Below are 40825 nucleotides of genomic sequence, written 5' to 3' on the forward strand. Positions count from 1 at the left end.
CATCTTGACGAGGTGGACCTGGGCCGGATGCGGCGCAGCGGCATTCTTGCCATGTCCGCTGCGGAGGGCCTGGCGTTGTTCGACGCGGCGGTACGGACCGGCCGCCCGCAGCTGGTCCCGATCCGGTTGGACATGGCCGCGCTGCGTCGTGCCGGGACCGGCGCCGTGCCACCGTTGTGGCGGATGCTGGCCGGTGGCCCGGCCCGCCGGGCGGCGACCACAACCGACGCCCGGGTGGACCTGGCCGCCAGGCTGGCCGCTCTGGGAGTTGAGGAACGCCAGCGGACTGTCCTGGAGCTGGTGCGTACCCACGCGGCTACAGCCCTTGGTCACGACAGTGCTCAGGCGATCGATCCGGACAGCGCGTTCCGCGAACTCGGCTTCGACTCGTTGACCGCGGTGGAACTGCGGAACCGGCTGGCCACCGCGACCGGGCTGTCGTTGCCGGCCACGCTGGTCTTCGACCATCCCAGCACCGGAGCCTTGACCGATCATCTGGTGAACAAGCTGGCCTCCGCGGTGAGTGCCGGCAGCGACCGCAGTACCGGAGCCGAATCGGCCGGCTCGGGAGCCGTTCGAGTGTCGAACCTTGCGGAGATGTACATGCAGGCCGAGGTCGACGGCAGACACGACGAGTTCTTCGACGTGATCGGGCGATTGGCGAAGCTCCGCCAGACGTTCGGTGTGGACACGGCCGACGAGGCGGTCCGGCCTCCCACACGGGTCGCCACCGGCGACGGCAAGCCCAAGTTGTACCTCTTCACCCCATACGTAGCCCCGGCCGATTTCCCATATGCGCGGCTGGCGTTGGCCTTCCAAGGCACCCGTGACGTGTCGGTGTTGCACTCGCCCGGCTTCCATGCCGGTGAGAAACTGCCGGAGGACATCGAGGCGATGACTCTCGCGTATGCCGAGACAATCATCCGAGACAACGCGAACGGCGAAGAATTCGCACTGGGCGGCACCTCAAGCGGTGGGCTGATCGCCCACCGGGTTGCTGCCAAGCTGGTGCGGATGGGCATGGCGCCGGCTGGCGTCATTCTGCTCGACTCACCCTCGCAGAAGGACCTTCAAACCGTATCGGAGGACGGGCCGCTGTGGCAAAAGCAGATTTTTGAGGGACTCAGGCGGACTGGCGATGACGGCGATGACAGCTGGGTCTTCGCGATGGTCCATTACCTCTCCTTCCAGTGGTGGCCTGCGGAGCAAATCGAGATACCGACGCTCCAGGTCCGTGCATCCGAACGGATCGGCGGACCGGCAGACAATAACGACTGGATGTTCACCTGGAGCTACGCCACCACAGTCACGTTGGCAGATGTGCCAGGAAATCATCTACAAATAACCGACAAATACGCTTCGGTGAGCGCGCTGGCGGTCAATGAATGGTTCTCCCACTCGCCCGAGGAGCGCCCAGCGTTCGTAGACTACCGGGGGTCAAAGTAGATGTGGCCCTCCCGAGCTCAATCGTGGTGGTCCACTGCGAAACACAGGAACAGGCGCACCGGATCCGAGACGCGATCGCGGCCCGGCTGGCTGGGTGTGGGGGACTGCAACTGCACCCTGACAAGACCCGGATCGTGCAATGCCAGGACGGCAAACGGCGAGGCGCGCACGAGCACCGCTCGTTCACCTTCCTCGGCTACACGTTCCGGTCGCGGATGGTCCGGACCAGGACCGGAAGATACTTCTTCGGGTTCAACCCGGCGTGTCCGACGAAGCCAGCAAGCGCATCCGCCGGCAGATCCGTTCCTGGCGGCTGCACCTGCGCAGCGGATCTAGCATCGGCGACCTCGCGCGAGCGATCAATCCGATCGTGCGGGGATGGACCAACTATTACGGGCGGTTCTACAGGTCCGAGCTGGTCTACGTCCTCGACGGCATCAACCACTACCTGATGCGCTGGGCCACACGGAAGTTCAAACGACTGCGGCGGCACCGCCCGCCGGGCCTGGGAACGGTTGGCCACGGTGGCCAGCCAGCTACCACCCGGACCTGTTCGCCCACTGGCGATTCGACGTCCGCCCATGACTGGGTGATGGGAGCCGTGTAAGCCGAGAGGTTTACGCACGGTTCTGAGAGGGCCGGGAGGTGAGACCCCTCCCGGCTACTCGCTAAGCTAGATCGATAGCGATCGGTGTGTCAGGGGCATGCGCCGACGTCAATCCCACGTCATAATCACTGCATGGAGGATATGAGCGGGACGATTCGGCAGGACAGGTTGTTCACCCTCGAGGCGCTGGAAAACCCGACCCGCATGTTCCACCGGATTCGGGCGGAAACCCCGGTGACCTGGGTTCCGGAGCTCAACGCGTACCTCGTCACCCGGCACGCGGACATCGTCGCCGCGTTGAAGGACCGCCGCCTGGCCAACGCGAACATGGCCCAGGGGCTCCGGCGGCTGAGTCCCGCCGAGCAGGACGAGCTGCTGCCGCTGCGCGCCTCGATCGACATGTGGATGGGGCACACCAACACCGCTGACCACCTCCGCTTCCAGCAGCTGTTGAAGCGGTACTTCACGCCCGCCACAGTGGACGCGCTGCGCCCGCGGGTACGGGAGTTGACCCACGAGGTGCTCGACGCCGTGGCGCCGCGGGGCCGGATGGACGTGGTCAAGGACCTGGCGTACCCGCTGCCGGCGAACGTCATCGCCGAGGTGCTCGGCATGCCGATCCGCGACCGCGAGCTGCTCCAGGCCTGGTCGCGGGACGTCCTCGCGATCTTCCTGATCGCCAACCTGGCCCGGCTGCGCCAGTGCCAGCGCAGCATCCTGGAGATGCAGGACTACCTGCGGCCACTGCTGGCGGAGCGCCGGCAACGGCCGCGCGAGGACGTGCTGAGCACGTTCGCGGCCGCCGAGAAGGACGGCCTGGTCACCGAGGACGAGATCGTCGCCAACTGCGTGCTGCTGCTGTTCGCCGGCCACGAGACGACGGCCCACCTCATCGCGAACGGGCTGCTCCTGCTGTTCCAGAACCCCGAGCAGCTCCACCTGCTCAAGGGAAAGCCAGAGCTGATCCCGTCAGCCGTGGAAGAGATGCTGCGCTGCGACGGCCCGGCCGGGAGCGTCGTGCGGACGACCACCGAACCGGTGGTGATCGGCGACGTGCCCATTGCGGCGCACCAGACCATCTACCTCGCCATGGTGGCCGGCAACCGCGACCCCGAGGTGTTCGACGAACCCGACCGTTTCGACATCACCCGTACCCCCAACCGGCACACCGCGTTCGGCATGGGCGCGTCCTACTGCCTGGGCGCCGCGCTGGCCCGGATGGAAACGGACGAGTGTTTCCGCATCCTGCTTGATCGTTTCCCGGACCTGCGCCCGGTCGACGCGACACCGGACTGGCTGGCCAGCTCGCCGCTCCAGCATCACCTGAACACGCTGCGGGTCGAGTTCACCGCCCGCGACTGACCCGGCCGCCCGCCCGGCAGTTCAGCCCATCCGGCGGCGGGCGCCGGCGATCCAGCGGTCCCGGTCGGCGGCCTTGTGCTGCACGTACCGGGACACCTCGGGGTGTGGCAGGACGAGGAACCGTTCGGCCGCCAAACCCTCGACCACCACGCCGGCGACGTCGTCCGGCTCAAGCAGCTCGCCGGCCGCGGTGACGGCCTTCGCCGCGGCCGGCCCGGCCTCGAGGCCGGCCATCAACAACGGGGTACGCACGCCCTGCGGGCACAGCGCGCTGACCCGAAGGCCGGCGTCGCCGTAGGTCACCGCCAGCCATTCGGCGTACGCCAACGCGGCGTGCTTCGTCGCGGTGTACGGCGCGTCGCCCGGGGCCACCAGCAGACCGGTCGCCGAGCAGGTGTGCAGCAGGTATCCGCCGCCGCGGGCCAACATCCGGGGCACCAGGCACGCGCGGAGTAGACGTGGGCCAGCACGTTCACCTGCCAGGCCAGGCCAGGGCCCAGTCCTGGTCCGGGGCGTGCGGCAGGTGGCGCTGGTTGAAGATCAGCATGCGGTCGAGCAGCTCATAGCGGCAGGTCTGAATCCAGCGGTCCATGATCGCGTTCATCCGGGGCATCTGGACGCCGGTGAGGACGACCGTGATCCCTGTGTCGGCGAGGATCGTGTCAAACAGCGCCGGGTATTTGCCGTCCCGATCGCGGATCAGGAAACGGGCCTGGCAGCCGGCGTCGTGGAGGTCCATGCGTGGCCGGACCGGCGGTTTCCGCCTGTGTGCCGTTCGGCATGGTCGGTGTGCGGCGCAAATCCGTCTTTTGACCGGTGCGGCCGCGGCGGCGCGCGAGGCATGCTCGTCGTATCGATACAACGGAGGCGGTTCGATGTGGCCCATGATGCGGCGATGCGTGGGGACGTGGCCCAGGCGGTGGCTGGTCGCGGTGACCCTGCTCCTGGGTGCGGCCTCCGCCTTCATCCCTGACCGTTCCTTCGCCGAGCTCAGCGATCCGGTGCAGAGCCTCATGTCGGTGACCGTGCCGCTGCTGGGCATCCTGCTGATCGCCGACCTGCGCCGCGCACCCGGGACCGGCCTCGTGGCGTCGTTGCCGGCCGCGGTCCTGGTCGCCGCCGCCATCGGTGGATATGGCGTGCTGGTCTGCGCGCTGATGACGGGAGGCTCGTGGCGGGACACCCCGGTCGTCATCCTCGGCGGCGTGCTGGTGCAGGTGCTCGCCCAGCTGGTCGGCACGGGCATGGCGCTGCTGCTGCGGTCCCCGTGGCTGGCGTTCCCCGCCACGTTCCTGCCGTTCGTCCTGTGGCTCGCCCTGGACGACGGCTCGGCACGTGCCTGGCTCACCCCGTATGAGACGGCCCGTCACCTCCTGTCGGGGCACATGACCCAGCAGGCCTGGCTGCAGTGGCTCGCGGTCTTCGCGCTCTGGGGCATCGCCCTCAACGCCGCCGGCGCGGCAGCGTTCGCGGCACGACGGAGGGACGGCGGCGGTTCGGCTCGTGGCACGCCGGCGGGGAGCCTACAGTCGGGGCATGCCGGCCGGAACGAAGGATGACCCGTGGGTGCTGAAGACGCCACCGGGGTCGTCGGAATACACGATGCACCGCGACGAGACGGCCGACCCACCGGCGCTCGTCTGCCAGGTCGGGTCGACCAGGCTGACATATCGGCTGCGCGCGATCGAGGACCTGCACGCGTGGCTGCGGGAGCAGGGCGACTGGGTGCCGCTCGGCGCCGCGGACGAGAACAAACCCGCCGCCGAAGGCACCGTGGAGGCCTGGGGCCGGGCCGAGGCCAACCCCGTCGGCGGCTGGTATGGGCTGCGCAAGGGCTACCGAGGCAGGTTCGGGATGTATCTGCCGCCGCTGCTGGAGGCGCTCGGCCTGGCCGAGGTCACGCACGACGCCCGCAACAACAGGATGCGCGCGATGTGAATCGGGCACCGGTGTGGGCAGCGCCGGACGGGCCGCGCGGACGACGTGCGCAGCGCGTGGTGCGCGGATGGTTCGGCACGGAGCGCCGCAGCTGGATCGCGACCAGGTGGGCGACCGGCTGCGAGCGGTAGGGTGCTCGCCATGATCGAGGACGCCGCATGCCGCTGACGAATCCGTGGCTGACCGGGCCCACGCCGGCGGGGCGGCTCGATCGCGAACGGCTCGAAGAGCGCATGCTCAACCTCCTGTCGTCGCAGAACATGTGCGTGCTGGCGACCACTGGGCCGGACGGGCCGCTGGCCACCCCGGTGCGGTATTTCCCGCTCGGCTTCGCGGTGCTCTTCACCGCCGCGCCGCGTTCGCCGAAGATGCGCAACATCGCCGCCGATCCGCGCGTGTCCGTCGGCATCTTCGCGCCGCTGGTCGGGCTGGCCAGCAGCCGCGGGGCGCAACTCTTCGGAGCCGCCAGGGTGCTCGATCCGCAGCACCCGGACCGTGCGCACTACTGGGAGGCGTTCCGATGGCAGAACGAGCACGCCGAGCGGGGGCTGCCCCTGTCCGAGCCTCCCGGGGACACCCTCGTGGTCATTGAGGCGGAGCGGATCGTCTACACCGAGCACTGGCTGCGACGCGAAGGGTTCGCGCCCCGCCAGGTCTGGCGTCGCTGAGACCTGCCGGTGCGACTGCCACCCGAGCGCGCCACGGCGGCCGGGACGCGGGCGCGCCGCGACGGCCGGAATGCGGGCGCGCCGCGACGGCCGAGACGCGGGCGTGTCGCTGCCAGATAGGCCAGTTGCTCGATGCGCATGCGCACTCCCGAAAACGACAAGGGTGAGAGGGGACGGCGTCCCCGGGATCGACAACGCCTTCCATGAGGGGGCTTGCGTTCCGATACCCTACTAAGTCTATAGTATTTACCGAGATGACCAAGGGGTCGCCGACGACACCTTGGTCAGCGGCCGGCCCGATGAGGGCATCGATCCGTTCGCCGCAATGGAGAGACGCATGCCCGGGTGCCCCCTGCACTTCGCCGCCTTCGTGATGAACACCACCGGCCACATCATCCGGGGCGCCTAGCGCCGCTGGACGGTCGACGGCACCCCACCCCCCAACCACGGACAGGCGTGATGACCGACCTCAAGTTCCACTGGTTCCTGCCCACCAACGGCGGCGACGGCCGGCAGGTCGTCGGCGGCGGACACGGCACCCCCGCCGGTGCCGCCGGCCGCCCCGCCTCCGTGCCCTACCTCGGCCAGATCGCCCGCTCCGCGGAGCAGCTCGGCTTCGAGGCCGCGCTCACCCCGACCGGGGCGTGGTGCGAGGACGCCTGGATCACCACCGCCATGATCGCCAGCGTGTCGGAGCGGCTGAAGTTCCTCGTCGCGTTCCGTCCGGGTCTCACCGCACCGTTCCTCGCCGCGCAGATGGCCGGCACGTTCCAGAACCTGTCCGGCGGCCGGCTGCTGCTCAACGTCGTCACCGGCGGCGAGAGCCACGAGCAGCGCATGTACGGCGACTTCCTCGACAAGGACGCCCGCTACGAACGCTGCGGCGAGTTCCTGTCGATCGTGCGGGACCTGTGGACCGGCAAACCCGTCACCTTCGAGGGCGCGCACTTCCAGCTCTCCGACGCGGTCCTCGCCCAGCTTCCCGACCCGCTGCCGCAGGTGTACTTCGGCGGGTCGTCCCCGGCGGCGCTCGACGTCGCGGCCCGGCACGTCGACGTGTACCTCACCTGGGGCGAGCCACCGGTCGCCGTCGCCGCGAAGGTGCGCCGGGTCCGCGACCTCGCCGCGGGCCTCGGCCGTTCGCTGCGCTTCGGGCTGCGGGTGCACACGATCGCCCGGGACACCGCCGAGGAGGCCTGGGCCGAGGCGGACCGGCTGCTCGCCGGGATCTCCGAGGAGCAGATCCGCAAGGTACAGGAGGGGCTGCGGCGCAGCGAGTCCGAAGGGCAGCGGCGCATGCTCGACCTCAACGGCGGCACCAAGGACGGCCTGGAGATCCACCCCAACCTGTGGGCCGGGGTCGGGCTCGTCCGCGGCGGCGCCGGCACCGCCCTCGTCGGCAGCCACCAGCAGATCGCCGACCTCATCGAGCAGTACGTCGACGCCGGTATCACCGAGTTCGTGCTGTCCGGCTACCCGCACCTGGAGGAGGCGTACCGCTTCGGCGAGGGCGTCCTTCCGGAGCTCGCCGCCCGCGGTCTCTGGCGGCACCCATTTCCGTCGCGTGGTGTGGCGCCGTCGGTGCCATTCGGAGGAGCGGTGACCCGATGAGCACACTTCGGACCAATCAGGACCTCGACCCCGCCCGGCTCCGCGAGGTGTTCGGCATCTTCCCCAGCGGCGTCGTGGCGGTCGCCGCGCTCGTCGACGGCGTCCCCATCGGCCTCGCGGCGAGCTCGTTCACGTCGGTGAGCCTCGACCCGCCGCTGGTGTCGTTCTGCATCGCGAACACCTCGAAGACGTGGCCGGACCTGCGCCGCGCCGGCCACCTGGGGGTCACGATCCTCGCCGAGCACCACTCGGCCGTCGCCCGCCGGCTGGCCGGCGCCGTCGACCAGCGCTTCGACGGGCTGCCCGTCACCGCGACCGCCGACGGCGCGCTCATCCTCGACGACGGCCTCGCCCACTTCGACACCACGATCTACAACGAGGTGCCCGCCGGCGACCACACCATCATCCTGCTGCGGCTCGTCGCGGCGGGCCGCTCCGCCCTGCCCGACCCGTCGCCGCTGGTCTTCCACCGCAGCCGGTTCGGCCGCCTCACGCTCTGATCGCGGCGTTCGATGTGGCGTACGACGTCCGCGACGTCACCCGCACCGGCGGTGGTGGCCCAAAGGGTGAGCGCGTCGTGGTCCGCGGCGGGTAGCCGGCCGTCGCGGATCCCGGCCCGCAGCAGCGCCGTCGCGGGATGCGAGACCTCGCCGGCTGTTCAGCCGTCCTCGCAACGGGTTCATCGCGGCTTCAGGCACAGCACGACACCCTTGCTGTCGTTCTGGTCGCGCCAGTAGTCATGCGTGGCCTCCGGCCATTGCCCGCAGACGGTCTCGACCGATTCGGCCTCCTGCTCACCACGGTCGCTGACCCGGCCGACCACGACGAAGGTGGCGTCGGCGGACCCGCAGTCGACGATCTCCATCTCGTCCGCGATGGTGCCCTTCAGGCATTCGCCGACGTCCGCCTTGACGGCCATGTTGCGGTTGAGGAACCAGAGCCCGCCGAAGAGGAGCGCGAGCGCGGGCAGCAGGACAAGGAGCCGGCGGCGCACGCGGCGCCGCTCGGCCGGGGACACCGTCGTGACAGGCTGAAAACTCACCGCATACGAATATCGCGTTCAGTGTGTATGTACAACTGTCACTACAGTTCGTGGCCGGCGCGACGCGTGGCACGGGCGCGGCCGGTGTGGATGCGCTCGACGTGGCCGCAGTAGCACTCCAGGGCGAGCAGGACCCCTGCGTCGGTGTTACGCAGGGCGCGGATGCGACGCTCGGACAGCAGGACACGGGACCCGTGGATCGGGCAGTCGATGACGAACATGTCCCCAGCGTGCGCCGGTCGCCATCCGGACAACAGTGGCAGACCTGCACGCGATCGCAGGTTTTCTGCCATCATGGTGGCATGCATCATCCGTTCCGGAACGTCGCGCTGTATGTCAACGACGGCACCGGCGCGTTCGGGGCCGGGATCATGAGCGAGATCTTCGGCTACGACCGGCGCTCCCGCGGCCTGCCCGGCTTCGACTATGCGGTGTGCACCGACCGGCCCGGGCCGGTGGTCACCGACAGCCGCCTGACGCTCATGGTGGAGCACGGCCTCGACCGGCTCGCCGCCGCGGACCTGATCCTCATCACCTCGTGGGAGCACTTCGAGGTCGAGCCGTCGCCGGAGGTCCTCGCCGCGATGCGGTCGGCGCACGAGCGCGGCGCCACGATCGCCGCGCACTGCACCGGTGCCTATGTGCTGGCCGCCGCGGGCCTGCTCGACGGGCGCCGCGCGACGACCCACTGGCGCTGGGCCGAGGTGATGGCGGAGCGGTTCCCCGAGGTGAAGCTGATGCCCGAGGTGCTCTACGTCGACGAGGGCCGCATCATCACCGGCGCGGGCGCGGCCGCCGGCGTGGACATGTGCCTGTATCTGCTGCGCCGCGAATACGGCGCGGCCGTCGCCAACGGCATCGCCCGCGACATGGTCCTGCCCCCGCACCGCGACGGCGGCCAGGCGCAGTATGTGGCGACGTCGGTCCCGGCGGACTGCGACGACGAGCGGCTCGGCGCCGTCCTCGGCTGGGCCCGGGAAAACCTCGACGCCCCGCTGACCGTCGAGGTCCTCGCCGCGCGGGCGCTGATGAGCCAGCGGTCCTTCGCCCGCCGATTCGCGGCCGCGACCGGCTCGACCCCGCACGCCTGGGTGCTGTCGCAGCGCCTGCACCGGGCGGAGGAGCTGCTGGAGACCGCCGACCTGCCGATCGAGGAGGTCGCCCGCAGGGTCGGCTTCGGCACCGCCGCGACGCTGCGCGAGCAGTTCGTCCGGCGCCGCGGGGTCCCGCCCCGCGAATACCGCAAGACGTTCGCGTCCTGACTCCCCGCCGCTCGACGCTGCTGCCCGGAAGAAAATTCGGCGGAGCTGTCGATTCCGGGGTGCTCCGCTTCGACCTCTGAGTGCAGACCGGCACCGGCCCGGTCGCCACGACACCCGGAGGCCATCATGTCCACGACCACCGCCACCACCGCTGCCGCCCCCAACCGCACCGGGCTGCTCGTCGGCACCGGCGCGGTCGCCGCCGCCGTCGCCGGCGCCGCCACGTCGGCCGTCGCCGCCGTGGGGAACGCCGCCGGGATCAGCCTCCACGTCGGCGGCGCGCCCATCCCGGTCCTCGGGTTCGCGATGCTGACCGTCGTCTTCTCCGCGGTGGGCCTGCTCCTCGCGGTCGTGCTGGCCTACAAGGCCCGCCACCCGCGCCGAGCCTTCATCCGCACCACGGTGGTGCTCACCGTGCTGTCGCTCGTGCCGGACGTGACCGCCGACGCCGCCACGGCCACGAAGGCGCTGCTGATGGTGACGCACCTCGTCGCCGCCGCGATCGTCATCCCTGCGGTCGCCCGCCGGCTGGCCGCCTGACAGAGACGACCCGGCGATGCCGGCGGCGCGGCGAGCACGAGCTCGGCGACGAGGCCTTCGAGCCCCTGCCCGCTCCATCGTCGCCGCCCGACGGGCGTGGCGCCCGCGTCGAAGTACGGCGAGCACGCCTACGGCCAGACGAACCGCCGGCCGCCGTCGGGAAGGCGTCCTGATCAGCGATGCCGACACCAGCACGAGACCCACCGTCGCCGCGCCGGGCCGAGCGCCCAGGAGGTCCACGGGCCGCCGGCGGACCAGGCACAGGACTATCGTTGGCCCGCGTGACCCACGCCGAGCTCGAGATCACCGCGGAGCTGGTCCACGATCTGGTCCGCGACCAGCACCCCGACCTCGCCGGCCGCCCGGTCCGGCTCGGCGCCCGCGGCTGGGACAACCAGCTGTGGCGGCTCGGCGACGACCTCGCCGTGCGGCTGCCCTGGGCGACCGGGTCCGCGGACGCGCTGCTGCGCAAGGAGCACGCCTGGGTGCCCGCGCTCGCCCCGCGCCTGCCGCTGCCGGTCCCGGTCCCGCAGCGGCTGGGCGAGCCGTCCGCACGGTTCCCCCGGCCCTGGATCATCACCACCTGGGTGCCGGGCACCCCCGCCGACCTGACCCCCGTCACGCGGGGCCAGGACGCGGCCGAGGCATTGGCCGGCTTCCTGACGGCACTGCACCGGCCGGCCCCGGGTGACGCGCCCACCGGCCGGGACCGCGGCGGCCCCCTGGAGGACCGGGCCGAGGGTTTCGCCGGCGGTCTCGCCTTCGCCCGCGAACGCGGCCTGATCGACGACCCGGACGCCGTGCGCGCCGTCTGGCACGACGCGGTCACCGCACCCCCGTGGGCCGGCCCGCCGCTGTGGTTGCACGCCGACCTGCACCCCGCCAACGTCCTCACCACCGACGGCACCGTCTGCGGCGTCATCGACTTCGGCGACCTCTGCGCCGGCGACCCGGCGTACGACCTCGCCGCCGCGTGGCTCCTCCTCCCGGACGACAGCGTCGAGGGGTTCCACGCCGCCTACGACCCGGCCCCGGACGAAGCCACCCTGCGCCGCGCCCGCGGCTGCGCGCTGACCCGCGCCCTCAGCGGCATCCTCATCGGCGACGCCGGCGACCGGGGCCTCCCCGGCGGCAAACCCACCTGGGGCCCGCCCGCCCACGCCGCCCTGCGCCGCCTCACCGCCACCGTGCGTCCCGGTTCGGGATGATGGGTCCATGGACGTTCCACCGATCCCGCGCCGCGCCGAGCTCGCCGACGCCCCAGCGGTCGCCGAGGTGCTGATCAGCTCCCGCCGCGCCGCGGGCGACGCCATCCCGCCCGGAATCCACCCGGACGACGAGGTGCGGGACTGGGTCCGCACCGTCGTCATCCCCGGACGCGAGGTGTGGCTGACGGAGGACGCCGGCGGCCGGGCGCTGGGCGTGCTGGTCCTGGACGGCGACTGGGTGGACCAGCTCTACGTCGCGCCGGGGCACACCGGCCTGGGACTGGGCTCCCGCCTCATCGACCTCGCGAAGTCCCGCCGGCCCGCGGGGCTGCAGCTGTGGACGTTCGCGACGAACACCGCGGCGCAACGGTTCTACCTCCGCCACGGGTTCACCGTCGCCGAGACGACCGACGGGTCCGGCAACGAGGAGCGGGCCCCCGACATCCGTTTCGTATGGGTAGGTTGACGGCATGACATCGGTGCTGTCGCCGGCGGTCGAGAATCTGCGGGTGATCGTCCGGATCGACGGCGAGGAGGAGCCACCGGCGTATGCAGGTCCGTCCTGGCGCCGCCTGGAGATCTGACCCGCGAGCGCCGTCGAGATCCGCGCGGAGCGGCGTCAGAGGCCGGCGGCCCGCAGGAGGGCGTCGGCGATGAAGAGGTCCTGCAGGGCGATGCCTGAGCTGTCGAAGACGGTGATGTCGTCGTCGGAGCGGCGGCCGGGGGCCCGGCCGGTGAGGACGTCGCCGATCGCCGTCACCTCGAGCGTCCCGTCGGCGACGAGCGCGGCGACGTGCTGCAGCTCGCCGATGCGGACCGACTGGGACGGCAGGTCGCAGAAGAGGCGGGCGGTGTGCAGCAGCGCCGGTGGGAGCTCCTGCTTCCCCGCGGCGTCGGAGCCCATGCTCGCCACGTGCGTGCCGGGACGGACCCATCCGGCGTCGAAGAGCGGGGCGGTCGCGGTCGTGGCGGTGACGATGATGTCCGCCGCCGAGCACGCCTCCTGTGCCGTGGCCGGCGAACCCGGCAGCCCCCGCGAGGCGAGCTCCGAGAGGAACCGCTCACCGTGCGACGGCGTGCGGGCCACGACGTGGATGGCGGAGATGGGACGCACCGCGGCGAGGGCGGCACACTCGTAGAGCGCCTGATGGCCGGTGCCGAAGACGGCGAGTGTGCGAGCGTCCGCGCGGGCCAGCGAATCGGCGGCGACCGCGTCCGCGGCGGCGGTCCGGTAGGCGTTGACGACGCCGGCCTCCACGATCGCACCGATCCGGCCCAGCGCCTGGTCGAAGAGCATGACCACGGAGTTGTGCCGGGGCAGGCCGAGCACGGAGTTGCCGGGCCAGTAGCTGCCGACCTTCACGCCGGCGAGGGAGGCCGACGCGCCGGACTTCACCGTGAACCGGTTCTCGGGTGCGGAGCCGTGCCCTGGTACGGCCGGAAAGACCGACGACCGGGAATCGGCGGCGGCGATCAGCGCCGACCGGACGGCGGTGTAGGCGAGCGCTTCGGTGACGAGCGCGGCGGACCGGTCTTCGGGCAGGAAACGCATCGTGGTGTTCACCATCCTCGGATTCGTGGCCACACGGCGTGCACGGCGCGCGAGCCCGGGGCGACGACGTGGTAGCGGTCGTGCTGCGCGGCGGTCGCGCACGCGTGGTTGGGCAGGATCCGCACGCGGGTGCCGACCGGCAGGTCGGGCAGCGCCGCCGTGCCGCCGGCGCGGATGGCCAGGATGCCGTGCTCCTGGCTGGCGTCGGCCATGACGAGGTCGTCGAAGAGGGTGCCGTCGAGGTCGGCGACGAGTCCATACCGCTGGTCGACGCGCTGCCGTGCGGTGCCGAGGTCCCGGGAGGTCGCCATCCAGCCGCCGTCGGTCAGGATCCAGCCCTTGTCGGGGCGGTGCCCGATGACGGTCGCGACCACGGTCATCGCCAGATCGGCGACGGTGCACACGCCGATGCCGGCCATCACGAGATCGAAGAAGAGAAAGTTCCCGGCGCGGACCTCGGTGACGCCGGTCAGGTCGGTCGCGAAGTGCGCGGTCGGCGTCGACCCGACGCTCACCACCGGCGCCTCGAAGCCCGCCGCGCGCAGCGCCAGCGCGGCCTGCACGGCACGGTCGCGCTCGTGGGCCGCGGCGGCCCGCAGCGCGTCGTCGCCGTCGGCGAAGTAGGACTCGCCGGCGTGCGTGAGGACCCCGCGCGGCACCGCGCCGACGGACGCCAGGGCCTCGGCGACGGTCGGTGCGTCCGAGGGCTGGACGCCGCCGCGGTGGCCGTCGCAGTCGACCTCGATCAGCGCCGGCACCCCGGCCGGCAGCGCCACGGCCTGCGCCACGCTGTCGAGCAGGACCGTCAGGTCGACGCCGCGGTCCCGCAGGGCGAGCACCCGCGGCAGCTTGTCCGGCGCGATCCCGACCGCGTAGAGGATGTCGTGATACCCGGCGGCGGCGAACGCCTCGGCCTCGGCGAGCGTCGACACCGTGATCGGGGCCGGCCGCCCGTCGTGCAGCAGGGCGGCGACGTCGACGGACTTCGTCGTCTTCACGTGCGCCCGCAGCGTCACGCCGAGCCCGTCGAGATGCTTGCCCAGCCGGTCGGCGTTCGCTCGGACCACCGCCGCGTCCACCGCCAGGAACGGTGTGCCGGGATCGTCGAGCGTGCTCATGCTGGCTCCTTGCGGCAGTCGGCGAGGTCGGCGTAGGCAGCGGATCTGGACACGCCGAGCCGCTCGGCGATGCGGGGCACCGCGTTGCGGACCGTGAAGACGCCGCGGCGGTCCAGCGCGCGCAGCAGCGCCAGCCGCTCCGGCCGGGTCAGCGCCGCGGCGGGCCGGCCCGCCGCCAGCTCCTCGGCCCGCACCAGGGCGTCGACCACGTCGTCGAAGTCGTCGCTGAACGTGGTGACCGGCACCTGCGCGGGCGCCGCCCCGGCCAGGGCGGTGAGCAGGTCGCCGGCCTGCCGCAGCGCGGTCACGTCGACGTTGACGCACAGCGCGCCGAACACGTGGCCGGCGGCGTCGCGCAGCGGCATGGTCGAGGACTTCACGACCCGGCCGTCGGGGCGGCGGGTCAGGTAGTTGACGTCGTTGACGGCGGCGTCGCCCTGGGCGAGCACCGCGAGGCCGATCTCGCTGAGCGCGCCGCCGGCCCTGCGCCCGGTCACGGACCCGGCGACAGCGACGACCGACTGCTCGCCGCGCCGGTAGTCGTGCAGGACGACCTCGCAGGTCGGCCCGAACGTCGCGGCGAGGCCGTCGATGACCGGCAGCAGCGCCGACAGGATCGCATCCGCGCCGTCGTCCACGCGCCCATAGTAAACGTCCAACATCTGGACGGAAAGTCCAGGCGGTGTTTTCGCTGAGGTCGCGCCGCGGGCGCGCCCGGCCGGTGGCGTTAGGGTGACCCAGGTGGACTCCGAAGACCGGATCGCGCTGTTCCTGGACTATGAGAACCTGGCGCTCGGCGCGCGGGACAACCTCGGCGGCATGACGTTCGACTTCCGCCCGATCGCCGACGCCCTCGCCGAGCGCGGCCGGGTGGTGGTCCGCCGTGCGTACGCGGACTGGTCGTTCTTCGACGAGGACCGCCGGATGCTGACCCGCTCGCACGTCGAGCTGATCGAGATGCCGCAGCGGATGGGCGCCTCGCGCAAGAACGCCGCCGACATCAAGATGGCGGTCGACGCGATGGAGCTGGCGTTCGAGCGCGAATACATCTCGACGTTCGTGCTGTGCACCGGCGACAGCGACTTCACCCCGCTCGTGCACAAGCTGCGCGGCCTCAACAAGCGGGTCATCGGCGTCGGTGTCGAGAAGTCCACGTCGGCGCTGCTGCCCCCGGCGTGCGACGAGTTCCTGTACTACGACCGCCTCGAAGGCGTCGAGGTCCCGGCCGCCCGGACCCGCGGCGGCGGCCGTCCCGCGACGCGCGCCGCCGAGCCGGACCAGCGCCGGTCGCAGCCCGCGCCGGAGTCCCTGCCGGAAGCACTGCCGGAGCCTTCCCAGGAGCCGCCGGTCCGCGACAGTGACGCGCTCGCGGTGCTCGTCGCCCAGACCGTCGCCGGCCTGCAGGGCAGCTCCAGTGGCGAGGTCACCGCGTCGACGCTGAAGCGGACCCTGCTGCGCAAGGACCCGACGTTCAGCGAGTCCGACTACGGGTTCCGCGCCTTCGGCGAGCTGCTGCGTCACCTCGCCGGACGCAACGTGATCGAGCTGGTCACCGGCCGCGTCAAGGGCGACCCCGAGGTGGCGCTGCCCGAGCACGGCGACCAGGAGGCCGGCTTCGCGCTGCTGCGGTCCGTGGTGCAGGACGCCGGCGACGGCGGCGCCGCGCTGTCCGGGCTGAAGAACCAGCTGCGCCGGGTCCGGCCGGACTTCAGCGAGAAGAAGCTCGGCTACCGCACGTTCCTGCAGTTCTGCAAGGCGGCCGCGACCAGCGGCGCGGTGCAGCTGCGCTGGACCCCCGAGGTCGACGACTATCTGGTCACCGCGCCGAGTTAGCGCGCACATGGCGCACGGTCTGGGCATTGACGAGTGTCCGTGTGAGCGATAACAATCGACGCACCCGCCGCCGATCTGACATGGACACCCCAGATGAAGCATGTGGTCCGGCTCCTCGCGCTCCTCGTCCTCTCCGCCGGTCTGACCGTTGCCGCCGCGCCCGCCGGGGCGGCCGTCACGAGCACCCAGATCCCGGTCCCGCCCCCGCCGATGGGCTGGGCATCCTGGAACACGTTCGCCGCGAAGATCAACGCCAACGTGATCAAGGCGCAGGCCGACGCCCTCGTCTCATCCGGGCTGGCCGCCGCCGGCTACCGGTACGTCAACATCGACGAGGGCTGGTGGCAGGGCACCCGCGACGCGGCCGGCAACATCACCGTCGACACCGCCGAGTGGCCCGGCGGCATGGCCGCGATCGCCGACTACATCCACAGCAAGGGCCTCAAGGCCGGCATCTACACCGACGCCGGCCGCGACGGCTGCGGCTACTACTACCCGACCGGGCGACCGGCGGCGCCCGGCAGCGGCAGCGAGGGCCACTACGCGCAGGACATGCTGCAGTTCTCCCGCTGGGGCTTCGACTTCGTCAAGGTCGACTGGTGCGGCGGCAGCGCCGAGGGCCTCGACCCGCAGAGCACCTACCGCGCGATCAGCGCCGCCGTCACCACCGCCGCCGCGACCACCGGCCGCCCCCTCGTGCTGTCCATCTGCAACTGGGGCGTGCAGAGCCCGTGGAACTGGGCGCCCGGCCTGGGCGCGATGTGGCGCACCAGCACCGACATCATCTTCTACGGCCAGACCGCCACCCAGGCCATGGTGTTCAACAACTTCGACCAGGGCCTGCACCCGGCGGCGCAGCACACCGGCTACACCAACGACCCCGACATGATGATCGCCGGCATGCCGGGCCTGACCGCCACGCAGAACCGCACGCACATGGGGCTGTGGGCGATCTCGGGCGCGCCGCTGCTCATCGGCGACGACGTCGCCACCATGGACGCCACCACCCTGGCGACGCTGCGCAACGCCGAGGTGATCGCCGTCGACCAGGATCCGCGCGGCCTGCAGGGGGTGAAGGTCTCCGACGCCGGCGGCCGGCAGGTGTACGGCAAGGTCCTGTCGGGCAACGGAAGACGCGCGGTGCTGCTGCTGAACCGTGCCTCCGCCGCCGCCGCGATGACGGTCCGCTGGAGCGACCTGGGGCTCACCGAGGCGTCCGCCTCGGTGCGCAACCTGTGGACGGCGACGAACGCGGGGAGCTTCGCCTCGTCGTACACCGTGAACGTCCCGGCGAACGACGCCGTGCTGCTGACCGTCACCGGCACGGAGGCACCCGCCACGACCTACGAGGCCGAGGCGGCCGGCAACACCCGCACCGGCGCGACGGTCGCCGCCTGCGCGGGCTGCTCCGGCGGCTCCAAGGTCGGCGGCGTCGGCAACGGCGGCACCCTGCGCTTCAACGCCGTCACCGCCGCCACGTCCGGCCTCGCGGTGGCGACGATCGCCTACGCCAACGGCGATCCGGTCACCCGCACCGCGACGCTGCAGGTCGGCGGGCAGCCGTCGACGGTGGTCGCGTTCCCGCCGACCGGTTCGTGGACGACCGCCGGCACCGTGTCCGTCATCGTGCAGCTGACCGCGGGCCCGGCGAACACCCTCACGTTCTCCAACGCGAGCGCGTGGGCCCCGGACCTCGACGCGATCGAGGTGCGCCCGCTGGCGTCGGCCCCCTCTTCCGTCCGCGTCCAGGGCGTGCAGTCGGGCCGGTGCCTGGACGTCGACAACTCCAGCACCACCAACGGCGTCCAGCTGCAGCTGTGGGACTGCAACGGGCAGAACAACCAGGCATGGACGCAGACGTCCGGCCGGCAGCTGGTGGTGTACGGGAACAAGTGCCTGGACGCCTACAACAACGGCACCACGAACGGCACCGTCGTGGCCATCTGGGACTGCAACGGCCAGACGAACCAGCAGTGGAGCGTCAACACCGTCGGCACCATCACCGGCGTGCAGTCCGGCCTGTGCCTCGACGCCAGCGGCCACGGCACCGCCAACGGCACGAAAATCGTCCTGTGGGCGTGTGGTTCGGGCACGAACCAGCGCTGGACCCTGTCGTAGCCGGTCCGCGCGCTCCCGGCGGGACCGGTGCCCCGCCGGGAGGGTGCGCCTGGCGGTACCGTGTCCGGGATGGGACTCCGGGAAGACCTCATCGACCTGCGACGCGACCTGCACCGGCATCCGGAGATCGGGCTGGACCTGCCGGGCACCCAGCGGCGGGTCCTCGCAGCGCTGGACGGACTGCCCCTGGAGGTGCGCACCGGCACGGGGTTGTCGTCGGTGACGGCGGTGCTGCGCGGCGGCCGGCCCGGGCCCGTCGTGCTGCTGCGCGGCGACATGGACGCCCTGCCGGTGACCGAGCCGGCCGATGCGCCGTTCGCGTCCACCGTCCCGGGTGTCATGCACGCCTGCGGGCACGACCTGCACACCGCCGGCCTGGTCGGCGCGGCGCGGCTGCTCGCGGAGCGGCGCGACGAGCTCACCGGCGACGTCGTCTTCATGTTCCAGCCGGGGGAGGAGGGCTATGACGGCGCCGGGCTGATGATCGCCGAAGGTGTCCTGGAAGCCGCCGGGCGGCCCGCCGACGCCGCCTACGGGCTGCACGTGGTGGCCGCCGGCTTCCCGCGGGGCGTGTTCGCGTGCCGGCCCGGGCCGCTGATGTCCGCCTCCGCCGGGCTGTTCGTGCGGGTCGCCGGCGCCGGCGGGCACGGTTCGGCACCGCACGACGCCCGCGACCCGATCCCGGCCGCGTGCGAGATGGTGACGGCGTTGCAGACGATGGTGGGGCGCCGGTTCAGCCCGTTCGAGCCGGTCGTCGTCACGGTCGGCGCGTTCCACGCCGGCACCCTGCGCAACGTCATCCCCGACGAGGCTGAGTTCTCCGCGACGGTGCGCACGTTCAGCGCCGCCGCGGCGGCGCAGATCGAGCGCGACTCGGTGCGGGTGTGCGAGGGCATCGCGGCCGCCCACGGGCTGGACGTCGACGTGCGCTTCGAGCCGGAGTATCCGGTGACCGTCAATGACGCCGCCGAGTTCGACTTCGTCGCCGGCACCGTCACCGACATGTTCGGCGCCGGACGGTTCCAGCGCATGGAGCACCCCGACCCCGGCTCCGAGGACTTCTCCCGCGTCCTGGAGCGGGTGCCGGGCGCCTACCTGTTCCTCGGCGCGGCCGGCGGCGACGACCACACCGTCATGCCCGACAACCACTCCCCGCGCGCCGTCTTCGACGACAGCGTCCTCCACGACGGTGCGGTGCTGCTCGCCGAGCTCGCGAAGCGGCGCCTGTCCCGCGGCGACAGCTGACGCCGCGCGGCAGGCCTCCGCGAGCAGCGTGACGCCGGCGCCCGCCCCGCCGTCCCCGGCCGGAGCGGACCGCCGGCGCCCGCCGCGGTGGTGAGCAGGACCCGGTGTCCTGGTTCATGAAGCCCGCGACGTCCTCTGGGCGCATCGGGTGCCGGAGTACCCGGACCCCCCGCCGGGTCGGCGTGTCCGTGAGTACTTCTGCGGCTGCTGCCTTACGGCCGGGTGTCGCCCTGCCCGGTGCGGCGCTTGGCGGCGTCGACGCCCTTGTCGATCTGGTCGCCGTACTTGCCGCCGGTGCGCTGGTCGGCCTGCTCGCCGGTCTTGTCGATCGCCTGGTCGACCTTGTCTTCGTGCCGGTGCGTGAGGCCCTTGATCTTCTCCATGAAGCTGCTCATCTCGTCCTCCAAATGGCTTCAGGGACGCTGCACTACCCGGCCCCCGCGGGGTTACCCCTCGGCGGACGACGTTGCCTGCAGGGCGGCGTAGTGGCCGCCGCGGGCCAGCAGCTCGTCGTGGGTGCCGCGCTCGGCGATGCGGCCCTCGTGCAGGACGTGGATGACGTCGGCGTCGCGGACGGTACTGAGCCTGTGCGCGATCACGATGCGGGTCTGCGACAGGGCCGACAGCGACGTCTCGACGAGTGCCTCGGTCGCCGGGTCGAGGTGGCTGGTCGCCTCGTCGAGCAGCAGCACGCGCGGGCCGGGCAGCAGCGCGCGGGCCAGAGCGATGCGCTGCCGCTGCCCGCCGGAGAGGCCGCCGCCGTCGACGAGGACGGTGTCGTACCCCATCGGCATCGCCATGACGTCGTCGTGGACGGCGGCCGTCGCGGCGGCCTCGGCGACGCGGGACAGGGGCGCGCCGGGGTCGGTGAGCGCGATGTTGTCGCGGACGGTGCCGGTGAACAGCGTCGGCTCCTGGGTGACCACCCCGAACCCGCGGCGCAGCGCGTGCGGGTCGAGGGTCGCCACGTCGACGCCGCCGTGCAGCACATGGCCTTCCGTCGGCTCGTACAGGCCGAGCAGCAACCTGGCGAGCGTGCTCTTGCCGGACCCGGACCGGCCGACGAACGCGACCTTCTGCCCGGGTGCGACGGTGAACGAGACGCCGCGCAGCACCCACGGCGCTCGCGGGTCGAACCGGAAGCCGAGGTCCCGCACCTCCAGGACGCCATCGGCGGAAGGGCCACCGGTGCGCTCCGGCTCCGACGCCATGATGTCGTCGAGGCGGGCCAGGTGCGCGCCCGTCTGCTGCAGCTGCTGCAGATTGTCCACAATGGACGACAGCGGGGCGAGGGCGGCGGTGGCGAGCGCGCCGAGCGCCAGCATCGTGCCGAGGCTCAGGTCGCCGTGCAGGACCCGGTGCGCGCCGACGAGCAGCAGCAGCGCCGGCGTCAGGAACTGCAGCGCGCCGAACGCGGTGTCCAGCGCGCCGCGCAGCAGCCCGTGCCGCAGCCCCGCGTTGAGCTGGCCGGCGAGCAGGAACGACCAGCGCTGCACGGCGCGCTGCTCGGCGCCGGCGGCCTTCAGGGTCTCGATGCCGCCGAGGGACTCGATGAGCTGCGCCTGCGCCTTCGCGGACGTGGACAGCTCACGCTCGGCGAGCTCGGCGACCCGCCGCCTCGTGAGCAGCAGCAGCGCCAGCTGCACGCAGCCGAGCGCGGCGAGACATCCGCCGAAGACGGGGTCCCGCCACAGCACGAGGCCGATGTACCCCAGCGCGAGCGGCGCGTCGAGCAGCGTCGCGAGCACGTGCCCCGACAGGATCTCCCGCAACGCGGTGACACTGTGGGTGCGCATGACGAGCTCGCCGGTGCCACGGTCGGCGAAGAACCGGAACGGCAACGCGAACAGGTGCCGCACGACGCCGCCGGTGACGTCGTGGTCGGCGCGGGACCGCAGCGTCAGCAGCAGCGCGGCGCGCAGGAACCCGAGCGCCGCCTGGGCGGCGACGGCGACCGCGACGGCGAGCCCGAGCGGCGCCAGCAGGTCCGCGGCGCCGTCCGGCAGCAGCCGGTCGACCAGCACCGCCGACAGCGCCGGCACGACGAGCCCGAGCAGTTGCAGCAGCAGCGACGCCAGCAGGATCTGCGCGAGGACCGGCCGGTAGCGGCGCAGCGCGGCGGTGAGGAACTGCCGCCGCCACAACGGTTTCGGGGCCGCGCGCCCGGGACGGAAGTCGTCGCGCGGCTCGAAGCCGATGACGACGCCGGTGTACCCGGCCGCGAACTCCTCGTGCGTGAGCCGCCGGCGCCCGGAGACGGGGTCGAGCAGGTGCACCCGCCGCCGGCGCCGGCGTTCGAGGACGACGAAGTGGTTGAAGTTCCAGTAGACGACCGCGGGGGTGGGCACGTCCGCGAGGGCCTCCGGCGGCAGCGAGAACGCGCGGGCGTGCAGGCCGTAGCCGCCGGCGGCCTCGACGAGGGCGTGGGCGCTCAGGCCGTCGCGGGCGACCCCGAGGTCGGCGGTCACCTCCCGCACCGTCGACGGCCGCCCGTGATGGGTGAGCACCATCGCCAGGCAGGCGGCGCCGCAGTCGGCGGCCTTCACCTGCCGCACCTGCCGCAACCGGCGCCTCACGCCGCCACCGCCGCCGCTGCGGCCGCCAGCGCGGCCAGCGCGGCCAGCAGGAGCGTGACCGCGATCCACAGGCCGACGAACAGACCGGTGGGCAGGATTCGCAGGCGCTCCGGTGGGATGCGACCGCCCTCGGCGTGGCGGCGGACGGCGGACGCCAGGAACACACCGTCGCGGGGCTCAGTCACGGGGTCCCCAGTTCCACTCGACGCGGGCGGCGGCCCGCCGTTCGGCGAGCCACTCCGCGAACAGCGCCCGCGACACGCTGTCCGCTGTGGCCGGTTCGACGGCGAGGACCGCTGCGACGAGGAACCGGTCGGCCGTCGCGATGGGACCGACGACGCTGCCGACCTCGCCCGCGTCCGGCAGCTCGGCGCGGGTGACGGTCTCCAGCGTCGGCGCCGGACCGGTCCCGGCGGCGAAGTCCGCCGCCGCGGCGGCGAGGAGGTCGGGCGCGGCGGCGAGACGCTCTGCCTCGGCCGCCGACGGGCGTTCGACGCGGACGATCCGCAGCCGGTCGTGCCGGGCCGCGCCGGAGCCAGAGCCGGGGCCGGCGCCGGCCGTGACCCTCGCGCGGAGCCGGGCCACGAGCGCCTGATGGGTGACGAGGTCCTCGAACTGTTCGTCGCTGAGCCGTTCCCGCTCCATCCAGGCGCGGGTCGCCTCCGGGGTGAGCAGGTCCCGCGCCCGCCGGAACGCGTCCGCGGCCACCTGCAGGTCCTCGTCGTCGAGCTCGTCGCCGTCGATCGCCGCACGGACGACGCACGCGTCGACGAGCCGGTCCCGCAGCGGTTGCGAGCGCCACAGCACGTCCAGGTACGCGACCGCGTCGGCGACCTCGAGCGCCACCCCGTCGACCCGCACGAGCAGCATCTCCCCGCCGCGCTGCACCCCGCGCAGCGGCCACGGCAGGTCGTCGTCCGGGCACCACGACAGCGATACGGTGCCGCCGGCGTCCGGTTCGCGGAGCAGGAGGTCGTAGTGCACGCTGCCGTCGTACGCCTCCCGCTGCCACAACAACCGGAGCCCGGATCCGGGGTGCCGGGCCCGCAACGCGCCGACGGCGGCGCGCGTCCCGGCCAGGTCGGGGGTCGCCGCTCGCAGCAGCTCGACCGCGTCCGTCAGCAGGGTCATGCCGGCACCCCGCCGGTCACAGAGCCGGTCACAGAGTCGGTCACAGGGCCGGTCTGCAGGAGCCGCGCGACGGCGTCGGTGATCGGCAGGCCGGTGGCCAGCTCCAGCCAGTCGAACTGGCCGTTCGGGTTGATCTCCAGGAACACGTATCGTCCCTCCGGGGTCAGGATCAGGTCGACGGCGCCGAAACTCAGCCCGAGCGCCGCGACGAGTGCCCGGCAGCGCTCGGTGACGTCGCGGGGGAGCGGGTGCACCTTCAGCGGCGTGTTCGCGTGGTCGTAGCGGCGCCAGTCGTACCGGGTGTGCGCCGTCGCCTGGGAGTGGATCTCAGCGGCGAAGACGGCTCCGCCGACGACGGTGACGCGGACCTCGACCCGTTTCGGCACGTAGGCCTGCACGATCATCGGCGCGAGCCGCAGCGCGCCGACGTGGGCGAGGTCGCGGTTGCCGACGGGCTCGGTGAACCTGCCGAGCGGCGCGTCCTCGGTGCCGCGCGGCGACCGGTGCAACGGCTTCGTGATGATCTTCCCGTCGTGCGCGTCGTAGAAGTCGAGGAACCGGTCGGGGTCGGCGGTGATCAGCGTCGGCGGCAGCGCGAAGCCGAGCCCGGCCGCGACCGCGAGGTGAAACGACTTGCGGTCCGCGCGGTCGATCACGTCCCGGGTGGCGGGCACCTGCCGGCACCGCAGGCCGCGCCACATGCCGTCGAGATAGGTCCGTACCTCCGCGGCGAGGTGCGCCCTGGTGTCCGGGTCGGTCACGGTGTGCGGAGGCACCGGCGCCGACGGGCGCCGGTGCCACACACACGTCAGACCGTCCAGGTCCACGTCCTGCTCGCCGCCGGTGGCACTGCGCCGCAGCCACCGCCGCACCGGGCCGGTGCCGCCGGCGGTCAGCTCGACCTGCGCACCGGAGGGGACGGTGCCGGGGTCGAACAGCAGCACCTCGGCACCGCGCTCGGTGAGCAGCCCCGCGACCCGCTCGGCGGTGATGTCACCGTCGGCGGTGAGGACGAGGATCCGGCTGGTCATGACGATCTACCGGCCGGTCAGTCGAACATGCCGTCGCCGGAGCAGCGCCACTTGCCGCCGCTCAGCGTGCACACCTGACTGGGCGCCCCGCCGTTCACCTGCTTCAGCTCGTCCTCGCGCAGTTCGACGCCGGACTTCGCCAGCGCGTCGAGCTTGATGCGTGCCTTCTTCACCTGAGGTCCTTCCTGTTGTGTGGTCCGCCGGGTCCGTTGCGGCCCGGCGGACACCATTGAAGGCCCGCCGACTTGCCACCCGATTGCGACGCGTTGGCAGCCCCCTGTCGCCGATCCGACGCCACCCGCCCGGCACGGCAACAGGCGCGTGCCGCTGTGCCCGCGGCGCGCGCCCTGGGGCCCGGGGCCGGCTACGGGGTGAGGGTCGCGATCAGGGCGCCCGCCTCGGGGCGGGTCATCTCGAGGCCGCGGACGTACGCGGCGGCGTGGCGGTAGGCGGGGGCGCCGTGGTGGTTGCGGTGGGCGTGGGCGCGGCCGATGTCCTGGGCGGTGAGGCCGACGCGGCGGCCGATGCCGGTGACCGCGCCCCACAGCAGGGCGCCCGCTTCGGCGTCGCCGGTGAGGGTCAGGGCGCGGGCCAGCGACAGGGTGGTCACCAGCCAGGAGCTCATCGTCGGGCCGTCGCCGAGGCGGCCCGACAGGCGCAGTGCCGCCTGGCGGGCGTCGTCGTAGCGGGCCAGGTCGAGGGTGACCTCGATGCCGAGCCAGCCGGCGACGGTCACCACCCAGCCGTAGCCGCAGTCGCGGGCCGCCCGGCGGGCCTCGGCGAGGAGCTCGGCCGCGCCGCCGAGGTCGCCGGCGAGGTAGGTGGCGTGGCCCGACACCATCCGGCCCTGGGCGAGCAGGTCGGGCCAGCCGACCGTCTCCGCGGCCCGGTGGGCCCGGCCGGCCGCCGCGCCCGCGAAGGCGGCTTCGCCGGACGCGGCGGCCACGAAGGAGAGGCAGCACAGGGCGTCGGCGCGCAGGTAGTCGTGGCCGGCGCGTTCGGCGTCCCAGACGGCCGCGTGCGCCTGGGTCACGGCGTCGGGGACGTCGCCGGCGATCGAGCGCAGCGCCGACAGGCCGAGCGCGGCGCGGCTGCGGGCGGCCTGCCCGGTCGACGTGTGGTCCTGGCCGCCGGAGGCGAGGGCGGCCCGCAGCCACGCGGTGCCTTCGATGGTCGTGGCCTCGTGGAACCAGTACCAGGCGACCCCGCCGGCGATGTCGACCGCGGCGGCGCCGTCGCCGTCGTCGAGCGCTCCGTGCAGCGCGGCCCGGACGTTGTGGCGCTCGGTGTGCAGGCGACGCAGCCAGTCGTCGGCGGCCGCGGTCCGCAGCCCCGTCGCCGCCTCGCCGGCCAGGCCACGGACCCAGTCCCGGTGCCGGCGGACGGTCCGCGCGCGGTCGTCGTCGTCGAGCAGACCTCGGGCGTACTGCCGCAGCGGCCGCCCGAGCCGGAACCGGCGCGGGGTCCCGCCGTCGCGGCGCACCTGGATGAGCGACCGGTCGACGAGACCCGGCAGCCCCGCGTGCAGCCCCGGTGCGACGGCGGCCATCGCGTCGAGGTCGAACCCGCCCTCGAACACGGCGAGGCGCCCCAGCAGCGTCGCGTCCACCGGCGTGAGCGGGCCGCCGAGCGGGTCGGCGGCCGGCCCCAGCAGCGCGGCCGGGTCGTCGCGGAGATAGCCGGCGAGCGCGTTCAGCGGCAGCGTCCTGGACAGCGCGGCGGCCCGCTCCACCGCGGCCGGCAGGCAACCGACGGCGTCGCACACGGCCGCCGCCAGCCGGCGGTCCGGGGCGCCGGTGGCCCGCGCGGCGAACAGCTCGACGGCGTCCTCGACCCGCAGCGGCCCCAGTTCGAGCAGGACCTCGCCGGGCACGCCGAGCGGTGCCCGGGCGGCGGCGAGCACCCGCGGCCCGGGGCTGGCGAGCGCGGGGGCCGCCGTGCCGTCGACGACCAGCAGCCGGGTCGCGGGTCCGGGCGCGTCGGGCCACCGCACCGCGGAAACGCCGGTGAGGTCGGCGTAGCGGCGCGCGTATTCCAGGACCAGGCGGCTCTTGCCGACCCCCGGCGGACCGGTCACGGTGACGACCCGCGCCGTGCGGAGCAGCTCGGACACGGCCGCCAGCTCCGCGGCCCGGCCCACGAAGTCATCGACGAAGGCACTGAGCGGTGCCGGCGCGACCGTCTCCTGGCGCAGGATCGAGGTCTCCAGGGCGCGCAGCGCCGGACCGGCGTCGACCCCGAAGCGGCCCGACAGTGTGTCGCGCGCCTCCCGCAGCACGTCGAGCGCGTCGACCTGCCGGCCCGACCGGTACAACGCGAGCGCCAGAAGCTCCCAGAGCTGCTCCCGCCCGGGATGCTCGCGGGCCAGCCCCGACAGCTCCGCCACCACCGCCTCGTGCCGCCCGAGACCCATCTCGGCAGCCACCCGGTCGATCCGGGCCTGCACCCGCTGCTCCTCCAGGCGCCGCGCCGCGACCAGCGCGAACGACGCGTCCGGGAAGTCGGCGTACGCGCCGCCGCGCCACAGCATCAGCGCCCGGTCCAGCGCGGCCCGGCCCGGCGCGAACCGGCCGCCGGCGACGAGCTCGCGTCCCTCGCCGGCGAGGGCGGTGAACTCCTCGGCGTCCAGGCAGCCGGGGGCGGGCCGGACCGCGTAGCCCGCACCGACCCGCACCAGGACCCGCGACGGCGACCGCGGTGGCCGGTCCGGCTCCAGGGCGCGGCGCAGCCGGGCGAGGTGGCTGTGCACGGTGCCGAGCGCGGTCGCCGGGGGTTCGGCGCCCCACAGGACCTCCACGATGCGGTGGAACGGCACCTCCTGTCCGCCGGTGCTGAGCAGCAGCGCGAGCAGCATGCGGGGGCGCTGGCCACCGAGGTCCACCTGCTCCCCGCCGATCGTCACCTCCAGCCGCCCCAGGACACCGAACCGCGGATCTGCCATGACACTCCCACCCGATGATCGTTTGCACGGACGTCGGGTCAGACGACCAGCTCCGGGCGCCGGTTGCGGTGGCGTTGTGTCGCATCGCCGACCGGCCGGCATCGTCGGGTTGGGCGGACGGGTGGCAGCGGGCGGCGTCGAGCACGCCCGGCCTCCGCCGGTCAGAGGTCCGCGGCCGCCATCGACTGCTGGCGGTGCAGCAGGGCGGAGACGGCGCTGGCGGGCATCGGGCGGGCGAGGTGATAGCCCTGGCCGTGGGTGTATCCGAGGTCGCGCAGCACCGCCGCCTGCTCGGCGCTCTCCACCCCCTCGGCCACCGTGTCGAGGCCCAGCGCGAGCGCGAGCTGGCTGACCGCGCGGGCCACCGCCTGCCGCGCGTTCGCCGCCGCCGGCTGACCGTCGTCGATCTCGACACCGTCCACGAAGGACTTGTCGAGCTTCACGATCGAGGCCGGGAAGGCGCGCAGCAGGCTCAGCGACGACTCGCCGGTGCCGAAGTCGTCCAGCGCCAGGCGGATGCCCATGCTGTCCAGCTCGTACAGGGTGCGCGACACCTGCTGGCCACGCAGCACCGCGGACTCGGTGACCTCCAGGACGAGGTGCTCGCAGGGCAGGCCGCTGTCGGTGAGCGCGGCCGTCACGTCGGCGACGAAGTCCGGGTCGTGCAGCTGCCGAGCCGACACGTTCGCCGCCGCCTTCTCCAGCGCGTCCGGCCCGAACTCCGCGAGCCACGCCGCGGCCTGCCGGCAGGTCTCGCGCAGCACGTACCGGCCGAGCGGCACGATCAGCCCGGTGCGTTCGGCGGCGGGGATGAACTCCGCCGGCGTGATGACGCCCCGGGTCGGGTGGTGCCAGCGGACCAGCGCCTCGACGCCGATGAGCCGCTGGTCGTCGAGGCGCAGGATCGGCTGGTACACCACGCGCAGCTCGTCGTTGTCCAGGGCCCGCCGCAGTTCCCCGCCGAGCTGCATGTGCGCCAGGACCGGCTCGCCCATCCCGTCGACGTAGCGCACGGAGCCCGCCTTGCCGCGCTGTTTCGCCGTGTACATGGCGACGTCGGCGTCCCGCAGGACGGAGTCGACGGTGGCGCCGGGCACGGCGTCGGCGATGCCGATGCTGGCCTGCACCAGGAGCCGGTGCTCGCTGATCGGCTGGTCGAGCGCGGCCAGCAGCCGCCCGGCGAGGTCCTCCGGGTCGGCGCCGGCCGCGGTGAGCAGCACCGCGAACTCGTCCCCGCCGACCCGCACCGCCAGCCCGTCGCCGCCGGTCTCCGCGCGCAGCACGTCGGCGACGGAGACGAGGAGCCGGTCACCGACGCCGTGGCCGAGCAGGTCGTTGACGGTCTTGAAGTCGTCGAGGTCGACGAGCAGCACCGACGCGTGTCCTGTGCCGAGCGCTGCGGTGAGCCGCTCCCGGAACAGCGCCCGGTTCGCCAGGCCCGTCAGGCCGTCGTGGCTCACCTCGTACTGCAGCCGTTCCTCCTGCACCCGCATGTCGCCGAGCAGCCGGGCGTTCTCCTCGTACGCGATGTACTGGCGCGCGGTGACCAGCGCCGTCACCAGGACCGCCGCGACGACCACGACCCGTCCGGGCCACTCCAGGGGCGCGCCGAACGCCATCGCGACCAGCGGCACGTCGACGGCCACGACCGCCAGGTACGGCAGCAGCTTCCCGCTGCGGGCGGTGTCGCGGCGCAGCCCGAGGCAGGCCCGCCACTGCGCCGCGACCCCGAGCGTGGCCAGCACCGGCGTCAGCGGCATCACGACCGCCTGCGCGGGCACCGCGGCGATCAGCCCGAAGCGCACGGCGATGACCGCGACGATCCCGGCGGTGACGCCGCCGCTGGCCGCGATCAGCCGGATCGCGGTCCGGTCGACGGGCCCGCCGGCGATGTACGAGACCTTCGTGGCGGCCCCGACGGCGGCGATGAAGGCCAGCCCGACCAGCACCATCGCCTGCCGGCTCCACGGCTCACGCGCCGAGAGCATGGGGGCCAGCCCGGCGTACCAGAGCACCGCCGCGCACCCGAGGAACGCGATCGTCCGGTCGAGCAGCATCCGCCACCAGTCGACCCCTCCGGTGGTGACGACCGGCACCCGGGCGACGGCGAACAACGCGAGCGCGAACCCCGCTCCGACACACGCCGCCGCCGGCATCGGCATCGTGCGCGTGTGCGCCTGGGCGGCGTGCGTCAGCATGTCGACGGCCAGCCAGCCGTACCCGACCGTGATCAGCCCCATCGCCACCATCAACGCCCGCCAGAACGACCTGGCCACGGGGTTGAGGTCACACCGGCGGACCATGTGGGCGACGGACGCGGTGGAGATGGCCCCGCCGACCGGCACGAACGTGTACGCGAACGCCTCGGACCCGACCCCGCCGACGAGGAACCCGACACACCACACGGTGCCGAGGGCCATGACGACCGCCGCGGCCAGCACATACCGCCGTGCGGGCACACCAGCCGCGGGACCCGCCGCCGATCGAAGCGCCTCCCGCGTCACGGCCCCGAGAATATCGTGCCGGTTGTGTACCGGATCTCACCCGAACGTTTGAGCTTCACCGATATGCGCCCCCGACCACTCGTCCGGTCGTTGCCACGGTCCCACCCCGTGGATCAGAGCGTCGGACGGTCATTGCCCCCGGCAGCTGGACTGCCGTTCGTCGTGGCCTCAAGGCGCGGCGGTGCGGTGCAGGCGCAGCGCCGAGACGAGGAAGAAGACGCCGCCGACGGTCGCGTAGCCGGCGACGTTGTCGAGGTTCGCGTCCTCGGCGGCGGCCATCAGGATGAACGATGTCCCGGCGACGGTGGAGATGCCGCCGCTGAGGATCATGGGCCAGTGGCCGGCCATCCCGCGGCGGTTGATCGCCACGACCAGCTGCACGAGGCCGGCCACGATCGCCCAGGCGCCCCACACCCGCAGGACCGCCGGGATGCCGGACGCGGCGGCGATCGCGAGGGCGGCAGCGGCGAGCGTGCTGATGGCGATGTTGCCGTACAGCAGGAGCGACGGTCCGCCGGTCCTGGACGAGCGGACGTCGACGACCGCCGCGGCCACGTCGAACACCGGGTAGAGCACGAGCAGGGCGACGGTCAGCGGTCCGATCTCCGCCGCGGTCGTGAGCAGCAGGGCGGCCCAGGCGACGGCGAAACCGAACCGGACGAAGTACAGCCGTCGCAGCGCCGATGCGACGGGGCGGGGTGGGGCGATGGTGGTCACTGCGAGCGCCTTCCTAAAAGGTAGAACGTTCTGTCTCGTTGCACGATGCCACCCGTGACGCGGCGGGTCAAGACCGAACGTTCTATCCTGTGAGGATGAGGCGTAGCGAAACCGGCGGCCGGCCGTCCGAGGCGCGCTCCCGGCTGCTCACCACGGCGGCCCGGATCTTCTACGCCGACGGCATCCACGCCGTCGGCATCGACCGGATCATCGCCGAGGCGCAGGTGACACGGGCGACGATGTACCGGCACTTTCCCGGCAAGGACGACCTGATCCTGGCGTATCTGCACGAGGCCGACCAGGCGATCCGCCGCGGGCTCGACGCGGCCGTCGACGGTGGGCTGCCCCCGGCCGATGCGCTGCGGGCCGTCGCCGTGGCGATCGCCGACGGCATCCGGTCGGAGGGGTTCCGCGGATGCGCGTTCCTCAACGCCGTGTCCGAATACCCCGACCCCGGCCATCCGGTGCACCAGGCCGTCCTCGCCCACCGGCAGTGGTTCCTGGACGCCGTCACCGCCCTCCTGGCACGCGTCCCGGACGGGCCGCCCTCGGCCGAGGCCGCCGCCCGGCACTACGTCATGCTGCGCGACGGCGCGATGGCGGCCGGTTGCCTGTCCGACCCGGGACCGATCTGCGAGACGTTCCTACAGGGCGTCGAGGGTCTCCTGCGGGCTCGCCCGCCCGTTTAGCTACGCTCGGTAGTTGATACATGACGTAATGCCGCTGAAGGCGAAGGGCGTTCGCAGGCGGCTGACAGCTGGGTGCCAGGTTTCGCGGCCAGTTTGTACCTGAAGCGATTCGGGACGTCATACGGGAGGTTCGACCGTGGCACGGAAACCGGCATACGAGGGGCGGGAGTTCGCCCGCCCCGACGAGGAGCTGTCCGACCAGGGGCTGGGCTTCGACCTCGGCACGATGGTGCAGCGGCGGCAGCTGCTGCGGGTGTTCGGGCTCGGCGCCGCGGTGGTCGGCCTCACCGCCGCGTGCGGCTCCGACAGCGACTCGGGCACGTCCAGCACGTCAGGCGCGTCCGGAACGTCCAGCAGCGCGGTGGCGTCGTCGGCCGGGGAGATCCCCGACGAGACCGCCGGCCCGTATCCGGGTGACGGGTCCAACGGGCCGAACGCGCTCACCACGAGCGGCGTCGTGCGCAGCGACATCCGCTCGTCGTTCGGCACCGCGACCGCCACGGCGCAGGGCGTGCCGATGACGCTCGAGCTCAGCATCGTCGACCTCGCGAAGGGGGCGGCCACGCCGTTCGCCGGGGTCGCGGTGTACGTGTGGCACTGCGACCGGGAGGGGCGCTACTCGCTGTACTCCCAGGGCGTCACCGACCAGAACTACCTGCGGGGCGTGCAGATCGCCGACGCGCAGGGCAAGGTCAGGTTCACCAGCATCTTCCCCGCCTGCTACTCGGGCCGCTGGCCGCACATCCACTTCGAGGTGTATCCGGACCAGGCGAGCATCGCCGACGCGTCCAAGGCCATCGCCACCTCCCAGGTCGCGCTGCCGAAGGATGCCTGCGACAAGGTGTACGCCACGACCGGCTACGCGGCGTCGGTGACGAACCTGTCGCAGGTGACCCTGCAGAACGACAACGTCTTCGGCGACGACGACGGCGCCCTGCAGCTCGGCACGGTCACCGGCGACGTGAGCAGCGGCTACGCCGTCTCCCTCACCGCGAAGGTCGACACCACGACCGTCCCGACCGGCGGCGGCGCGCCCCCCGGCGGCGGCGGTCCCGGCGGCTCCGGCGGACCCGGTGGCGCACCGCCGAGCGGACCCCGTCCGACCGGCGCGCCTCCGAGCCAGTAGGCCACGCGCCCAGGAATGCGACACGGGCAGGCGGGGTCGTGTGCCGCGGGCACCCCAACGCCGCCCGATCGGGCCGGAAGTGTCCAACCATTGATGCCGCCGCCGATGTCGTACGTCTTCTGACGTACTTCGCGGAGCCGATCCGTCGCCTGCCGATACCGTCATCAGCGCTATCGATGACACCCGAATCGGCTGGGGACGACCGCCGCCTCGACGGCCGGTCGAATCCGGCAGGCAATGGAGGAATGCAATGGAATCCCAGCTCATCGAGGTCGTCGAGAACAGCGTTCTCGAGCCCCCTATGACCGCTGACGACGCCTATGGGGCGGTGCCGGAGGCGGAGCCGGAAGGCGCCGACTTCTCGCAGACCCGCAAGTGTGGCCACTGGCGCTCGTGACGTGCGGATCTCCAGCGGGAAGGCGTCCTCGCTCATCGGGTCGGACGCCTTTCCCGCCGTTGCCGACTGGCGGGCGAACGGTGCGCTGTTCGCCTACCAGGCGCTCCTGGCCCGACGGGAGACAGACCCCGACGACAACGGCCTGATCGACCGCATCGCCGGGTACGAACAGCGGGAATGGGAGCGGACACTGCTCCGCCCGGAGGTCTTCTCGTTCCTCGCGGGCGAACCGACCCGCTCGACGTGGGACGAGCTGCGCGACGCGCTCGACGCCGACCGGAAACTGGTCGGTGCGGGGGGCGTCGACCTCATGACCGAGCCCGGCCCGAGATTCACCGCGCTGCTGCGGGTCCTGGGCAAAGGCTCCCGTGCGGAATCCAACACGAGCGCGTCGTTCCTGCCGCCCGGGTCCGCCGAGTTCGCCCGGAGCCGCACCTCGATCGCGGCCGCCATGGACCTGCTCCGATCGTCGACTCCCGGATACGCCGAGGACGTCCGCCTGGTGGTGGACTCGATCGCGCTGGTCGACGACCGCGCGAGCTTCCGGGGGTCGTCGGGTGCCATCCACCGTGGACTGGTCTTCCTGTCCCCGGACGACTCGTGGACCCCCGGCGTGTTCGCGGAGGAGATCCTGCACGAGGCGACGCACAACCTGCTGGACCTCATCTCGCTGCGGGCGCCGCTCATCCAGGGCGACGACATCTTCGAGGAGCGGTACGCCGCACCGTTCCGGCCGGACAAACGGCACGTGTACGGCAACCTCCACGCGCTGATCGTGGTCGCCAGGCTGATTTGTCTGTTCGACGGGCTGCGGTCGTCGGTGGCCCGCGACGAGCTGGACTGGGCGGCTCGCGCCAAGGACTACGCCGAGCGGTCACTGGAGCCGCTCGACTCCGTGTCCGCCCATCCCGGCCTCAGCCCGGCCGCGCGTCATCTCCTGGACCACCTGGTCACGCCAGCCCTGCGGCAGGCCGTCGAAGCAGGTGGCGTCGCGCGGGCTCGCACATGCTGAATCTGGTCCGCCGGCTCTGCGCTGCGCCGGGAGCGGGCTGGGCGTCCAGTTCCGGCGGCCACGCCCCGCTCGCCGTGCCACTGCACGAACGGCGCTACGGGACGAGCCAGCCGGCGGCGGTCCGATTCGCCTGGCTCGACGAGCTGTCCGGCGCCGGCCCGGCGGTATGCCTGCTCGGTGTGCCGTACGCCGGCGGCAGCTACGGAATCTCCTGCAGTGACAGTGGCCCTCTTGGCATCCGCCTCGCCATGGAGCACCGCGGCATCGGCCGGCACACCCTGCGGGACCTCGGCGATGTGCGATACCTGCCGGGACCACCGACCGATGACATGCTCGCCCCGCAGTGGCTCGAGCGGATCCGCGCAGAGCGCCACGGCGACGCCGCCGCCCAACTGCCGGTGTCGATGCTGTCCGCCGCCGCCGCCATCGCCGGGAGCTGCGCGGCGGGCGGCGTGCCGCTGATCACGCTCGGCGGTGACCACTCGGTCAGCGCCGCGACGATCCGGGGGCTGGGGGCCGCGGGCGTCGGACTGCTGCACATCGACGCGCACGGCGACCTCAGCACTGGGCGGGACGGTCTCCAGCTGCTGCACAGCAGCTGGATCCACGCGGCCGACGCGACGGTCGGCCTCGCAGCGGTCGTCCAGGTCGGCGTCGTGGACGGCTCCGTGCTTCCGCAGTGGCTCGACGGACGCGTCCTGCGTCTCGACACCACGGACGTCGACGGTGCCGCCGCGGCGGCGGCCGCCGCCGTCGCCTTCCTCGCCGCCCGCGGCTGCGACCAGGTCTACCTGTCGATCGACATCGACGCGCTGACCTCGCACGACGCACCGGCCACCGGCCTGCCCGGCGGCGATCTGCGGCTCGGCTCCCTCTTGACGTTCCTCGACGCGCTCGGTCACTCCTCCGCGGCGATCCGCTGGGTCGGTGCCGATGTCACCGAGGTCGCCCCCACGCTGTCCGGCCTCAGCGGCTGGGCGGAGGAGCCGACCTGCGGGTCCGCCGCGCTCCTGGTGGAGCGGCTCGCAGAACTGCTGAGCCCCCGGTGACGCTGCGCTGCGCAGTGGTCGCGCGCCTGCCGGGTGCACACCTGCTGCGACGGTCCGGATCGTGCCTCATCGCAGCATCGCTGGCGGGTGAGGTGATCGTACTGCGGCCGCACGGTCCGGTGCTGCCGCTGTCGGTCGGCGCTCCGGTGCTGGACGCTGTCGCCCTGGACGCGGCAACCGGAGGGCTGCTGCTCTGCGTCGCCACCCCCTCCGCCGTCGAGGTCTTCGACCTCGCGAGCAGGGCACGCGTGCGGTCGTTCCGCGCAGGCGCCGGCCAACCGACGCGACTCGCGGCGACCCACCTGCCGGCAGGACTGGCGTGGGGCGACGAGAGCGGTGGCCTTCACGTGTGGCACCAGGGGTCGCCGGAGGTCTTCCGGTGGCAGCGGCACCGCAAGGCGATCCACCAGCTGGAGCCGCTGCGGCTCGGCGGCGGCGAGCTTCTTGCCACCGGCGCGGACGATCGCTACGTCTACCTCACCGACCCCTGGACAGGCGCGGTGACCGCCGCCTGCCATCCGCACATCGACTGGCTCGAGGGGATGGTCACGACGGTCGGCCCCGACGGCCGCGGGTATGCCCTGACGGTCGACCATCGGCGGATCGCGACGTGGACCTTCGACGGCGCCGGCACCGTCGTGGACTCGTCCGCAGCGGACCTCGAACGTGTCAGTGCCTGGACGGCGTGGTGGTCCACCCGCCATGCCGCGCCTGTGTTCGCTGCCACGACCGAGGATCACCGCCTGCTCCTGTCCGTCGGCGGGGGCCGGCCGGAGCTCCTCGACCTGAGCGTCGCCCCCGTGGCAGTCGCGGCCGCCGGAGGCGGGCGGAGACTCGCGGTCGCCGGTGCGGACGGCAGCATCATGGAGATCCGCCTGCGGTCAGGCGGAGCCGGGCCGCCGACGCTCGCGACGGCGAGCGGCGCTGAGCTGCTCAGCCTGCAGACGTCCCCCGTTCATGACGGCTACCTCGGGCTGGACACGTCCGGGGCGGTGCTGTCGATGCGACCGGAGCAGACAGGTGACTGAAACGATCAGCATGACATCCGACCTCGACAGTGCGGCGTTCGCCGACGGACGGGCGTTCGGCACCCTGCGCCGGATGCGGGCGGACGAGCCCTGCGTCCGGACGCCGTTCTCCGGCGCGCGACCGGCCTGGAACCTTGTGCGGCATGCGGACGTCGTCGCCGCGTTGCGTCAGCCGAACCGCTACTCCAGTGCAGCGGGTGGCACGACCCTGCAGGATCAGACGCCGCAGGAGATCTCCTACAACCGGTCGATGCTCCACGTCGACCCACCGGAGCACACCCGCCTCCGCGAGCAGTTCCAGGCCGCCTTCCGGCCGGACGCACTGCTCGCCCTCGGGCCCGCGATCGACGACCTGGCGCATGACGTCCTCGACGCGATCTGGTCCCGGGAGGAGGTCGACGTCGTCCAGGAGCTGGCCGCACCGATGGTCGCGTACTCGTTGTGCAGAGCCCTCGGCGTCCCGGACGACCTGCGTGACTACTTCATGCGCCTGTCCGCGTTGATGTTGGCCGACACCGTGCCCGATCCGGCCGCGGTGGACTATCAGCGGCTACGGCTCCCGCCGGCCCTGGTCAGATCGTTCGGTGGCTCACCGTCGCGGGCCATGATGCGCCTGCTCGGGGTCCGGTCCGCAGAGCGGAACTGGCTCATTCCCCGCCGGTCGGGGGACGGCCCCCCGGCAGGCGCGATCGAGGACCTGCTCGTCATCCTCGCCACCGCCGGCACCGGCATGACGCAGAACTGCATCGTCATGGGCCTGCGGTACCTGGCCGAGCGGTGGGACTTCTTCAGCGCCAACCGGGCGCACCTCCTCGACGATATGAGGCCACTGGTCGAGGAGGTCATCCGGATCGCCTGCCCTCTGTACCACGTCCGCCGCACCGTCGCCGAGGACCATGAACTGCACGGCCGGCTGCTCCGGCAGGGCGACAAGGTGCTGCTCTGGCTCTACTCCGGCAACATGGACGACGCGGTCTTCGATGACCCGGACGACTTCCGCGCCGACCGGCGACCGAACCCTCATCTGAGCTTCGGTCGCGGTGGTCCGCACTACTGCCTGGGCGCGGCCCTGGCCCGCATGGAGGTCGCAGGCGTGCTCCGAGCCGTCCTCGAACGCGCCACCTCGGTCAGGGCCCTCGCGCCGCCGACCATGTTGCGTTCCAACTTCGTGCGGGAAACCAGCCTGCTGCCCATGCGCATCGGGTGAGACAGATGAAGCCGTCCGCACCCGCGTACTACCTGTCGACCTACCTCTCACCGCCGCGGCTGAGCAACCTGCTCGGCATCACACCGCGCCACGACAACAATTTGAGCCTCTGGCTGCGCACCGGAACGAAGCTGGAACTCATCCGTCACTGGGAGCTGGAGCGGCTGAGCGGCGAGAAGCAGCACGGCCGGCCGTTCCCCTCGGTGCCCGCCGCGCGAGCCTTCATCGCAACGCTGCTGGCGGGCGAAGGCGTCGGCTGGGACGACATCACCGCGTGTTGGGGCACTCCCGGCCTGGACTTCGGCGCACCCTACGGGTCGCCGGTGCCCGGTCTGCCGCTCCATGCGGTGGCCCACGCCTACACCGGCCTCTACAGCGACAGCGACATCTTCCACACCGGACGGATCCTGTGCTTCGCGCCGGACGGCGGACCCGACCACGTCCTCGGGCGCACGGTCGACTGGTACGCAGGCGCATACGTCGACCATGGGCGGTGCACCTGGTTCGCCGCCGAGTCACCAGGGCGGATCTACGACTCCGCCCGCAAGGCCTTCGGCATGCGCGAGGGCACGCTGATGGCGCTGGCCGCGGCGTGCCCCGTCGAGCTGCCGGTCGACGCGGCGACGCTGGTCGAGGACCTCCGCTTCCGCGGAGCAGCCCCGCACGACATCCTGGGCGGCGCCGTGTCGGCGGGCGAGACGGTCCTGACGCGGGCACTCGCCGAGGTCGACCGGTGCTTCGGTGCGGGGATCCCGGATTCGGCCGGTTTCTCCCCCGGTGAGGTGCGGATCGCAGCCGTCATGCAGCTGCTGCAGTCCGCCTGCGAAGCGGTCATGATCCGCAATGTCGAAACCTTCCTGGCTTCGAATTCCGTCGACCTCACCAGGGTTCACCTCGCCCTCGCCGGTGGATATGCCCTGAACTGTCCGACGAACTCGATGCTCATGGAGCGGTACGGCTTCGCAGGGCTGCTCGCACCACCGTGCGCGAACGACTCCGGACAGGCTCTCGGCGTCGGCCTGGCCCTGCTCCACCAGGAGGTTCCAGCGCTGCAGTTCCGGCTCGGGTCGGCGTACCACGGCGGTGGCGCGTCCGACATGGCGGCGGCGGTCGCCGCGTTCGCGGGTGCCGTCACCATCGACGACAGCGGCGAGTTCCCGGCGAACTTCGTCGCGGACGTCCAAGCCGCCCCGGTGGCCTGGGTGGTCGGCAACAGCGAGATCGGCCCCAGGGCGCTCGGCCACCGCAGCATCCTTGCCGACCCGCGCCGCATCGGGTCCAAAGAGCAGCTCAACCTGCTCAAGGGACGTCAATGGTGGCGGCCGGTCGCTCCGGTCGTCCTTGAGTCCCACGTGTCCGAGTGGTTCGAGACGGACCGGCCGAGCCCGTACATGCTGCAGACCGCGCGGATACGGCCGAGCCGGGCGGCACAGGTGCCCGCGATCACGCATCTTGACGGCAGCGCACGCCTCCAGACGCTGACCGCTGCCGGCGAGCCGCTGCTCCACCGGGCGTTGCAGACGTTCTTCGAGCACACCGGCGTGCCCATGCTCGGCAACACGTCACTCAACGGCCCCGCGCAGCCGATCGTCCAGACCGTCCAGCAGGCGCTCAGCTTCTGCGCCGATCGCGGGATCCGCGTGTGCTACGTGGACGGCACACGTCTGCTGGTCGACGTGCGGACGGCCGCGGGTCCCGCGCCGGTGTACGCCTTCCCGCCGGCGGCCGACCGTCCTCCGGCCCGTCGTGACGCGTATCCGCACGGCCTCACCGGACCGGACCTCTATCACGCCATGACAACCCCGGACCTGCATCAGGCGGACCTGTCCGATCCGGACGACTGCGCCCGGGTGCGGACCGCCGCGCAGACCCACTATCAACGCTTCCCGAACGATCTGGCGTGGGTGCGTCAGTACCTGCGGCGGGCGTCAGGGCGGGTCGACGCCGGCGGTCCCGCGCACGTTTGACCGGCGACGGCGGTCGCGGACCGGCTCCTGCCGGGCGACCGGCGGTCCCCGTAGCCGCGCGTCGTGTACCTGACAACAGGGAACGGACGCTGAGCTGCCGGAAGATCGCGCGGGCCACGTCGGCCATCTTTCCGGCGGGATCGACGTCCTGCGCGCCTCCCGCCTCGGCGCGAGGTCCATCGAGCACTTCGGCGCCGGCACCCCGGCCCTCGCGACCACCACCGCATCGGTTGCACGGGTCCGCGGTATGTCCAGGCTGGTATGCCCTCGATCACTTGTCCGTCGAAATCGAAGTATGCGAATCTCGCCCGACTGCTTTTCCTCCGATCGAGGAGCCCCCACATGAGATCCAGATCAGCGGCGATGACACTGACCGCGTCCGCCGCGCTCCTGCTCGTCGGCGCGGGCCTGGCGATCCCGGCCACCGCCGCCCCGGTGGCCGTGACGCCGGCGCTCGCCGCGGCGCCCGACATCGCCGTCGCCAACGTGCAGGCCCACCTGACCCAGCTCGGCACGATCGCGACGAGCAACGGCGGCAACCGGCGCAGCGGCACGGCCGGGTACACCGCCTCCGTCGCCTACATCAAGGGCAAGCTGCAGGCCGCGGGGTACACCGTGGCCGAGCAGACCTGCACCAGCTGCACCTACCGGGCGAACAACCTCATCGCCGACTGGCCGGGCGGCCCGTCGGACCAGATCACGATGTTCGGGGCGCACCTAGACAGCGTCGCGGCGGGCCCGGGCATCAACGACAACGGGTCCGGCTCGGCGACGCTGCTGGAGAACGCGCTGGCACTGGCGGCGCAGAACCCCACCATGAGCCGGCACGTCCGGTTCGCCTGGTGGGCGGGGGAGGAGCAGGGCCTGCAGGGATCGGCGTTCTACGCCAACGCGCTGACCACCACCCAGCGCACCCAGATCAAGGCCTACTACAACTTCGACATGGTGGGCTCGAAGAACGGCGGCTATTTCATCAACCACATCACCTCGGCCGCCGCCGCGCCGATGAAGGCGTACTGGGACTCCCTGGGCCTGCAGCCGGAGGAGAACACCGAGGGCGCGGGCCGCTCCGACGACTACTCCTTCGAGCGGGTCGGCATCCCGACGTCGGGCTACGCCGCCGGCGCCAGCGCCCGGAAGACCTCCGCGCAGGCGGCGAAGTGGGGCGGCACCGCCAACAGCGCCTACGACTCCTGCTACCACCAGTCCTGTGACACGACCAGCAACATCGGCGCCACGGTCCTCAACCGCGCCGCCGACGGGGTCGCGTACACGATCTGGCAGACGTCGGTCTCCGGCTCCACCACGCCGCCGACCACGCCGCCGCCGTCCTCGCCCCCGCCGACCGGTGGCTGCACCGCGGCGCAGGTGCTCGCCAACCCCGGCTTCGAGTCCGGGGCGACCTCGTGGACCGGCACGACCGGCGCCATCGGCCAGTGGTCCAGCCAGGGCCAGCCCGCCCGCACCGGCACGTACTCGGCCTGGCTGCTCGGCTACGGCTCCACCAAGACCGAGTCGCTCTCCCAGGCGGTCACCATCCCGGCCGGCTGCTCGGCGACCCTGACCTTCTACGTCCACATCGACTCCGCCGAGACGACGACCACGTCGGCGTACGACAAGCTGACCGTCACCGCCGGCTCGACCACGCTGGGCACCCTGTCCAACCTGAACAAGGCGGCGGGCTATCAGGCGAAGTCCTACAGCCTGAACGCCTTCGCGGGCCAGACCGTCACCATCAAGTTCAACGGCACCGAGGACTCGTCCCTGCAGACCTCGTTCGTCATCGACGACGCGGCCGTCCAGGTCAGCTAGCGCCCGCCTCGTGGTGACCCTCGGCGGCCGGACCGTCAGCCTGTAGAAACCCCCGTCAGTGGCGGGCCGCGTCGCGGCCCGCCACCCC

40 protein-coding genes and 1 pseudogene are annotated in these 40825 nt (G+C 72.5%); 24 read left to right on the top strand and 17 right to left on the bottom strand.

All coding sequences use genetic code 11. The annotated features are described in order from the left end of the window. Positions 1 to 1446, top strand: a 1446-nt coding sequence (locus tag ABZS58_RS45830; protein WP_354790578.1) for a phosphopantetheine-binding protein, incomplete at its 5' end; no start/stop codon positions are given. Positions 1447 to 1463: 17 nt separating this feature from the next. Here the strand turns inward: ABZS58_RS45830 and ABZS58_RS45835 are convergent. Beyond that, positions 1464 to 1622 (bottom strand): hypothetical protein, encoded by a 159-nt coding sequence (locus ABZS58_RS45835; RefSeq protein ID WP_354790579.1) that lies wholly within the window; start codon positions 1620 to 1622, stop codon positions 1464 to 1466. 86 nt (positions 1623 to 1708) lie between these two features. Between ABZS58_RS45835 and ABZS58_RS45840 the strand changes: the two genes are divergently transcribed. Both ABZS58_RS45840 and ABZS58_RS45845 read left to right on the top strand, forming a co-directional pair. Further along, complete coding sequence (locus tag ABZS58_RS45840; RefSeq protein ID WP_354790581.1) at positions 1709 to 2053, top strand: group II intron maturase-specific domain-containing protein; 345 nt, start codon at positions 1709 to 1711, stop codon at positions 2051 to 2053. A 141-nt stretch (positions 2054 to 2194) separates the two neighbouring features. Then, positions 2195 to 3415 (top strand): cytochrome P450, encoded by a 1221-nt coding sequence (locus ABZS58_RS45845; protein ID WP_354790582.1) that lies wholly within the window; start codon positions 2195 to 2197, stop codon positions 3413 to 3415. A 21-nt stretch (positions 3416 to 3436) separates the two neighbouring features. On the opposite strand, the pseudogene ABZS58_RS45850 reads toward ABZS58_RS45845, so the two are convergent. Next, positions 3437 to 3900 (bottom strand): annotated as a pseudogene (locus ABZS58_RS45850) (SDR family oxidoreductase); the annotation flags it as partial. After that, positions 3888 to 4301: a hypothetical protein gene (locus ABZS58_RS45855; protein WP_354790584.1), complete on the bottom strand. Its 414-nt coding sequence runs from the start codon at positions 4299 to 4301 to the stop codon at positions 3888 to 3890. The pseudogene ABZS58_RS45850 and the gene ABZS58_RS45855, both read right to left, overlap by 13 nt. Here ABZS58_RS45855 and ABZS58_RS45860 point away from each other — a divergent pair. The 5 genes from ABZS58_RS45860 (at position 4300) to ABZS58_RS45880 (ending at position 8132) form a co-directional block, all read left to right on the top strand. Next, positions 4300 to 4974: a hypothetical protein gene (locus ABZS58_RS45860; protein WP_354790585.1), complete on the top strand. Its 675-nt coding sequence runs from the start codon at positions 4300 to 4302 to the stop codon at positions 4972 to 4974. The genes ABZS58_RS45855 and ABZS58_RS45860 overlap by 2 nt on opposite strands. Continuing rightward, entirely contained in the window at positions 4952 to 5353 is a 402-nt protein-coding gene (locus ABZS58_RS45865; RefSeq protein WP_354790586.1) for a DUF6855 family protein, read from the top strand. The genes ABZS58_RS45860 and ABZS58_RS45865 overlap by 23 nt, the downstream gene beginning before the upstream one ends. A 158-nt stretch (positions 5354 to 5511) precedes the next feature. Beyond that, positions 5512 to 6021, top strand: a complete 510-nt coding sequence (locus ABZS58_RS45870; RefSeq protein ID WP_354790588.1) for a pyridoxamine 5'-phosphate oxidase family protein — start codon at positions 5512 to 5514, stop codon at positions 6019 to 6021. 459 nt (positions 6022 to 6480) lie between these two features. Beyond that, the gene (locus ABZS58_RS45875; protein ID WP_354790589.1) at positions 6481 to 7632 is read left to right on the top strand and encodes an LLM class flavin-dependent oxidoreductase; all 1152 of its coding nucleotides are present in this window, start codon (positions 6481 to 6483) and stop codon (positions 7630 to 7632) included. After that, on the top strand, positions 7629 to 8132 hold the full coding sequence (locus ABZS58_RS45880) for a flavin reductase family protein (protein ID WP_354790590.1): 504 nt from the start codon (positions 7629 to 7631) through the stop codon (positions 8130 to 8132). Before ABZS58_RS45875 ends, ABZS58_RS45880 begins: the two co-directional genes overlap by 4 nt. 179 nt (positions 8133 to 8311) lie before the next feature. On the opposite strand, the gene ABZS58_RS45885 is transcribed toward ABZS58_RS45880, so the two are convergent. Next, positions 8312 to 8674: a hypothetical protein gene (locus ABZS58_RS45885; RefSeq protein WP_354790592.1), complete on the bottom strand. Its 363-nt coding sequence runs from the start codon at positions 8672 to 8674 to the stop codon at positions 8312 to 8314. A 41-nt stretch (positions 8675 to 8715) separates the two neighbouring features. Beyond that, positions 8716 to 8895, bottom strand: a complete 180-nt coding sequence (locus ABZS58_RS45890; RefSeq protein ID WP_354790593.1) for a hypothetical protein — start codon at positions 8893 to 8895, stop codon at positions 8716 to 8718. 81 nt (positions 8896 to 8976) lie between these two features. Here ABZS58_RS45890 and ABZS58_RS45895 point away from each other — a divergent pair, with 81 nt between their 5' ends. The 4 genes from ABZS58_RS45895 to ABZS58_RS45910 all read left to right on the top strand — a co-directional run bounded on the left by ABZS58_RS45895 (position 8977) and on the right by ABZS58_RS45910 (position 12150). Beyond that, positions 8977 to 9936: a helix-turn-helix domain-containing protein gene (locus tag ABZS58_RS45895; RefSeq protein ID WP_354790594.1), complete on the top strand. Its 960-nt coding sequence runs from the start codon at positions 8977 to 8979 to the stop codon at positions 9934 to 9936. A 126-nt stretch (positions 9937 to 10062) separates the two neighbouring features. Next, a complete protein-coding gene (locus tag ABZS58_RS45900; RefSeq protein WP_354790596.1) occupies positions 10063 to 10476 on the top strand; it encodes a DUF6069 family protein in 414 nt (137 codons plus the stop codon). 281 nt (positions 10477 to 10757) lie between these two features. After that, the gene (locus ABZS58_RS45905; protein ID WP_354790598.1) at positions 10758 to 11684 is read left to right on the top strand and encodes an aminoglycoside phosphotransferase family protein; all 927 of its coding nucleotides are present in this window, start codon (positions 10758 to 10760) and stop codon (positions 11682 to 11684) included. Positions 11685 to 11691: 7 nt separating this feature from the next. Next, positions 11692 to 12150, top strand: a complete 459-nt coding sequence (locus ABZS58_RS45910; RefSeq protein ID WP_354790599.1) for a GNAT family N-acetyltransferase — start codon at positions 11692 to 11694, stop codon at positions 12148 to 12150. 153 nt (positions 12151 to 12303) lie between these two features. Here the strand turns inward: ABZS58_RS45910 and ABZS58_RS45915 are convergent, their stop codons facing one another. The 3 genes from ABZS58_RS45915 to ABZS58_RS45925 are packed head-to-tail and all read right to left on the bottom strand — an operon-like array spanning position 12304 to position 14992. After that, on the bottom strand, positions 12304 to 13251 hold the full coding sequence (locus ABZS58_RS45915; protein WP_354790601.1) for an ornithine cyclodeaminase family protein: 948 nt from the start codon (positions 13249 to 13251) through the stop codon (positions 12304 to 12306). After that, positions 13245 to 14354, bottom strand: a complete 1110-nt coding sequence (locus tag ABZS58_RS45920) for an alanine racemase (protein WP_354790603.1) — start codon at positions 14352 to 14354, stop codon at positions 13245 to 13247. Before ABZS58_RS45920 ends, ABZS58_RS45915 begins: the two co-directional genes overlap by 7 nt. Beyond that, positions 14351 to 14992 (bottom strand): helix-turn-helix transcriptional regulator, encoded by a 642-nt coding sequence (locus ABZS58_RS45925; RefSeq protein WP_354790605.1) that lies wholly within the window; start codon positions 14990 to 14992, stop codon positions 14351 to 14353. Before ABZS58_RS45925 ends, ABZS58_RS45920 begins: the two co-directional genes overlap by 4 nt. Positions 14993 to 15095: 103 nt before the next feature. Between ABZS58_RS45925 and ABZS58_RS45930 the strand changes: the two genes are divergently transcribed. From ABZS58_RS45930 to ABZS58_RS45940, 3 genes are all read left to right on the top strand, one after another. Then, positions 15096 to 16187 (top strand): PIN domain-containing protein, encoded by a 1092-nt coding sequence (locus ABZS58_RS45930; protein WP_354790606.1) that lies wholly within the window; start codon positions 15096 to 15098, stop codon positions 16185 to 16187. A gap of 93 nt (positions 16188 to 16280) precedes the next feature. After that, positions 16281 to 18305 carry a ricin-type beta-trefoil lectin domain protein gene (locus ABZS58_RS45935; RefSeq protein WP_354790608.1) on the top strand — a complete coding sequence of 675 codons (2025 nt, stop codon included), beginning with the start codon at positions 16281 to 16283 and terminating at the stop codon, positions 18303 to 18305. Positions 18306 to 18374: 69 nt separating this feature from the next. Further along, entirely contained in the window at positions 18375 to 19550 is a 1176-nt protein-coding gene (locus ABZS58_RS45940) for a M20 family metallopeptidase (RefSeq protein WP_354790609.1), read from the top strand. 212 nt (positions 19551 to 19762) lie between these two features. Here the strand turns inward: ABZS58_RS45940 and ABZS58_RS45945 are convergent, their stop codons facing one another. The 9 genes from ABZS58_RS45945 to ABZS58_RS45985 form a co-directional block, all read right to left on the bottom strand. Beyond that, positions 19763 to 19945: an antitoxin gene (locus tag ABZS58_RS45945; protein ID WP_354790611.1), complete on the bottom strand. Its 183-nt coding sequence runs from the start codon at positions 19943 to 19945 to the stop codon at positions 19763 to 19765. A gap of 51 nt (positions 19946 to 19996) precedes the next feature. After that, the gene (locus tag ABZS58_RS45950) at positions 19997 to 22126 is read right to left on the bottom strand and encodes a peptidase domain-containing ABC transporter (RefSeq protein ID WP_354790613.1); all 2130 of its coding nucleotides are present in this window, start codon (positions 22124 to 22126) and stop codon (positions 19997 to 19999) included. Further along, positions 22123 to 22311 (bottom strand): hypothetical protein, encoded by a 189-nt coding sequence (locus tag ABZS58_RS45955; RefSeq protein ID WP_354790615.1) that lies wholly within the window; start codon positions 22309 to 22311, stop codon positions 22123 to 22125. Before ABZS58_RS45955 ends, ABZS58_RS45950 begins: the two co-directional genes overlap by 4 nt. After that, positions 22304 to 23257, bottom strand: coding sequence for a TIGR04500 family putative peptide maturation system protein (locus tag ABZS58_RS45960; protein ID WP_354790617.1), 954 nt, complete (start codon positions 23255 to 23257; stop codon positions 22304 to 22306). Before ABZS58_RS45960 ends, ABZS58_RS45955 begins: the two co-directional genes overlap by 8 nt. Then, entirely contained in the window at positions 23254 to 24288 is a 1035-nt protein-coding gene (locus ABZS58_RS45965) for an MvdC/MvdD family ATP grasp protein (protein ID WP_354790619.1), read from the bottom strand. Before ABZS58_RS45965 ends, ABZS58_RS45960 begins: the two co-directional genes overlap by 4 nt. 17 nt (positions 24289 to 24305) lie before the next feature. Further along, positions 24306 to 24461, bottom strand: coding sequence for a hypothetical protein (locus ABZS58_RS45970; RefSeq protein ID WP_354790620.1), 156 nt, complete (start codon positions 24459 to 24461; stop codon positions 24306 to 24308). 191 nt (positions 24462 to 24652) lie between these two features. Continuing rightward, a complete protein-coding gene (locus ABZS58_RS45975; RefSeq protein WP_354790621.1) occupies positions 24653 to 27229 on the bottom strand; it encodes a BTAD domain-containing putative transcriptional regulator in 2577 nt (858 codons plus the stop codon). A gap of 161 nt (positions 27230 to 27390) precedes the next feature. Further along, entirely contained in the window at positions 27391 to 29733 is a 2343-nt protein-coding gene (locus ABZS58_RS45980; RefSeq protein ID WP_354790623.1) for an EAL domain-containing protein, read from the bottom strand. Between the two features lie 168 nt (positions 29734 to 29901). Beyond that, positions 29902 to 30450, bottom strand: coding sequence for a hypothetical protein (locus tag ABZS58_RS45985; protein WP_354790624.1), 549 nt, complete (start codon positions 30448 to 30450; stop codon positions 29902 to 29904). Between the two features lie 95 nt (positions 30451 to 30545). On the opposite strand from ABZS58_RS45985, the gene ABZS58_RS45990 reads away from it, so the two are divergent. The 9 genes from ABZS58_RS45990 (at position 30546) to ABZS58_RS46030 (ending at position 40737) form a co-directional block, all read left to right on the top strand. Continuing rightward, complete coding sequence (locus ABZS58_RS45990) at positions 30546 to 31139, top strand: TetR/AcrR family transcriptional regulator (protein ID WP_354790626.1); 594 nt, start codon at positions 30546 to 30548, stop codon at positions 31137 to 31139. A 136-nt stretch (positions 31140 to 31275) separates the two neighbouring features. Then, positions 31276 to 32265 carry an intradiol ring-cleavage dioxygenase gene (locus tag ABZS58_RS45995; protein ID WP_354790627.1) on the top strand — a complete coding sequence of 330 codons (990 nt, stop codon included), beginning with the start codon at positions 31276 to 31278 and terminating at the stop codon, positions 32263 to 32265. Between the two features lie 250 nt (positions 32266 to 32515). Then, complete coding sequence (locus ABZS58_RS46000; protein ID WP_354790629.1) at positions 32516 to 32662, top strand: hypothetical protein; 147 nt, start codon at positions 32516 to 32518, stop codon at positions 32660 to 32662. Position 32663: 1 nt separating this feature from the next. Continuing rightward, positions 32664 to 33674 (top strand): HEXXH motif-containing putative peptide modification protein, encoded by a 1011-nt coding sequence (locus tag ABZS58_RS46005; RefSeq protein WP_354790631.1) that lies wholly within the window; start codon positions 32664 to 32666, stop codon positions 33672 to 33674. Beyond that, entirely contained in the window at positions 33668 to 34723 is a 1056-nt protein-coding gene (locus tag ABZS58_RS46010; protein WP_354790632.1) for an arginase family protein, read from the top strand. Before ABZS58_RS46005 ends, ABZS58_RS46010 begins: the two co-directional genes overlap by 7 nt. A 92-nt stretch (positions 34724 to 34815) precedes the next feature. Next, positions 34816 to 35751, top strand: coding sequence for a hypothetical protein (locus ABZS58_RS46015; protein WP_354790633.1), 936 nt, complete (start codon positions 34816 to 34818; stop codon positions 35749 to 35751). A 10-nt stretch (positions 35752 to 35761) separates the two neighbouring features. Next, positions 35762 to 36958 (top strand): cytochrome P450, encoded by a 1197-nt coding sequence (locus ABZS58_RS46020; protein WP_354790635.1) that lies wholly within the window; start codon positions 35762 to 35764, stop codon positions 36956 to 36958. Between the two features lie 5 nt (positions 36959 to 36963). Beyond that, the gene (locus ABZS58_RS46025) at positions 36964 to 38925 is read left to right on the top strand and encodes a carbamoyltransferase C-terminal domain-containing protein (RefSeq protein ID WP_354790636.1); all 1962 of its coding nucleotides are present in this window, start codon (positions 36964 to 36966) and stop codon (positions 38923 to 38925) included. Positions 38926 to 39267: 342 nt separating this feature from the next. Further along, positions 39268 to 40737, top strand: a complete 1470-nt coding sequence (locus ABZS58_RS46030) for a M28 family peptidase (RefSeq protein WP_354790638.1) — start codon at positions 39268 to 39270, stop codon at positions 40735 to 40737. Positions 40738 to 40825: the final 88 nt, after the last annotated feature.

It is taken from the genome of Dactylosporangium sp. NPDC005555 (assembly GCF_040605635.1).
Taxonomy (GTDB): Bacteria; Actinomycetota; Actinomycetes; order Mycobacteriales; family Micromonosporaceae; genus Dactylosporangium.

Coding starts and splice junctions, on each gene's coding strand:
- ABZS58_RS45990 (WP_354790626.1), top strand. CDS start 30,546: ATGAGGCGTAGCGAAACCGGCGGCCGGCCGTCCGAGGCGCGCTCCCGG.
- ABZS58_RS45945 (WP_354790611.1), bottom strand. CDS start 19,945: ATGAGCAGCTTCATGGAGAAGATCAAGGGCCTCACGCACCGGCACGAA.
- ABZS58_RS46000 (WP_354790629.1), top strand. CDS start 32,516: ATGGAATCCCAGCTCATCGAGGTCGTCGAGAACAGCGTTCTCGAGCCC.
- ABZS58_RS45975 (WP_354790621.1), bottom strand. CDS start 27,229: ATGGCAGATCCGCGGTTCGGTGTCCTGGGGCGGCTGGAGGTGACGATC.
- ABZS58_RS46025 (WP_354790636.1), top strand. CDS start 36,964: ATGAAGCCGTCCGCACCCGCGTACTACCTGTCGACCTACCTCTCACCG.
- ABZS58_RS45865 (WP_354790586.1), top strand. CDS start 4,952: ATGCCGGCCGGAACGAAGGATGACCCGTGGGTGCTGAAGACGCCACCG.
- ABZS58_RS45855 (WP_354790584.1), bottom strand. CDS start 4,301: ATGGGCCACATCGAACCGCCTCCGTTGTATCGATACGACGAGCATGCC.
- ABZS58_RS45845 (WP_354790582.1), top strand. CDS start 2,195: ATGAGCGGGACGATTCGGCAGGACAGGTTGTTCACCCTCGAGGCGCTG.
- ABZS58_RS45890 (WP_354790593.1), bottom strand. CDS start 8,895: ATGTTCGTCATCGACTGCCCGATCCACGGGTCCCGTGTCCTGCTGTCC.
- ABZS58_RS46020 (WP_354790635.1), top strand. CDS start 35,762: ATGACATCCGACCTCGACAGTGCGGCGTTCGCCGACGGACGGGCGTTC.
- ABZS58_RS45910 (WP_354790599.1), top strand. CDS start 11,692: ATGGACGTTCCACCGATCCCGCGCCGCGCCGAGCTCGCCGACGCCCCA.
- ABZS58_RS46010 (WP_354790632.1), top strand. CDS start 33,668: ATGCTGAATCTGGTCCGCCGGCTCTGCGCTGCGCCGGGAGCGGGCTGG.
- ABZS58_RS46030 (WP_354790638.1), top strand. CDS start 39,268: ATGAGATCCAGATCAGCGGCGATGACACTGACCGCGTCCGCCGCGCTC.
- ABZS58_RS45870 (WP_354790588.1), top strand. CDS start 5,512: ATGCCGCTGACGAATCCGTGGCTGACCGGGCCCACGCCGGCGGGGCGG.
- ABZS58_RS45875 (WP_354790589.1), top strand. CDS start 6,481: ATGACCGACCTCAAGTTCCACTGGTTCCTGCCCACCAACGGCGGCGAC.
- ABZS58_RS45915 (WP_354790601.1), bottom strand. CDS start 13,251: ATGGTGAACACCACGATGCGTTTCCTGCCCGAAGACCGGTCCGCCGCG.
- ABZS58_RS45880 (WP_354790590.1), top strand. CDS start 7,629: ATGAGCACACTTCGGACCAATCAGGACCTCGACCCCGCCCGGCTCCGC.
- ABZS58_RS45940 (WP_354790609.1), top strand. CDS start 18,375: ATGGGACTCCGGGAAGACCTCATCGACCTGCGACGCGACCTGCACCGG.
- ABZS58_RS45965 (WP_354790619.1), bottom strand. CDS start 24,288: ATGACCAGCCGGATCCTCGTCCTCACCGCCGACGGTGACATCACCGCC.
- ABZS58_RS45960 (WP_354790617.1), bottom strand. CDS start 23,257: ATGACCCTGCTGACGGACGCGGTCGAGCTGCTGCGAGCGGCGACCCCC.
- ABZS58_RS45900 (WP_354790596.1), top strand. CDS start 10,063: ATGTCCACGACCACCGCCACCACCGCTGCCGCCCCCAACCGCACCGGG.
- ABZS58_RS45920 (WP_354790603.1), bottom strand. CDS start 14,354: ATGAGCACGCTCGACGATCCCGGCACACCGTTCCTGGCGGTGGACGCG.
- ABZS58_RS45935 (WP_354790608.1), top strand. CDS start 16,281: ATGAAGCATGTGGTCCGGCTCCTCGCGCTCCTCGTCCTCTCCGCCGGT.
- ABZS58_RS45895 (WP_354790594.1), top strand. CDS start 8,977: ATGCATCATCCGTTCCGGAACGTCGCGCTGTATGTCAACGACGGCACC.
- ABZS58_RS45860 (WP_354790585.1), top strand. CDS start 4,300: ATGATGCGGCGATGCGTGGGGACGTGGCCCAGGCGGTGGCTGGTCGCG.